The organism is Spirillospora sp. NPDC048823, from assembly GCF_043198445.1.
In the GTDB taxonomy this organism is placed as follows: Bacteria; Actinomycetota; Actinomycetes; order Streptosporangiales; family Streptosporangiaceae; genus Spirillospora.
Window position 1 is genome coordinate 1 of sequence record NZ_JBICUT010000011.1, and the last position, 56070, is coordinate 56070.

Annotated in this window: 56 protein-coding genes, 1 tRNA gene and 1 pseudogene (1 of these 58 only partly in view); 39 read left to right on the forward strand and 19 right to left on the reverse strand. The window is 69.4% G+C overall.

The window, feature by feature from the left end:
* Positions 1-220: 220 nt before the first annotated feature.
* Together ACGFK0_RS23965 and ACGFK0_RS23970 are read right to left on the reverse strand one after the other, a co-directional pair.
* A complete protein-coding gene (locus ACGFK0_RS23965; RefSeq protein WP_392908288.1) occupies positions 221-1441 on the reverse strand; it encodes a helix-turn-helix domain-containing protein in 1221 nt (406 codons plus the stop codon).
* Positions 1371-2132: a hypothetical protein gene (locus tag ACGFK0_RS23970; RefSeq protein ID WP_392908291.1), complete on the reverse strand. Its 762-nt coding sequence runs from the start codon at positions 2130-2132 to the stop codon at positions 1371-1373. The genes ACGFK0_RS23965 and ACGFK0_RS23970 overlap by 71 nt, the downstream gene beginning before the upstream one ends.
* Before the next feature lie 1213 nt (positions 2133-3345).
* On the opposite strand from ACGFK0_RS23970, the gene ACGFK0_RS23975 reads away from it, so the two are divergent.
* The gene (locus tag ACGFK0_RS23975; protein WP_392908294.1) at positions 3346-4290 is read left to right on the forward strand and encodes a hypothetical protein; all 945 of its coding nucleotides are present in this window, start codon (positions 3346-3348) and stop codon (positions 4288-4290) included.
* Positions 4291-4324: 34 nt separating this feature from the next.
* On the opposite strand, the gene ACGFK0_RS23980 is transcribed toward ACGFK0_RS23975, so the two are convergent.
* Entirely contained in the window at positions 4325-5647 is a 1323-nt protein-coding gene (locus ACGFK0_RS23980) for a hypothetical protein (RefSeq protein WP_392908297.1), read from the reverse strand.
* A 678-nt stretch (positions 5648-6325) separates the two neighbouring features.
* Positions 6326-6397, reverse strand: a tRNA-Arg gene (locus ACGFK0_RS23985).
* A gap of 127 nt (positions 6398-6524) precedes the next feature.
* Here ACGFK0_RS23985 and ACGFK0_RS23990 point away from each other — a divergent pair.
* From ACGFK0_RS23990 to rho, 7 genes are all read left to right on the forward strand, one after another.
* A complete protein-coding gene (locus ACGFK0_RS23990; RefSeq protein ID WP_392908831.1) occupies positions 6525-6887 on the forward strand; it encodes a response regulator transcription factor in 363 nt (120 codons plus the stop codon).
* A 21-nt stretch (positions 6888-6908) separates the two neighbouring features.
* Entirely contained in the window at positions 6909-7595 is a 687-nt protein-coding gene (locus tag ACGFK0_RS23995) for a DALR anticodon-binding domain-containing protein (protein ID WP_392908299.1), read from the forward strand.
* Positions 7592-8983 carry a diaminopimelate decarboxylase gene (gene lysA / locus ACGFK0_RS24000; protein ID WP_392908302.1) on the forward strand — a complete coding sequence of 464 codons (1392 nt, stop codon included), beginning with the start codon at positions 7592-7594 and terminating at the stop codon, positions 8981-8983. Before ACGFK0_RS23995 ends, lysA begins: the two co-directional genes overlap by 4 nt.
* Positions 8980-10284 (forward strand): homoserine dehydrogenase, encoded by a 1305-nt coding sequence (locus ACGFK0_RS24005; protein WP_392908305.1) that lies wholly within the window; start codon positions 8980-8982, stop codon positions 10282-10284. The genes lysA and ACGFK0_RS24005 overlap by 4 nt, the downstream gene beginning before the upstream one ends.
* A 49-nt stretch (positions 10285-10333) precedes the next feature.
* Positions 10334-11401 carry a threonine synthase gene (gene thrC / locus ACGFK0_RS24010; protein WP_392908307.1) on the forward strand — a complete coding sequence of 356 codons (1068 nt, stop codon included), beginning with the start codon at positions 10334-10336 and terminating at the stop codon, positions 11399-11401.
* Positions 11364-12326, forward strand: a complete 963-nt coding sequence (gene thrB / locus ACGFK0_RS24015) for a homoserine kinase (RefSeq protein WP_392908309.1) — start codon at positions 11364-11366, stop codon at positions 12324-12326. The genes thrC and thrB overlap by 38 nt, the downstream gene beginning before the upstream one ends.
* 471 nt (positions 12327-12797) lie before the next feature.
* Entirely contained in the window at positions 12798-14903 is a 2106-nt protein-coding gene (rho, locus tag ACGFK0_RS24020) for a transcription termination factor Rho (RefSeq protein ID WP_392908312.1), read from the forward strand.
* A 230-nt stretch (positions 14904-15133) separates the two neighbouring features.
* On the opposite strand, the pseudogene ACGFK0_RS24025 reads toward rho, so the two are convergent.
* Positions 15134-15379 (reverse strand): annotated as a pseudogene (locus tag ACGFK0_RS24025) (FCD domain-containing protein); the annotation flags it as partial.
* Entirely contained in the window at positions 15321-15788 is a 468-nt protein-coding gene (locus ACGFK0_RS24030; protein ID WP_392908314.1) for a hypothetical protein, read from the reverse strand. The pseudogene ACGFK0_RS24025 and the gene ACGFK0_RS24030, both read right to left, overlap by 59 nt.
* A 217-nt stretch (positions 15789-16005) precedes the next feature.
* Here ACGFK0_RS24030 and ACGFK0_RS24035 point away from each other — a divergent pair, with 217 nt between their 5' ends.
* The 20 genes from ACGFK0_RS24035 to ACGFK0_RS24130 all read left to right on the forward strand — a co-directional run bounded on the left by ACGFK0_RS24035 (position 16006) and on the right by ACGFK0_RS24130 (position 34488).
* The gene (locus ACGFK0_RS24035; RefSeq protein ID WP_392908316.1) at positions 16006-17412 is read left to right on the forward strand and encodes a sensor histidine kinase; all 1407 of its coding nucleotides are present in this window, start codon (positions 16006-16008) and stop codon (positions 17410-17412) included.
* 59 nt (positions 17413-17471) lie between these two features.
* Positions 17472-18122 (forward strand): response regulator, encoded by a 651-nt coding sequence (locus ACGFK0_RS24040; protein ID WP_392908319.1) that lies wholly within the window; start codon positions 17472-17474, stop codon positions 18120-18122.
* A 315-nt stretch (positions 18123-18437) separates the two neighbouring features.
* Positions 18438-18656: a 50S ribosomal protein L31 gene (gene rpmE / locus ACGFK0_RS24045; RefSeq protein ID WP_121434040.1), complete on the forward strand. Its 219-nt coding sequence runs from the start codon at positions 18438-18440 to the stop codon at positions 18654-18656.
* A gap of 123 nt (positions 18657-18779) precedes the next feature.
* Positions 18780-19844 carry a peptide chain release factor 1 gene (gene prfA / locus ACGFK0_RS24050; RefSeq protein ID WP_392908322.1) on the forward strand — a complete coding sequence of 355 codons (1065 nt, stop codon included), beginning with the start codon at positions 18780-18782 and terminating at the stop codon, positions 19842-19844.
* A complete protein-coding gene (gene prmC, locus ACGFK0_RS24055) occupies positions 19841-20701 on the forward strand; it encodes a peptide chain release factor N(5)-glutamine methyltransferase (RefSeq protein WP_392908325.1) in 861 nt (286 codons plus the stop codon). The genes prfA and prmC overlap by 4 nt, the downstream gene beginning before the upstream one ends.
* 72 nt (positions 20702-20773) lie before the next feature.
* Positions 20774-21691: an L-threonylcarbamoyladenylate synthase gene (locus ACGFK0_RS24060; RefSeq protein ID WP_392908328.1), complete on the forward strand. Its 918-nt coding sequence runs from the start codon at positions 20774-20776 to the stop codon at positions 21689-21691.
* A gap of 132 nt (positions 21692-21823) precedes the next feature.
* Positions 21824-22909, forward strand: coding sequence for a DUF2207 domain-containing protein (locus ACGFK0_RS24065; protein WP_392908331.1), 1086 nt, complete (start codon positions 21824-21826; stop codon positions 22907-22909).
* A gap of 187 nt (positions 22910-23096) precedes the next feature.
* The gene (locus tag ACGFK0_RS24070) at positions 23097-24260 is read left to right on the forward strand and encodes a glycosyltransferase family 4 protein (RefSeq protein WP_392908335.1); all 1164 of its coding nucleotides are present in this window, start codon (positions 23097-23099) and stop codon (positions 24258-24260) included.
* A 190-nt stretch (positions 24261-24450) separates the two neighbouring features.
* Entirely contained in the window at positions 24451-24867 is a 417-nt protein-coding gene (locus ACGFK0_RS24075; RefSeq protein ID WP_392908338.1) for a hypothetical protein, read from the forward strand.
* Between the two features lie 84 nt (positions 24868-24951).
* Entirely contained in the window at positions 24952-25176 is a 225-nt protein-coding gene (locus tag ACGFK0_RS24080; protein WP_392908341.1) for an AtpZ/AtpI family protein, read from the forward strand.
* A gap of 61 nt (positions 25177-25237) precedes the next feature.
* Positions 25238-26035 carry a F0F1 ATP synthase subunit A gene (atpB, locus tag ACGFK0_RS24085; RefSeq protein ID WP_392908344.1) on the forward strand — a complete coding sequence of 266 codons (798 nt, stop codon included), beginning with the start codon at positions 25238-25240 and terminating at the stop codon, positions 26033-26035.
* A gap of 102 nt (positions 26036-26137) precedes the next feature.
* Positions 26138-26371, forward strand: coding sequence for an ATP synthase F0 subunit C (gene atpE, locus ACGFK0_RS24090; protein WP_358465636.1), 234 nt, complete (start codon positions 26138-26140; stop codon positions 26369-26371).
* Between the two features lie 31 nt (positions 26372-26402).
* Positions 26403-26960 carry a F0F1 ATP synthase subunit B gene (locus ACGFK0_RS24095; protein WP_392908347.1) on the forward strand — a complete coding sequence of 186 codons (558 nt, stop codon included), beginning with the start codon at positions 26403-26405 and terminating at the stop codon, positions 26958-26960.
* Entirely contained in the window at positions 26957-27778 is an 822-nt protein-coding gene (locus ACGFK0_RS24100; protein ID WP_392908349.1) for a F0F1 ATP synthase subunit delta, read from the forward strand. The genes ACGFK0_RS24095 and ACGFK0_RS24100 overlap by 4 nt, the downstream gene beginning before the upstream one ends.
* Positions 27779-27838: 60 nt before the next feature.
* Positions 27839-29473: a F0F1 ATP synthase subunit alpha gene (gene atpA, locus ACGFK0_RS24105; RefSeq protein ID WP_392908352.1), complete on the forward strand. Its 1635-nt coding sequence runs from the start codon at positions 27839-27841 to the stop codon at positions 29471-29473.
* A 5-nt stretch (positions 29474-29478) separates the two neighbouring features.
* Complete coding sequence (locus ACGFK0_RS24110) at positions 29479-30375, forward strand: F0F1 ATP synthase subunit gamma (protein ID WP_392908354.1); 897 nt, start codon at positions 29479-29481, stop codon at positions 30373-30375.
* Between the two features lie 2 nt (positions 30376-30377).
* Positions 30378-31808 (forward strand): F0F1 ATP synthase subunit beta, encoded by a 1431-nt coding sequence (atpD, locus tag ACGFK0_RS24115; protein WP_392908356.1) that lies wholly within the window; start codon positions 30378-30380, stop codon positions 31806-31808.
* Positions 31809-31888: 80 nt separating this feature from the next.
* Complete coding sequence (locus ACGFK0_RS24120; RefSeq protein WP_392908358.1) at positions 31889-32275, forward strand: F0F1 ATP synthase subunit epsilon; 387 nt, start codon at positions 31889-31891, stop codon at positions 32273-32275.
* Positions 32276-32312: 37 nt separating this feature from the next.
* On the forward strand, positions 32313-32777 hold the full coding sequence (locus ACGFK0_RS24125; protein ID WP_392908360.1) for a DUF2550 domain-containing protein: 465 nt from the start codon (positions 32313-32315) through the stop codon (positions 32775-32777).
* Between the two features lie 166 nt (positions 32778-32943).
* Entirely contained in the window at positions 32944-34488 is a 1545-nt protein-coding gene (locus tag ACGFK0_RS24130) for a M20/M25/M40 family metallo-hydrolase (RefSeq protein WP_392908362.1), read from the forward strand.
* Here ACGFK0_RS24130 and ACGFK0_RS24135 read toward each other — a convergent pair.
* Both ACGFK0_RS24135 and ACGFK0_RS24140 read right to left on the reverse strand, forming a co-directional pair.
* Positions 34473-35417, reverse strand: a complete 945-nt coding sequence (locus tag ACGFK0_RS24135) for a DUF4097 domain-containing protein (protein ID WP_392908365.1) — start codon at positions 35415-35417, stop codon at positions 34473-34475. The two genes, ACGFK0_RS24130 and ACGFK0_RS24135, sit on opposite strands and share 16 nt — an antisense overlap.
* Positions 35418-35534: 117 nt before the next feature.
* On the reverse strand, positions 35535-36161 hold the full coding sequence (locus tag ACGFK0_RS24140; protein WP_392908367.1) for a cob(I)yrinic acid a,c-diamide adenosyltransferase: 627 nt from the start codon (positions 36159-36161) through the stop codon (positions 35535-35537).
* Between the two features lie 72 nt (positions 36162-36233).
* Between ACGFK0_RS24140 and ACGFK0_RS24145 the strand changes: the two genes are divergently transcribed.
* Together ACGFK0_RS24145 and ACGFK0_RS24150 are read left to right on the forward strand one after the other, a co-directional pair.
* Positions 36234-37826 carry a GMC family oxidoreductase gene (locus ACGFK0_RS24145; protein WP_392908369.1) on the forward strand — a complete coding sequence of 531 codons (1593 nt, stop codon included), beginning with the start codon at positions 36234-36236 and terminating at the stop codon, positions 37824-37826.
* A gap of 224 nt (positions 37827-38050) precedes the next feature.
* Positions 38051-39436: an FAD-binding oxidoreductase gene (locus ACGFK0_RS24150; protein WP_392908371.1), complete on the forward strand. Its 1386-nt coding sequence runs from the start codon at positions 38051-38053 to the stop codon at positions 39434-39436.
* A 187-nt stretch (positions 39437-39623) separates the two neighbouring features.
* Here ACGFK0_RS24150 and ACGFK0_RS24155 read toward each other — a convergent pair whose 3' ends face one another.
* Positions 39624-39776, reverse strand: coding sequence for a hypothetical protein (locus ACGFK0_RS24155; protein WP_392908373.1), 153 nt, complete (start codon positions 39774-39776; stop codon positions 39624-39626).
* 104 nt (positions 39777-39880) lie between these two features.
* Here ACGFK0_RS24155 and ACGFK0_RS24160 point away from each other — a divergent pair, with 104 nt between their 5' ends.
* From ACGFK0_RS24160 to ACGFK0_RS24175, 4 genes are all read left to right on the forward strand, one after another.
* Positions 39881-41077 carry a serine hydrolase domain-containing protein gene (locus ACGFK0_RS24160; RefSeq protein WP_392908376.1) on the forward strand — a complete coding sequence of 399 codons (1197 nt, stop codon included), beginning with the start codon at positions 39881-39883 and terminating at the stop codon, positions 41075-41077.
* Between the two features lie 283 nt (positions 41078-41360).
* Complete coding sequence (locus ACGFK0_RS24165; protein ID WP_392908378.1) at positions 41361-42440, forward strand: DUF6745 domain-containing protein; 1080 nt, start codon at positions 41361-41363, stop codon at positions 42438-42440.
* Between the two features lie 19 nt (positions 42441-42459).
* Positions 42460-42903 carry a hypothetical protein gene (locus tag ACGFK0_RS24170; RefSeq protein ID WP_392908381.1) on the forward strand — a complete coding sequence of 148 codons (444 nt, stop codon included), beginning with the start codon at positions 42460-42462 and terminating at the stop codon, positions 42901-42903.
* A 763-nt stretch (positions 42904-43666) separates the two neighbouring features.
* The gene (locus tag ACGFK0_RS24175) at positions 43667-45262 is read left to right on the forward strand and encodes a DUF222 domain-containing protein (protein WP_392908383.1); all 1596 of its coding nucleotides are present in this window, start codon (positions 43667-43669) and stop codon (positions 45260-45262) included.
* Between the two features lie 84 nt (positions 45263-45346).
* Here ACGFK0_RS24175 and ACGFK0_RS24180 read toward each other — a convergent pair whose 3' ends face one another.
* Both ACGFK0_RS24180 and ACGFK0_RS24185 read right to left on the reverse strand, forming a co-directional pair.
* Positions 45347-45553: a DUF397 domain-containing protein gene (locus tag ACGFK0_RS24180; protein WP_392908385.1), complete on the reverse strand. Its 207-nt coding sequence runs from the start codon at positions 45551-45553 to the stop codon at positions 45347-45349.
* On the reverse strand, positions 45550-46353 hold the full coding sequence (locus ACGFK0_RS24185) for a helix-turn-helix transcriptional regulator (protein ID WP_392908387.1): 804 nt from the start codon (positions 46351-46353) through the stop codon (positions 45550-45552). Before ACGFK0_RS24185 ends, ACGFK0_RS24180 begins: the two co-directional genes overlap by 4 nt.
* Positions 46354-46490: 137 nt before the next feature.
* Between ACGFK0_RS24185 and ACGFK0_RS24190 the strand changes: the two genes are divergently transcribed.
* Positions 46491-46805, forward strand: a complete 315-nt coding sequence (locus ACGFK0_RS24190; RefSeq protein ID WP_392908389.1) for a hypothetical protein — start codon at positions 46491-46493, stop codon at positions 46803-46805.
* Complete coding sequence (locus ACGFK0_RS24195) at positions 46802-47062, forward strand: hypothetical protein (protein WP_392908391.1); 261 nt, start codon at positions 46802-46804, stop codon at positions 47060-47062. The genes ACGFK0_RS24190 and ACGFK0_RS24195 overlap by 4 nt, the downstream gene beginning before the upstream one ends.
* Positions 47063-47085: 23 nt before the next feature.
* On the opposite strand, the gene ACGFK0_RS24200 is transcribed toward ACGFK0_RS24195, so the two are convergent.
* The gene (locus tag ACGFK0_RS24200) at positions 47086-47520 is read right to left on the reverse strand and encodes a ComEA family DNA-binding protein (RefSeq protein ID WP_392908393.1); all 435 of its coding nucleotides are present in this window, start codon (positions 47518-47520) and stop codon (positions 47086-47088) included.
* 153 nt (positions 47521-47673) lie between these two features.
* The gene (locus tag ACGFK0_RS24205) at positions 47674-48762 is read right to left on the reverse strand and encodes a sulfite oxidase (RefSeq protein ID WP_392908396.1); all 1089 of its coding nucleotides are present in this window, start codon (positions 48760-48762) and stop codon (positions 47674-47676) included.
* A gap of 161 nt (positions 48763-48923) precedes the next feature.
* On the opposite strand from ACGFK0_RS24205, the gene ACGFK0_RS24210 reads away from it, so the two are divergent.
* The 3 genes from ACGFK0_RS24210 to ACGFK0_RS24220 are packed head-to-tail and all read left to right on the forward strand — an operon-like array spanning position 48924 to position 51985.
* The gene (locus tag ACGFK0_RS24210; protein ID WP_392908398.1) at positions 48924-49658 is read left to right on the forward strand and encodes an OBAP family protein; all 735 of its coding nucleotides are present in this window, start codon (positions 48924-48926) and stop codon (positions 49656-49658) included.
* Between the two features lie 16 nt (positions 49659-49674).
* Complete coding sequence (locus ACGFK0_RS24215) at positions 49675-51072, forward strand: rhodanese-like domain-containing protein (RefSeq protein ID WP_392908400.1); 1398 nt, start codon at positions 49675-49677, stop codon at positions 51070-51072.
* A 49-nt stretch (positions 51073-51121) separates the two neighbouring features.
* Positions 51122-51985 (forward strand): NAD(P)-dependent oxidoreductase, encoded by an 864-nt coding sequence (locus tag ACGFK0_RS24220; protein ID WP_392908402.1) that lies wholly within the window; start codon positions 51122-51124, stop codon positions 51983-51985.
* On the opposite strand, the gene ACGFK0_RS24225 is transcribed toward ACGFK0_RS24220, so the two are convergent.
* The 6 genes from ACGFK0_RS24225 to nucS all read right to left on the reverse strand — a co-directional run.
* Positions 51982-52476, reverse strand: a complete 495-nt coding sequence (locus ACGFK0_RS24225) for a GNAT family N-acetyltransferase (protein ID WP_392908405.1) — start codon at positions 52474-52476, stop codon at positions 51982-51984. The two genes, ACGFK0_RS24220 and ACGFK0_RS24225, sit on opposite strands and share 4 nt — an antisense overlap.
* Positions 52477-52529: 53 nt before the next feature.
* Positions 52530-54029, reverse strand: coding sequence for an aldehyde dehydrogenase family protein (locus ACGFK0_RS24230; RefSeq protein ID WP_392908408.1), 1500 nt, complete (start codon positions 54027-54029; stop codon positions 52530-52532).
* A gap of 101 nt (positions 54030-54130) precedes the next feature.
* A complete protein-coding gene (locus tag ACGFK0_RS24235; RefSeq protein WP_392908410.1) occupies positions 54131-54919 on the reverse strand; it encodes a site-2 protease family protein in 789 nt (262 codons plus the stop codon).
* A 73-nt stretch (positions 54920-54992) separates the two neighbouring features.
* A complete protein-coding gene (locus ACGFK0_RS24240) occupies positions 54993-55577 on the reverse strand; it encodes a TetR/AcrR family transcriptional regulator (RefSeq protein ID WP_392908413.1) in 585 nt (194 codons plus the stop codon).
* A gap of 30 nt (positions 55578-55607) precedes the next feature.
* Positions 55608-56015, reverse strand: coding sequence for a DUF3224 domain-containing protein (locus tag ACGFK0_RS24245; protein WP_392908415.1), 408 nt, complete (start codon positions 56013-56015; stop codon positions 55608-55610).
* Between the two features lie 43 nt (positions 56016-56058).
* Positions 56059-56070, reverse strand: the 3' end of a protein-coding gene (gene nucS, locus ACGFK0_RS24250) for an endonuclease NucS (RefSeq protein WP_358465711.1). The gene runs 669 nt beyond the window's last position; the window shows 12 of its 681 coding nt (coding positions 670-681); its start codon lies beyond the right edge, outside the window — the gene reads right to left on this strand; its stop codon occupies positions 56059-56061.

Consider the following 56070-nt stretch of genomic DNA (forward strand, 5'->3'; position numbering starts at 1 on the left):
ATCGCCATGGCCGCCCTCACCCGCGGCGGCCTCTGCCCACCCCTGCCCGGACGCCTATAACCCGATCAACGACCCACGGAAACGACACAAGGGCCTAACTTAGTCCAGGGTGAGGACGGAATCTTGTGGAAACTTCTCGTCGCCACCACCGACTGATCGCATGCCCATCCAATGGGGATTTCGCCAAGGTGACCGTTGGCCATAAGAGCAGCGTGGAGCGCTACACGAGTCGGAGCGTGGGTCGGGTGTCGGGCATTCCGAGGAGTTCGCGAACGTGGTTGGGGTGCCAGCAGAGTTCGTGAGCGAGTTTGCGGATGGTGAGGCCGGTCTCTTGTTCGGCGAGCTCGTACGCCTGTCGGAGCATCACTGGCTGCTCTCCGGGATAGTGAGCGACGGGCTCGGGAGCGAATCCTGGTTGGTGTCGGAGTGCGCGGAGGCGTTGGTAGGCGCGGCTGGTGGTGGCGTCTGAGATCAAACCAAGCTCTCTGCATCTGTAGATCAAGGAGTCGACGGAGACGCCCCAGGTGCCGGACAGTGTCGCGAGCTGAGCGAGATCGAGGCGTGAAGGTAGGAGCGGCAGGATGCTCTTGCGGGGGGTGAGGAATTCGGCAGCAAACGCGTCGGCTTCACGTTCCTGCTGCTGGTCACCTCTAGAGGTGGCGTGCAGAACGAGGTGGCCGAGTTCGTGTGCCCCGCTGAATCGGTAGCGGTACACGTCGTCAGTGCGGTTGGTGGTCAAGACGATCAGCGGGCGGGGCAGCCCGGCATTGGCGAACGCGTCCACTTTCGTAGCGACCCTGTTCTCCTGTGGCGCCACGACCACGATGCCGTGACCCTCAAGTTGCCGGGTCAGGTGTCGGACCGGTCCATCGCCGAGACCCCAGATCATTCGGAGTTCTCGGGCGGCTCCTGCGGGGTCGCCGGGCAGATCCGTGCCAGGGTGGACTTCTCCTCCTGCGAAGCCCGGTAGATCGACCAGCGGGAGCTGGACTCGTCGTTCCAGCGCGTGGGTCAGCTCCCAGATCTGCTCAGCGAACACAAGGGCACGGTCGCGTTGCGCTCCCGAAGTGGAGCGCAACGCGCGGAAATGAGCCATGGACAAGTCGACGGGGGCCATGGGGCGTCCTGCAGCGAAGAACTGAACCGGGACATCGAGTGTCTCGGCCAGGCGAGGAAGCACATCAGGTCGGGGCCTGGTGCTGCCGGTCTCGTACTGGCCGACTGCGGCTGGCGAGACCCCGATCCCCTCGGCGACCTGCTTCTTGGTCATGCCAGCCAGCCGACGAGCCTGAGTGAGTCGTGGAGCGTAGAACGCTTCCCACACCGCCTTGGGCGTGATGGCCGTATCGGTCCCTGGGATTGGCGGCTGATCAGTCTTCATCTCTCTCAACGGCGTCGGCTTGATCGTCTTCAGATTCTGTCCTCGGAGGTACCTTGCCATGCCGATCAGCTTCCGAACGAGCCGACATGGTGATTGAAGGTACGTCTCCTGAGGAGAAGCCGTCCTGGTCAGACCCCTGCTGCGCTGCCTCGCTCAAGGTGATGGGCGCAGTGGCCAGCTCGGAGCACTCAGTGATCCAGCGCATGTGCCCCGCCTCATCCAGCAGAGTCGCCTGACCCCACCAGGCCCGTTGGAGACCGGACAGGTTCATGGCGTAGGGGATGAGGACAAGCGAGGGTCGCGGGGCACGCAGAGCGAGCTCGGCGAGCGTCCGGCGCAGCTCAATGCCCGGAACCTCCATGCCCTCGAAGGTGTCCTCCACCCACTGGCCCTGCTGTGGTTCAGTGAGCTTGAAGAGCTCTCGGATGACACGGGAGAGCTTCGGCTTCGGCCACCGGTCGCCGGGCTCGGCGCCCTTCTTGAGGTCGATCTGGTACGGGTACAGGAGCACGTTGTGGACGAGTGCCAGCTCGTAGAAGACGCCGTCCACCGACACCTGCTCAGTGCCTTCGATGTCCAGAGCGACGATCTGCTCGACGAGCCGCTCGAACTGGTTGGTCATCCGGGAACTACCGGCGGTGAACTTCTTGCTGGAGCGGCCTGCCGTATGGCTGTCGCGCATCGCTTCCTGAGTCTCAGCGAGCGCGGCTTCGATCGCTACCCGAATCGCGCTGGCGTCCTCGCCGAACAAGTCTACAGCCCAGGCCGGTTCTGAAGCGTCCACTTTTACTGCCCCTCTTCACTCGGCGCGAGGTCTGAGTGTATCCCAATCGCTTCAGTCGATCACACAAAACTTGCATTATTGCTTCATCGGTGCCGACGTCGGCCTGGCTCGGATATCTGGGTACCTCAGTGCCGCTCGCTGCCGCCGGGGGTATGCGGTCGCCGGCCTCGGGTTCGGCAACGAACCATGAAGACCGTCAGGCCGGGCGAGCGGCCCGAGCAGCTGACCACCGCCGAGCGCGAAGAGCTCAAGCGGGTGCGCAAAGAGAACAGCGAGCTGAAGCGGCCAACGAGATCTTGAAGGCCGCCTCCGCGCTCCGAGGCGTGGAGCAAGCGGAGCCAGGCAAGACGGGGTGGCGCGGTGACGGCCACGCCGAGGGTCCTGCCGTTGTGTCCCCAGGCTTCGGCGGCTCGGCGTGCTCGGGTGCAGTTGAGCCTGGTGGTCGCTGCGGTGAAGGCGGTGCGCACCCGTTCACGGGTGTTGAGGCCACTGCCGCGAGCGCGGCGGCCGCCGGGGTGGAGCCGGGGCCGATGAAGTCGGCCAGGTCGGCGTTGATCGGGTTGGTGAGCGCACCGCCACTCAGGGGTGCTGATGCCCAGACTTCCGCGCCCGCCTCGTCGGCTCGGTGATGGGGCCGACGCCGCGGAGGGCTTGGGCGAGAGCCGCGATCTGGACGAGGTCACCGGGAGCTGGATCTCCCGTTCGGCGAAGCGAGTTCCTGAGCTGTCATCAGCGAGTTGCCTGTCGTGAGCCTTCGCGCCGCCGCCTCGACCACTCGCCGCTCGGCGCCGGACAACCGTTGGGTAAGCCCGGGAGGCCCGGCGCCCCGTGGCCGCTCGGCACCGGGAGCTACGCTCTGCGAGCCAAGGCCAACGAAGACCGTGATCGGTTGCTATTGAGGGGCGCGGGCAGGCATGCCCTTGGCCGAGACATGCGCTGATGGCAGGCGACAGGGCAACCTTGACATCACCTGATTGAAGGACTTGTGCCAACCGGTACCTATGCCGATTACGCGTTTCAGTCACCGGGTCTCACGGCGGAGGCTACTCTCTTGAGTTGCCTCAGCGAGATGAGAAAACGCGCATAGCGCCAGAAACCTCGCAATGATTGCGTGGTTGAGCATGAATCCGGGAGGAAGTGTCCTATGGCGGCTGGTCCATCGCAGGATTCCATGATCAAGATGTCTGACGAGCACCTCGATCAAGTGCTGGCCGATCTGGCGGTGGTCGTTGAGCAGTTCAGAGCTGAGTACCTGGAGGTGGACTCGCTCGCCGAGCGGTTGGACGACGAGGCCGAGCGACGGTTGGAAGAGCGCGTTGCCAACAGGATGGCAGGTACCACTGATATTACGGCCATCCCTCTTCCGCAGGATACGCTCCTTTCGTTGCGGTGCAAACTGGCTCAAGAAAGTTCCCGGCAACATCGCGAGGCGTTCCGTGGCCTCGTCGCCTGGTGGGCAGACGCAGCCATGATCGCTGTTCTGTTCACCGCTCATGGCCGGAAGCCTAATGCCGTTCGCGTTGCTGCAGGCGATCCCTATTCGTGGTTGACAGATGAAGATATGAAGCATCTTCCCAAAATCCCTGAGCACGACCGCAATCTTGCCGAGTTGGGGATGGTTCTCGCCGACGGGCCAGCCCTCCCCGGTGATCCGCGTTCTGAGGATTTCGCGGCGAAGACACAGGAGCACATCGAGAGCCTTGGCCTAACGGTCCAGACGGGACCAGGCGGAGAGCCGACACTTGTTGAGGACGGTTTCCCCGAAGCACGCCGACGTCGGCTTTGGGGCCGCGACTGGCAGGAACATCGCATGCCGCTGCTAGTGGAAACCACAGAGCTTACAGAGTTCCTCACGCAGCGCGGGGTTCCAACGGAGACTGTCGATGCGATCTCGAAAGTATCTACCTCCGTCGAAGCAGTGCGCGAGACCAAGATCAGAATTGCCAAGCTGGAGGCCCAGCTTCAAGAGGAGGAACTCAGCGGAGACGCGGAAAAAGCGGCCATGACTGAAATCGATCAGTCGTTGTCTGCGTCAGACGCCACGGCTGATCGCCTTATCGACTACGCGCAGACCCTCACAGCGAGCCTTCCGGCCATACGCGGATCCAGATCCGAACGAGCGTGACTGGGGTGATTGCCGCCGATTTCAGAGCAGCTGCCTATCGGGCAACTTTCCTAAGCGCTTGTTTGGCCAGATGTCGATTGTCAACGCTGTTCCACCAAGGGTGGCCGTTGAGCTCTTCAACCAGCCGTAGGCGCTCCCGTCGGGCAGTCGAGAGTTCAGATTCCTGACGTGCGGTGATCTCTGCGCGGCCATCTGCGATATCGGCGGACCGCGGGAGGGCTCCAGAGATTCGTTCGCACTGCTCATCAGCTAGTTGATAAGCGCCCTGTGCGGCTATGAGATCGCCGGGTATGTAGTATCCATCCATCTCCCGAGTCGTGGTGAATTGCGTCAAGGGCGGCTCAGAGATCCAGTCAGAGGCGTCGATCGGATCGCCGTTGTCACGAGGGCGGGCAAGTTCGACACGGATTCCGGCGTCCTCCCCGTAGTAACACGCGGGGTCGCGCGCCTTCGGGACGGGCGCAGGGCCCTCGCGCCCCAGCGCTTTGCCTTGGCTGGCTCCTGGCGATGCCTCTGGGCGGCCTTGGAGGAACTCTTCTTTGTCCGCGGGGGTGACCCACATGTGCCACCCGCGTCGGCCGTCGGAGCGCTCGAAGTAGAGCGGAACGAGTTCGCCGGCGGCCGTCCGGTAGATCACATCGTCGTAGTACAAGCCAGCGGTTGCTTCCCACACACCATGGCGGCCGCCGCAGCGTCCACGACCCTGGTTCGGGCACGGCTGAGGGTTGCTCCAGTCGCAGGTCATCAGGCGAAGCGTCTTCACGCCGCCGCGCACGGGGAGCGCTTCGCGGCTGCCGATGTCTCTCCAGTTGAAGACGCTCAACCGCGCCCAGGGTGCACGGTCAATGGGGATCGCGTTCTCATCGTTGACCAGCCACAACGGGATCAGCGCGTCCGCGTGGGCGACACGGGTCCGCTTGTCCACCGAGCCGCCGGCGATGGCGGACAGTTGGATCTCGTAGCCGATCTCTTTACCCTTGTCGCCTTTGACGACCACATCGGTGCGCCGGCGGCCATGCCTGGGCCGATCCTCTACATGGGCGGTGAAGCCTTCACGGTCGGCGGTCCTCGCCGTGTACTCCTTGAGAGCCTTATGAAGATCGCTCTCGTTCTTCGTCTTCCTGAGTTCGCCGATGTTGACATGCATCGCGTGCGGACACCCATTGAGCTTCCGGATCGTCATGAACCCGGGACACGCGCGACCACCATGTTCATATGCGTCAACGCAGTACAGCAAGTCAGGCATGTAGTTGCGGTACAGCTCATCGAGGAGACCTGGGCGGTCGGGATGCCCCAGATCGTCTTCGGTGAGGTTGAGCTCGATGCCGTAGCCCCGATGGAAAACGGTATGGGTCACACCTCCACAATAGGTACAACCCCTGACATTTCAATGAGACGCTGCGACGTGGCGTGTGCGCGACGCCCTGTGCGTCAGCACCGGCATGTGGATACCCGACATTGATCACGCCCGATGAAGATCAACTGGGGCCGCGGTGCTGGAGGAAAATGCGCGGGTCAAATGCCGGCGGCTTGACCGGTTCCACCGTGAAACCTCGGTTCGCGATGGTGACGAAGGAGCGGCTTCCTGCCAGCCGGAACCGCAGGACATGGTGAATCCCTTCAGCTGGAGACCTTCGAGTCCACCGGTGACACCGACGCCGATCGTGAGTACAGGCAGTCCGTCCAACGTCGATTCGCCGAGTTGACGGCCACCCGGCGCGCTAAGCAAGGCGAACTCGACCAACTCAACGCCGAAAACCCTCCAGCCGGTGACGACGCCGATCTGCTCGGCTCCATCCCACAGCTGCCGCTCAAACTTTCAGAGCTACCCGAGGAACTGGAGCGACGACTTCTCGACGCCTTCCAGTTGCAGATCCGCTACAACCGGACCCGCCACGAAGCCACGTTCCGTGTGACCGTGCGAGAAGATACGCTGAAGATGCTCACCAGAGCCACAGAGAGCGTCACAGAGCGAGGATCTGAAATGCCGAGGGATCACGACCAACAGCGAGACCGGTCGTTCCCATCTTCTGGGTGCCCCCTGCAGGATTCGAACCTGCGCACACGGCTCCGGAGGCCGTTGCTCTATCCCCTGAGCTAAGGGGGCCCTGCGCCCTCGGGCGGCGCGGTAGAAGGTTACCAGGGTTGGCAGGGTGACGCGCACGTGGGCGTTCGCCGTGCGTGTGGGGTGGGAGTGGGCTAACTTCGAGGCCGTGACCGAGCCACTGGGACGCGTGCTGGTCGTCGATGACGACGAGGTGATCCGCCAGCTCATCGCCGTGAACCTGCAACTGGAGGGGTTCGAGGTGGCGACCGCGGTGGACGGCCAGGACTGCCTGGAGAAGGTGGCGGACGTCAGCCCGGACGTGATCACGCTTGATGTGATGATGCCGCGGCTGGACGGATGGGTCACCGCGATCAGGTTGCGGGAGGATCCCGGGACGGCGCACATCCGGGTCGTGATGATCACCGCCAGGGCGCAGGAGCATGATGTGCGGCGGGGGCATGAGATCGGTGTGGACGCCTACGTGACCAAGCCGTTCGACCCGAACCAGCTGATCCAGACGGTGCGGAAGCTCGCCACTGTGTCCAGATAATGGTCGGATAGTCTCACCAGGGTGACTCCAGGCGATGTCGGTGATGCCCTTGTGCGCGCGGTGCGGGACGCCGTGGCGCAGGGTGAGCTTGATGTTCGGGTGCCTGAGAGTGTGGTCGTTTTCAGCCGGGGTCCCGGAGTTTACGAGAGTCCCGTGGCGCTGAAGCTCGGGGTTGATCCGGGGGTCATCGCGCGCCGTGCCGGGGGTGTCGTGACAGGGCGCGGGTTCGTGCGGGTCGTGGTTCCAGCGGCCGACGTGGTGGAGGCCGTTGCCAGGTTTCGCGGTGGGCCGGTGCCCGAGGGTGGATGGAACGAGTGGCCCCGGACGTTTGAGAATCCGGGGTTTTCGGTGCGTTATGCCTATGCGCGGGCTTGCTGGGTGGGGCGCTGGGCTTCTGAGCTTGGGGTCTGGGCAGAGCGTCCTCGGGATTTCGCGCCTGAGGAGCTTGAGCTTGTGGGGACGTTGGGGGACGTGCCGGGGCGCGCCGCACAGGCGGAGCGGGAACGGGATGCAAGGCCGCTGATGTTTTGTTTGGAGAGAGTGGCCGGGGCGTACCACGACGTCCATGAGCGGTGTCCTGCCGTGCCCAGGGGTGATGAGGAGCCCGGGACGGTGCATGCCGGGCGGGTGGGCTTGGCGGAGGCCGTGAAGGTCGTCCTCGGCAACGGGCTGAACGTTATTGGTGAGACCCCTAGAGAGCGGATATGAGTCGAGTACATCCAGCTGGGCCCCTGCACGCTGACGTTTTGCCGGAGGACCATCCGGTGGGGCCTGCGGACGATCTGAATGCGCTGGAGCCAACGGTCTGGCCGCGCAGCGCCAAGCGGGACGGGGGCGTTCTCACCGTCGGTGGTGTCGACGTCCGGGATCTCGCGCGGGAGTACGGGACGCCTCTTTTCGTCTATGACGAGGAGGACGTGCGGAGCCGGGCCAGGGAGTATGCGGCGGCGTTCCATGACGGGGACGTGCACTACGCGGGCAAGGCGTTTCTGTGTGCGGCCGTGGCGAAGTGGCTGAACGAGGAGGGGCTCGGGCTCGATGTGTGCAGTGGCGGCGAGCTTGCCATTGCATTGGCGGCCGGGTTCCCCACGGAGCGCATCACGTTGCATGGAAGCAACAAGGCGTCCTGGGAGATTGAGAAGGCCCTCGAGGTAGGGGTTGGGCGGATCGTGCTCGATTCGTTCGAGGAGATCGCCCGCGTGGGGTACATCGCCCAGGAGAAGGGCGTCCGGGCCAAGGTGATGGTGCGCGTCACCACGGGTGTTGAGGCGCACACCCATGAGTTCATCGCGACCGCCCATGACGACCAGAAGTTCGGGTTCTCCAGGAATTCCGGGGCCGCCCTTGAGGCCGTGCGCCGGGTGCTGGGGCTGAAGCAACTTGAACTGGTGGGGCTGCACAGCCATATCGGGTCGCAGATCTTCGAGGTGGACGCGTTCGAGGTGGCCGCGCACCGGCTGGCCGGGCTGCTGGTGGCCATCCGGGACGAGCACGGGGTCCAGCTTCCGGAGCTGGACCTCGGCGGCGGGTACGGGATCGCGTACGTGCCGGGGGAGGAGCCCCATGACCCGAAGTCGATCGCGGACGCGTTGCGGGACATTGTGGTGCGCGAGTGCCGGGCGTACGGGCTGACGGTGCCGCGGCTGACGGTGGAGCCGGGGCGGGCGATCGTGGGTCCCGCGGGCGTCACGCTGTACGAGGTCGGGACGGTGAAGGACGTCGAGGGCCTGCGCACGTACGTCTCGGTGGACGGGGGGATGAGCGACAACCTGCGGACGGCCCTGTACGGCGCCGAGTACACCGGGGTGCTGGCCAGCAGGTCGTCTGAGGCACCGCCCATGCTCAGTAGGCTTGTCGGCAAGCACTGCGAAAGCGGCGACATTGTGGTGCGTGACCTGTGGTTCCCCGAAGATCTTGCGGCGGGGGACCTGGTGGCGGTCGCCGCGACCGGTGCGTACTGTCGATCGATGGCCAGTAACTACAACTTCGTCCCGAAGCCGGCCGTGGTGGCGGTGCGGGACGGCAGGTCACGCGTGATCGTCCGCCGGGAGAGCGCGGAGGACCTGTTGCGGCTCGATGCGGAGGTCGAAGCGTGAAACCCGGACTGCGCGTGGCCCTGCTCGGATGCGGGGTGGTCGGCACGGAGGTCGTCCGGCTGCTGAACGAGCAGGCGGACGACCTGGCCGCGCGTGTCGGGACGCCGCTGGAGCTGGCGGGGATCGCGGTGCGGCGGCCCGACCGGGTGCGCGAGGGCATCGGCCGAGAGCTGCTGACGACGGATGCGCAGGGCCTGGTGACGAGGGACGACGTCGACATCGTCATCGAGGTGATCGGCGGTATCGAGCCGGCCAGGACGCTGATGCTGGAGGCGATGAAGGCCGGCAAGTCGGTCATCACGGCGAACAAGGCGCTGCTGGCCGAGGACGGGGCGACGCTGTTCGCGGCGGCGAGGGAGTACGGCGCCGACCTGTACTACGAGGCGTCCGTGGCGGGGGCGATCCCGCTGCTGCGGCCGTTGCGGGAGTCTCTGGTCGGCGACCACGTGCATCGGGTGCTCGGCATCGTGAACGGCACCACGAACTACGTCCTCGACCAGATGGACACGCATGGTGCGGGGTTCAACGAGGCGCTCGAAGAGGCGCAGGCGCTGGGTTACGCGGAGGCCGACCCGACGGCCGATGTGGAGGGTTTCGACGCGGCGGCCAAGGCGGCGATCCTGGCGCAGCTCGCCTTCCACACTCCGGTGACGGCCGCGGACGTTCACCGGGAGGGCATCACCGAGGTGAGCGCCGCGGACGTGGCGGGCGCCCAGGGGATGGACTGCGTCGTCAAGCTTCTCGCCATCTGCGAGCGGGTTCCTTCGGAGGACGGCCGCAACGGCCGTGGCGTGTCGGTTCGCGTGTATCCGGCGATGATTCCGCGGTCGCATCCGCTGGCGAGCGTCCGCGAGGCGTACAACGCGGTGTTCGTGGAGGCGGAGTCGGCCGGTTCGCTGATGTTCTATGGCGCGGGTGCCGGTGGAGCGCCGACGGCGTCGGCGATTCTCGGTGACCTGGTCGCGGTGGCGCGGAACGTCGCCGGCGGTACGCCCGGACCGGTCGAAGTGACGTACGCCAAGCTTCCGGTACTGCCGATGGGCGAGACGGTCACGCGCTACTACATCCAGGTGGACGTGACCGACGAGGCCGGTGTCCTGGCCACGGTCGCCGAGGAGTTCGCCAGGCACGGCGTCTCGATCCAGGCCGTCCGGCAGGTCGGGCTGGGCGAGGAGGCGCAACTCGTCGTCGTGACGCACCGGGCACCGGACGCGGCGTTGTCGGCGACGGTGGCGGGGCTCCGCGGGCTCGACATCGTCCGCGAGGTGGCGAGCGTCATGCGCGTCGAGGGCGAGGAGTGAGCGACCGGTAGAATCCGGTCAACATCGCAGGTCATCCGAGGAGATCGACTTGAATCCGAACGCCCGCGCGTGGCGTGGCCTTATCGAGGAATACCGCGACCGGCTTCCGGTGACGGACGCGACGCCGGTCGTCACGCTGCTGGAGGGCGCTACCCCGCTCCTGCCCGCCGGCCGCCTGTCCCAGCTGACCGGCTGCGAGGTGTTCCTCAAGGTGGAGGGCGCCAACCCGACCGGGTCGTTCAAGGACCGCGGGATGACGCTGGCGATCAGCAAGGCCGCCGAGGACGGCGCCAAGGCGGTGATCTGCGCCTCGACCGGCAACACGTCCGCGTCCGCCGCCGCCTACGCGGTGCGTGCCGGGATGACCTGCGCGGTCCTCGTCCCCAACGGCAAGATCGCGATGGGGAAGCTGGCGCAGGCGCTCGTGCACGGGGCCCGGCTGCTGCAGGTCGACGGCAACTTCGACGACTGTCTCGAACTGGCGCGGAAACTGTCGGTCGACTACCCGGTCGCGCTCGTCAACTCGGTCAACAAGTACCGGCTGCAGGGCCAGAAGACGGCGGCGTTCGAGATCGTCGACGCGCTCGGCGACGCCCCCGACGTCCACTGCCTGCCCGTCGGGAACGCCGGCAACATCTCCGCGTACTGGATGGGGTACAAGGAGTACGCCGCAGACAAGGAGGCGTCCAGGACGCCGCGCATGCTCGGTTTCCAGGCGAGCGGGGCCGCGCCGTTCGTGAAGGGCGAACCCGTCCTGAAGCCGCAGACCATCGCCACCGCGATCAGGATCGGCAACCCCGCGTCCTGGGATCTCGCCATCGCCGCGCGGGACGAGTCCGGCGGCGCCATCGCGTCCGTGACCGACAGGCAGATTCTGGCCGCCTACAGGCTTCTCGCCAGGGAAGAGGGGGTCTTCGTCGAGCCCGCCTCTGCGGCGAGTGTCGCGGGCCTTCTGCAGGCGAGTGAGCAGGGTGGTGTCGAGCCCGGTTCCAAGGTCGTCTGCACGGTGACGGGCAACGGCCTCAAGGACCCCGACTGGGCCATCTCCGGTGCGCCTGCCCCGACCATCATCAAGGTCGATGCGCACTCCGCCGCGTCCGAGCTCGGTCTCACCTGAGGTGGGCTGGACGGAAGGGCCGGTGCTCGTCCGGGCCCCGGCCACCAGCGCCAACCTGGGCCCCGGGTTCGACTCGCTCGGCCTCGCGCTGAGCCTGCACGACGACGTCGAGGTCGAGGTGACCGGCGGTGGGCTGTCCATCGAGGTGGACGGCGAAGGGGCGGAGACCGCCGACCGGGGCGAGCGGCACCTCATCGTCAGGACGCTGCACCGCACCTTCGGCGTGCTGGACGAACTGGCCGGATCCGGTCCCGGCCGGCCGCCGGGGCTCCGGTTGCGATGCCGCAACCGGATCCCGCACAGCCGCGGGCTCGGCTCGTCGTCCGCCGCGACCGTCGCCGGGATCGTCGCCGCCCGCGCGCTGCACCCCGCGGGCAAGCTGCTCGACGACGACGCGGTGCTGCGTCTGGCCACCGAGACCGAGGGGCACCCCGACAACGTCGCGCCGTGCCTCGCCGGCGGTCTGACCATCGCCTGGACGACGCCGGGCGGCCCGCGGCTCGTGCGCCTGGAATCGCAGGTCAAGCAGGTCGTGGCGTTCATTCCCGAGCAGCGGCTGGCGACCGAGCGGGCGCGGGGGCTGCTGCCGGGGACCGTCCCGCACCGCGACGCCGCCGCCAACGCGGGACGCGCCGCGCTGCTCATCGCGGCGCTCACCGGCGGGCTGGACGCCGGCGTCCTGCTGGACGCGACGGAGGACCGGCTGCACCAGGACTACCGCGCTCCCGCGATGCCGGAGTCCGCCGCACTGGTCAGGAGCCTGCGCGCGGCGGGAGTGCCGGCGGTGATTTCCGGGGCGGGTCCTACTGTCCTGGCCTTCACAAGCGCATCACAAGTTGATTCGATGGCTCTCGGAGTGGGTAATGGGTGGCTCAAGCACCCATTGGACGTCGCGACCCGCGGCGCACGCGTCCTGACCGGATGATCGGGGTTCCGGTCCTGATGGCGGCACCGGGGGCGGGGCCCGTCGCGGCCCCCGCCCGGCTCAGGTCCCGGCATGATCCCGCTAGGTAAAATGCGAAGACATCGACCTCTGGGGAATAGCAGTGCGGCCTGGTGATGTTAGGCTGAATGCCGCACCAGATGCCCCGTTCGGGGCAGCGTGCTCGTCAGCCGCGCGTCGCCTGTCCGGCCCTCCGGCCGTATCGGTCCCGCGTACAAGGCTTCCCGACACCGTGACAACCCGTTGTCCGGCATTCCAGCGAAACTTCGGACGTGGCGGTACCGGGAACACGCACGAGCGAACCGTTCCGTCCACCATCTGGCTGCGCCCAGAACACGCAGATCCCGGCCCCACCGTGATCAGCGGAGCCCGTTCCGGCGCCCCCGCCGGGCCGCAACATCGGGTCGACTGGCCGGAAACCGGCCAACGCCCGCGCCCTGGGAAGGACCCTTAGTGAGCGAATCCAGCGAACTCCTTACGGACGCATCAAGCACGGGACCCGCCGACGCCGCACCGGCCGGCGCGGAGTCCGCCACCCCCCGGCGCCGCCGGTCGGGCACCGGCCTGTCGGCCATGGTGCTGCCCGAGCTCAAGGCGCTCGCGTCCAGCCTCGGCATCACCGGTGTGACCGGGATGCGCAAGAGCCAGCTCATTGCCGCCATCCAGGAGAAGCAGGGCGGTCAGCAGCAGGGCTCGGCGGGGGGCGAGCAGGGAGCCGCTGCCTCGGTGAAGTCCGAGCGTCCCCGGCGCAGCCGGACCGCCGCGGCCAAGCACGAGGTGTCCGACGACCAGGTGACGATCGGCGAGGGCGAGCAGGCGCCCGCCGCCAAGCCGGCCGACGCGCAGGCCCCGGCCGCGGCGCAGGCCCCGGCAGACAAGCAGGCGGACGCGCAGGCGGACAGGACCGCCGAGAAGCCGGCCGACAAGCCCGAGAAGCAGGACCGGGCCGAGCGGCAGGGCGGCGGCCGGCAGCGGAACGACAGGCAGGATCGCGGGGGCCTCGAAGGACGCGGCGAGCGCGGTGAGCGGCAGGGCCGCGACCGTGACCAGGGCCGCGAGCAGAACGCCGAGGACGGCGAATCCCAGGGCGGACGCGACGGCGGCAGGGACGGGCGCGAGAACCGCGACGGCGGCCGTGACGGCCGTGAGGGGCGCGAGGGCGGCGGACGCCAGCGGCAGCGCGGCGGCCGGGAGCGCGGCGAGCGGGGCGAGCGGGGCGACCGCGGCGAGCGGGGCGACCAGGGCGGCGGCCGCCAGCGCGGCCAGAACCAGGGCGGCCAGGGCGGCCAGCACGGTCAGGGCGGCCAGGGCGGCCAGCACGACGATGACGACGGCAGCGGCAGGGGCCGGCGCGGGCGCCGGTTCCGCGAGCGCAACCGGGGCCGCGGCCGCGAGCGCTACGAGGAGCCGGTGATCACCGAGGACGACGTCCTGATCCCGGTCGCGGGCATCCTCGACATCCTCGACAACTACGCGTTCGTCCGCACCACCGGTTACCTGCCGGGCCCGAACGACGTGTACGTGTCGCTGGCGCAGGTCCGCAAGAACGGGCTGCGCAAGGGCGACGTCATCACCGGTGCGGTGCGGCAGGCCCGCGAGGGCGAGCGGCGCGAGAAGTTCAACGCGCTGGTGCGCCTCGACACCGTCAACGGGATGGAGCCCGACCAGGCCAAGGGCCGCGTCGACTTCAGCAAGCTGACTCCGCTGTACCCGCAGGAGCGGCTGCGGCTGGAGACCGACGCGGGCATCCTGACGACCCGGATCATCGACCTGGTGTCGCCGATCGGCAAGGGGCAGCGCGGCCTGATCGTGTCGCCGCCCAAGGCCGGCAAGACGATGGTGCTGCAGGCGATCGCCAACGCGATCACCAAGAACAACCCGGAGTGCCACCTGATGGTCGTCCTCGTGGACGAGCGTCCGGAAGAGGTCACCGACATGCAGCGGACGGTGAAGGGCGAGGTCATCCACTCGACCTTCGACCGTCCCGCCGAGGACCACACCACGGTCGCCGAGCTGGCGATCGAGCGCGCCAAGCGGCTCGTCGAGCTGGGCCACGACGTCGTCGTGCTGCTCGACTCGATCACCCGTCTGGGCCGCGCCTACAACCTGGCGGCGCCCGCGTCCGGACGCATCCTGTCCGGTGGTGTCGACTCGACGGCCCTGTACCCGCCCAAGCGGTTCTTCGGCGCCGCGCGCAACATCGAGAACGGCGGCTCGCTGACCATTCTCGCGACCGCGCTGGTGGAGACCGGGTCCCGGATGGACGAGGTCATCTTCGAGGAGTTCAAGGGCACCGGCAACATGGAGCTGAAGCTCAACCGGAGCCTGGCCGACAAGCGGATCTTCCCCGCGGTGGACGTGGACGCGTCCAGCACCCGCAAGGAGGAGATCCTCATGGCTCCGGAGGAGCTGCGGGTCGTGTGGCAGCTGCGCCGGGTGCTGCACGCGCTCGACACGCAGCAGGCGCTGGAGCTCCTCATCGAGAAGATGAAGGAGACCAAGTCCAACGCCGAGTTCCTGCTCCAGGTGCAGAAGACCACGGTCTCCGACGACCGCTGACCGAGAAGCCGCAGACGCCCCCGTCCGGATCGTTCCGGCGGGGGCGTCGGCGTTCCCGGGGCGAGCGCGTCAGTCGTCCTCGACGGCCCCCGTCGTGGCCACGTGCAGCGGGACCCCCGCGGCGCCGTAGCCTGGTCGGGCCGGCGGCCGGTCAGATGGACGACCGCCTTCTCCAGGTGGGTGCGCATCCGCTCCACCGCGTCGTCCATCGACCCCTCGGTGATGGCCGACAAGACCTCACGGTGCTCGCGGCCGAGCGCGGCCGGCGATGCCCACGCCGGCCGCAGCTGGGCGACGCACAGCCGGATCTCTCCGTCCAACGCCTGGTAGAGGCGGCTGAGCCGCTTACTGCCGACCGCCTCGACCAGCGCATTGTGGAACGCGCGGTCCGCCTCCACCACGTCGCTCCGGTGCGCCTCATGCGGCAGCTCCTCCATCTGCCGGGTGGCCTCCTCCGCCGCGGGGATCACCACCATCCGGCCGACAAGGGCCCGCACCGTCTGGCAGAGAGCCGCCGCGCCAGTCGTACTGGAGCCGGTGCAGACGGTCGCTTCCGTCGCCGGTGGACACCGGGTGACCGGCAGCGGAGGCCACGGGCAGTCGCCGGTCCAGCCAGGCGCGGCGTACGCCGGGCGCCCCGGTGATGTTCAGCTGACGCGGGGACGCGGCAACGTGCACGATCCGCCACGCCGGGATGTCGAGCCTGGCCAGCGCCTGGTCGACCAGGCTGGCGGATCCGCAGTCGTGGACATCGCGGCGTGTGAAGACGGCGGCGAACGCGCCGTCGAGGGGACGCAACGCCACGTGGACGAGTTCCGGATCCTCGTCCGAGGCGACCACCAGCCGGAACCCGGCGCGCGCGGCGAGTGCCACGGCGGGCGCCACGTCCGGATGCGGCCGGCAGGTGTGGAGGGCCTCGAAGCGCCGGCGCAGGTGGCAATGCCGACGATCGCCAGCCGATACCGGCCGATGCGGCGATCGGACGCGGTTCCGCCGGGGGTGGGGATAGCCCTACCTCCCATTGGGCGGTGGCCGTCATGTCGCCCGTCCCTCCCGCTCGGCAGGCTTGGACCGTAGGTTGGAACGGGTACGGAGGGACGACGTGGGCGAGCTGAGCAGCAGGGACCCCGGCGGCGGGGGCGCGACCGCGGGCGGCGCCGCCGCGCGGTGGGCGGCGGCGCGATGGGCCGCGGTGATGCAGGTCGGCGGGGACACGGCGGCGACCGTCGCGAACACCCCGTGGACTCCGCTCGCCATGGCGAAGTCGTCGCTGACATGGCGGTCGGCGATCTATCTGGCCGCGAGCATGGCGTTCGGGCTCGCCTGCTTCATCGCGCTGGCCGTGGGGCTGTCGCTGTCCCTCGGCCTGCTGATCATCTGGGTGGGCCTGCCGATGCTGGCGCTGATGATGATCGCGTGGCGGTGCGCCGCGATACTGGAACGGCAGTTCGTCCGCGCGGCGTTCGGCGTGCGCATCCCGAGCCCGTACCGGCGGCTGCCGAAGGGACGCAACCCGCTGGCCAAGCTGAAGGGGATGGCGTCCGACCCCGCGACCTGGAAGGACCTGCTCTACCTCGCCGTCCTGTTCCCCATCACGCTGGTGGAGTTCGTCGTGTCGGTGACGGTGTGGGCCGCGACGGGGATGCTGCTGGCGATGCCGGTCATCGTGGCGTTGGACGGCGGCGCCGAGGTGAGCGTCGGGTTCGTCTCGTACTGGGCCGGCAATCCGCTGGAGGCGCTGCCGTTGTCGGTGGGCGGGCTGGTGTTCCTCGTCCTGGCGATGTACGTGACGCGGACCATGGCGATCGGGCATTCCGCGTGGGCGCGGCTGATGCTCGGCCCGAGCCCCTCGCAGACCGAGAACCTGGAGCTGCGCAAGCGCACGGAGCATCTGCGGGCGAGCCGTGCCCGCGGGGTGGACGCGGCGGAGTTCGAGCGCCGCCGCATCGAGCGCGACCTGCACGACGGCGCCCAGCAGCGGCTGCTGGCGGTGGCGATGGACATCGGGCGCGCCCGCGCCAAGCTCGACGACGACCCGGAGGGCGCGCGGGCGCTGATCGAGCAGGCCCACTCGGGTACCCGGGAGGCGATCTCCGAGCTGCGCGACCTGGCCCGCGGGATCTACCCGGCGATCCTCACCGACCGCGGCCTGGACCCGGCGCTGTCGGGGCTGGCGGGCCGCGCCCCGGTGCCCGTCGAGGTGGACGTCGACCTGCCGGAACGCCCCCCGGCGGCGGTGGAGAGCATCGCCTACTTCATCGTGGCGGAGTCGCTGGCGAACATCGCCAAGTACGCCCGCGCGACCCGCGCGTCCGTCCGCGTCGTCCGCGAGGACCGCTGGGTGGTCGTCGAGGTGATCGACAACGGGATGGGCGGCGCGGTCGCGCGCCCCGACGGCGGTCTGGCGGGGCTGGCCGACCGGGCGGCCACGATCGACGGAATGCTCATCGTGGACAGCCCGGCCGGCGGTCCCACGATCATCCGCGCCGACCTTCCCTGCACCTGGTAGCCCGCGCCGGATGGCCTGCGGTGGCCCGCCACGGCCGCCGCAGGCCCGATAATGGGTGGATGCGGGTAGTGATCGCCGAGGATTCGGTGCTGTTGCGCGAAGGGCTCGTCCGGCTGCTCGGCGACGCCGGGATCGATACGGTGGCGACGGTCGGTGACGGTCCCGGGCTCCTGGGGATCGTCGAAGAGCACGACCCGGACCTCGCGATCGTGGACGTCCGGATGCCCCCGTCGTTCACCGACGAGGGGCTGCGCGCCGCCCTCGCCGTCCGGGAGCGCAGGCCGGGCACGCCGATCCTCGTCCTGTCGCAGTACGTGGAGGAGCGGTACGCGACCGACCTGATCGGCGGCGGTGCCGAGGGCGTCGGCTACCTGCTGAAGGAGCGCGTGTCGGACATCGCCGAGTTCATCGACGCGGTGCGCCGCATCGCCGGCGGCGGGACGGTCATCGACCCCGAGGTGATCGGCCAGCTGCTGGGGCGGCGGCGCATCGGGGACCCGCTGGAGGCGCTGACCCCGCGTGAGCGGGAGGTGCTGGGGCTGATGGCGCAGGGACGGTCGAACGGCGCCATCGCGGCGGACCTCGTCGTCACCGAGGGCGCCGTGGAGAAGCACATCTCCAACATCTTCATGAAGCTGGACCTGCAGCTCGCGCAGGGTGGGCACCGGCGGGTCATGGCCGTCCTCGCCTACCTGGGCCGCGGCGGCTGACCGCCGACCACGGGCCGCTGACCACGGGCCGCTGAGCGCCCGTGACCGGGGACGTTCCGCGCGCGCGTGCGTCCCCGGCGGGATCGGGAATGCCCGGTGACCTCGCCACGTTCAGGTATCTGGCACACTTGGAGCGAGTCGTTCTCATCCGGGGTGTTCCGGCGGCCCGGCACCGCCGACCCAGCCGAGGATGAGGACGGTTCGCGCAACCGCTGCGGTACCGGTTCACGTCTCCTGCATCATTCATGGCCCTGTCGGGCGTGATCGGCCATGTGACCCCGGGGCGCCCGGCGACCGCCAGAAGCGAGGAGAACAATGAAGCCTGACATTCACCCGAACTACGTCGTCACGACCGTGACGTGTACGTGCGGCAACACCTTCGAGACCCGCAGCACCGCCGAGAACGGCGTGATCCACGCGGACGTGTGCTCGAACTGCCACCCGTTCTACACGGGCAAGCAGAAGATCCTCGACACCGGTGGCCGGGTCGCGCGCTTCGAGCAGCGCTTCGGCAAGAAGAAGGCCGACAAGTAGCGCGAGCGCCGCACACAGCGACCAGGGACGGCCCGGGGACACCTCGAAAGGTCCCCGGGCCGTCCGAAGTCGGTTTCCGGAAGCCGCCGTGGCCCCGGGGGCCGGGACGGGCCAGGACACAGCGTGAATCTCGACGATCTGATCAGCGAATACGCGGGCATCGAGGAACGGCTCGCCGACCCGTCCGTCCATGGTGACCAGAACCTGGCCCGCAAGCTGGGCAAGCGCTACGCGGAACTGCGGCCGATCGTCGAGACCCACCGGGACCTGGCGTCGACGGAGGACGACCTCGCCACCGCGCGTGAACTGGCCGGGGAGGACGAGGCGTTCGCCGCCGAGGCCGTCGAGCTGGAGAAGCGCCGGGAGGGGCTGGAGGAGCGGCTGCGGCATCTTCTCGTCCCGCGCGACCCGAACGACGCCAAGGACGTCATCCTCGAGGTGAAGGCGGGCGAAGGCGGTGAGGAGTCCGCGCTGTTCGCCGGTGACCTCCTGCGCATGTACCTGCGGTACGCCGAACGCGTCGGCTGGAAGACCGAGATCATCGACTCCCACCTGTCCGACCTGGGCGGGTACAAGGGCGTGACGGTCGCGGTGAAGGCCAGGGGCGCCCAGGAGGAGGGCGTCTGGACGCGGCTCAAGTTCGAGGGCGGAGTGCACCGCGTGCAGCGCGTCCCCGCGACCGAGTCCCAGGGACGCATCCACACGAGCGCCGTCGGCGTGCTGGTGACGCCCGAGGCCGAGGACGTCGACGTCCAGATCGACCCGAACGACCTGCGCATCGACGTGTACCGCTCGTCCGGCCCCGGCGGGCAGAGCGTGAACACCACCGACTCCGCCGTCCGCATCACGCACCTGCCGTCCGGTGCCGTCGTCTCGTGCCAGAACGAGAAGAGCCAGCTGCAGAACAAGGAGCAGGCGCTGCGCATCCTGCGGTCGCGGCTGCTGGCGATGGCGCAGGAAGAGGCCGACGCGGCCGCCGCGGCCGAGCGCAAGAGCCAGGTCCGGACGGTGGACCGGTCCGAGCGGGTGCGCACCTACAACTATCCGGAGAACCGGATCTCCGACCACCGGGTCGGCTACAAGGCCTACAACCTCGACCAGGTGCTGGACGGCGATCTCCACAACGTCACGCAGGCGCTCGTCGACGCCGAGATGGAACGCCGACTGGCCGAAGCACAAGGATCATGAATCTGCTGCTCGACGAGATCGCCAGGGCGACGGCACGGCTCGCGGACGCGGGCGCGGCGTCCCCGCGCGCCGACGCCGAGGAGCTGGCGGCGGCGGTGCACCGGGTGCGGCGCACGGAGCTGCACGGCGTCCCCGACAGCGCGTTCGACGCCCGGTTCTGGGAGTTCGTCGCGCGCCGTGAGGCGGGGGAGCCGCTGCAGCACATCACCGGGCGTGCGTTCTTCCGCTACCTGGAGCTGAAGGTCGGGCCCGGCGTGTTCGTCCCGCGCCCGGAGACCGAGGTCATGGTCGGCTGGGCACTGGAGACGCTGCGTGACATGGACGTCCGCGACCCCCTCGTCGTCGACCTCGGCACGGGCTCGGCGGCGATCGCGCTGTCGATCGCGCTGGAGGCGCCTCGCGCGCGCGTGCACGCGGTGGAGAAGGACCCGACCGCGTTCGTGCACGCCACCCGCAACATCGAGGAGCTGGACGAGCGGGGCCGCGTCCGGCTGCACCTGGACGACTTCGCCTCCGCGCTCAAGGAGCTGGACGGCACCGTCGACCTCGTCGTCAGCAACCCCCCGTACATTCCGATGAGCGAGTGGGAGTACGTGCCGCGCGACGTCCGCGACCACGATCCCGCCGACGCGCTGTGGGGCGGCGGGGACGACGGCCTGGATGCGATCCGCGTGGTGGAGCGCACCGCCCGCCGGCTGCTGCGTCCCGGCGGCTACGTCGCCGTCGAGCACAGCGACCTGCAGGGCAACGGCGTCTACTGGATCCTCGCGGAGGAGTACGGCTGGCGGGACGTCCGCAACCGCCGCGACCTGACCAACCGGGACCGCTTCGTCACGGCGCGGCTGGCGGCGGAGTGACGCGCCGCGCGGCCGTTATCCTTGGCGGTGCCATACCCGATGAGCGCCGCGAAGACAGGAAGACGGGCGACCGTGAGCCGACGTTATGACTGCGCCGATCCGAAGCAGCGCACCCGCGGGATCGAGGAGGCCGTGGCGGCCGTACGGCGCGGCGAGCTGATCGTCATGCCGACCGACACGGTGTACGGCGTCGCAGCGGACGCGTTCACCGCGCCCGCGGTCACGGCGCTGCTGGACGCCAAGGGGCGCGGGCGGGAGATGCCGCCGCCGGTCCTGGTCGGGTCGGTGCGGGCGGCGACGGCGCTGGTGGAGGACCTCGGCACCTACGGGCAGGACCTCATCGACGAGTTCTGGCCCGGCGCGCTGACGCTGGTGTGCCGCGCGAACCGGAACCTCATGTGGGACCTCGGCGACACCAAGGGGACCGTCGCGGTGCGGATGCCGATGCACGAGCTGGCAGTGGAGCTGCTGAAGGAGACCGGTCCGCTGGCCGTCAGCAGCGCGAACCTCAGCGGGCAGACCCCGGCCCGCACCGCCGACGACGCGGAGAAGATGCTCGGCGACTCGGTCTCGGTGTATCTGGCCGGCGGAGCGACCGGGCACGCCGCCCCGTCGACGATCGTGGATCTGACCGGCGCCGTCCCGCGGCTGTTGCGGGCGGGCGCCGTTCCCGAGGACCGGATCCGCGCGGTGGTCGGCGTACTGCTGACCGACGAGGACGACCCGGACGGCACGGACGAGCCCGGCGAGGTCACGGCGGACGCCGAGCCCGCAGGGGCCGTGCCGGCGTTGGACATGGCCAAGCCTTCCCTGACGAAGGGGGAGGAGCCGGAAGCCCCGGACGCGGCGGCTGAGCCCGCCCCCGAGCCCGTCGCCGAGCCCGCCGGGCCCGCCGACGGGACGGTCTCCGCCGGGGCCGCCGAGGCCGGCGCGGACGTGAAGCCGTCGCTCACCAAAGAGTCGCTCACCGAAGGCGAGGAGCAGGCGTAGAACGGGGACCGCGCCCGGCCGGCCGGCGGCCCATGACTCACGTCACAGCGGGCTCCGGACCCGCCAGTGGCACGTAGCCTGGCGGGTGTATCGACGTCGTTACGCCGACACAGCGGCGGCAACGGTGAAACTATGCCTGACGTGCGTGGCCGTGTCCGTGGTCCCGCGATTGCCGCGGGGACGCTACTGCTGGCCCTCGCCATGCCCGCCCTCGTGCTCCTGCCGCCCGCCCGCGGCGCCGACGGAACCCACGAGACCGGTGGAACCGACGGGACCAGCGGGACCTCTGGGTCGGCCGAACCCGTTCCCGCGGTGTCCGGGGCGGTGCCGCCGCCGGAAACGGGCGCCGGGGAACTCACGGAGAGCATCGCGACCTACGACGTCGTCCTCGCCCTGGGCACCGACGGGGTCCTGCGCGTCCGGGAGACCATCACCTACGACTTCGGCGATACCGGCCGGCACGGCATCGTCCGGCAGGTGCCGTTCCGCCGCGGCGACCGGCTGTACGGGATCCGCGGCATCAGGAGCAGCTCGTCGACGGGCGCCCCGGCCCGGGTCCGGACGATGAAACTGCTGAACGACGTGCAGATCAGCGTCGGCGGCCTGCAGCGCGAGGTCCGCGGACGCCAGGCCTACGTGATCGAGTACGAGGTCGAGGGGGCGTTCACCCCCCGCCCGGACCACGACGTGCTGGTCTGGGACGCGATCGGGACGAGATGGGACGTCCCGATCAGGAACGCGGCCGTCCGGGTGGAGGCGCCGGTCCCGCTGCGGCACGTGACCTGCGCCGCCGGCACCTCCGGCGCGACGACCCGGTGCCTGCGCGACCGCGACGGCCCCTACGCCGTGGACTTCATCCAGCGCACCCTTGCCCCGCACGAGGGGATGAAGGTCCGGGTCCGGCTGCCCAAGCACGCGGTCGCCGTCCAGCCCCCGCGGTACGTCCCGCCGCGCTGGACCGGCGGCTGGCCGGGCACCGCGCTGCTCGCGCTGTCCCTCGGGACGGTGGCGCTGCTGTCCCGTGGTCCGGTCCCGCGCCGCCGGGCCGGCCCTGCCCTGGCCGCGGCCGGGGCGCTGCTGGCCGCCGCCGACGCGGGCGCCGAGGTCGCGGCGCACGGGCTGTGGGCGTTCTCGCTGGGCGACCGGTGCCTCGCCGGTCTCGCGCTGGTGATCGTCGGGGCCGGGGCGATGCTCGTCCACCGGTTCCGGGCGGTGTAAGCGCCGCGAAGAGTCGCCGGGAGGTTTACAGTTGACCGATCGCGATCGTGAACAGATCGTCCTGCTCAGCCGTCTATAAGGTGACGCGGCCCGGAATCCGGGGGCGGTCCCGGGGGCGGGATGTGAGGGATCGCGCGCACGGGGCAGTCCAACGACCAGCGGTGATCGGTGAAGGAGGCGCAGGGGAGTGCGGGAATACCTGCTCGCGATCCTGGTCGCCGCCCTGGTCGCCTACCTGCTGACGCCGCTGGTGCGCAGGTTCGCCGTCTGGTTCGGGGCGCAGGCCGTTCCCCGCGACCGTGACGTGCACGTCATCCCGACGCCCCGGCTGGGCGGTCTCGCGATGTTCGGCGGGATGGTCGCGGCGCTGGTGGTGGCGACCGGGCTGCCGGAGATGCGCAAGGTCCTCGCGGACGGCGACGTCAGCGTCGCCAAGGCGCTGCTGCTGTCGGGCGGGCTGATCGTGCTGATCGGCATCGCGGACGACCGCTGGGAAGTGGACGCGCTCACCAAGTTCGCCGGCCAGGTCGCGGCGGCCGGGATCTTCATCATGCAGGGCATCCAGATCTATGTGATCCCGCTGCCGACGGGCGAGTCGCTGTCGCTGCCGCCCGCCTACGGCGTGCCGCTGACCGTCCTCGTCGTCGTCGCCACGATCAACGCGGTCAACTTCATCGACGGGCTGGACGGGCTGGCCGCCGGCGTCGTCGGGATCGCCGCGCTCGCGCTGTTCTCCTACGCCTACCTGCTGTCGCGGACGAACGGGCTCACCACGCTGACCGCCGCGACACTGATCGCCGCGGTCCTGTTCGGGATGTGCGCGGGCTTCCTGCCGCACAACTTCAGCCCGGCGAAGATCTTCATGGGCGACACCGGCTCGATGCTGATCGGGCTGCTGCTCAGCGCGTCCACGATCATGCTGACCGGCCAGTTCGACCCGGCGATCCTCGCGAACGGGCTGTTCCCGTTCTTCGTCCCCGTGCTGCTGATCCCGGCGGTGGCGGCGGTGCCGTTCATCGACATGCTGCTCGCCGTGTGGAGGCGCACCAACCAGGGCAGGTCGCCGTTCTCGCCGGACAAGCAGCACCTGCATCACCGGCTGCTGGAACTCGGCCACTCCACCCGCCGCGCCGTGCTGATCATGTACTTCTGGGTCGGGTTGCTGGCCTCCGGGCTGGTCGGCCTCGCGCTGTTCGACGCCGCCTGGATCACCCTCGGGATCACGCTGCTGGTGGCGATCGCCGGTGTCCTGCTGATGCTCCGCAAACCGCGGTCGTCCACCCCGCGCGACCCGCTGGCGTCCCCGCCCCGGCCCGGTCGGTCGTCACGCCATGGCGCGGGTGTTCCGTGACCGGCCGTCTTCGCGCTGACGCCTGAAGCACGGGTTCGCCTCGGCTAAAGTCCCTGGTGGAAGCGTTGCGGAGGTGGGGGTCACAGGCCCGGACGGGCATTACCTCAAGGGTAATTGTGGACGATCCGGACGCTTGTGATACCTTTCACGAACAGAAAACGACCACCGAACGTGACCAGCCGGAGCCCTCATGCAATCCAATGACGCCAGGATGCTCCGCGGCGCCGCGATCCCGACCGCGGCCGCCGGGGTGGGCGCCGTCGTGATCGGCCTGATGGTCGCCGGCGGCAAGGGCGCCCTCGCGGCGGCGCTGGCCGCCGTCGTGGTGATCGCCTTCTTCTCGATCAGCGCGCTCGTGGTCTCGTGGGCCGGCAAGTACTCCGCGCAGACGATGATGCTCGCCGCGCTCGCGAGCTACATGGTCAAGATCCTCGCGGTGATGCTGCTGGTCACGAGCATGGACGGCGTCACGATCTGGAACACGAAGGTCTTCGGCTGGACGGTCATCGGGCTCGCACTGCTCTGGATCGCCGCCGAGTTCCGAGTCGCGCTGCAGCGGAGGCCCTACATTGACGAACCCGAGAACGCGCTGGACCGGAGTCCGTGATGTCCGCGCCACGGACGCCGGTGACCCCAATGGGCTACTCCAATATGACCACCGCGTGGGTGGCCTGCTATCGTCCGGAGCGCGATGAGCGAGCACAAACGTCGGCCGGAGGACGGCCAACGGGAATTCGCCGACGCCGCCTGGTCCGTACCCAGCTACCTCCTCTCCGGGATGATCATCTGGGGCGGGGTCGGGTGGCTGCTGTCCGAATGGACGGGGCAGACCTGGCTGACCCTGGTCGGCGTGGTCCTGGGCATCGGGCTCGCCATCTACCTGGTCTACGTGAAGTACGGTCGCCACTCCCTCTGAGCGGCCCCGCCGCCGAGGAAGCCTTCGTGAAACATCACCACATTGATGAAGGGAACGCCGCGTGAACGCGCTGACGGTCCTCGCCGCCTCCGGTGAGGGGGAGTTCCAGGCTCCGGGGACGGAGCTGTTCGACTTCCCGCCCCTGTTCGCCGGCGGCCCCGCCTGGCTCACCAAGCCCGCCGTCTTCGCGGTCTTCGGCGCGCTGGTCGTCTGCGTCGTGTTCTGGATGGCGTTCGCCAAGCCGAAGCTGGTGCCGAGGGGCATGCAGAACATCGGCGAGGTCGGCTACATGTTCGTGCGGGACGAGATCGCCCGCCCGTTCCTCGGCCGCAACACCGAGCGGTGGATGCCGCTGCTCATGTCGCTGTTCTTCCTGATCTGGATCTGGAACATCTTCTCGGTCATCCCGATCATCCAGTTCCCGATCGCCTCGCACATCGCGTTCCCCGCCGTCCTGGCGATCTTCGTCTACTGCATCAAGGTGTACCTGGGCATCAAGCACCAGGGCCCGGTGAAGTACTTCACGAACATGATCCCCAAGGGCCTGCCGCTGCCCGTCTACTTCCTGCTGGTGCCGATCGAGTACCTCTCGACCTTCATCATCGCCCCCTTCACCCACGCGGTGCGGCTCTTCGCCAACATGTTCGCCGGGCACATGATCCTGGCGTTCTTCAGCCTCGTCGGATTCTGGTTCCTGTTCGAGAAGCCCACGGCGCTCGGGTTCGGGGTCGGCATCATCGGCGTGCTGGTCACCATCCTGCTGACCGTGTTCGAGCTGCTGATCCAGTTCCTGCAGGCGTTCCTGTTCGCGATGCTCGCCGCCATGTACATCCAGAGCGGCCTGCACGCGGACCACTAAGCCCGGGCCCGCAGTGCCCCGGCACGGGGGCCCCAGCACGACAACCTCGATAAAGCCAGACCGGCGGAGACTCCGCCGGCCGACAGAAAAGGAAATGAACCCATGACGGGAGTCCTCGCCGAAGTCAATGGCAACGTCACCTCGATCGGTTACGGCCTCGCGGCCATCGGCCCGGGCATCGGCATCGGCATCATCTTCGGCCAGGGCGTGAACGCGATCGCCCGTCAGCCGGAGCTCACCGGCGTGATCCGCACCAACATGATGCTGGGCTTCGTTCTGACCGAGGCGCTGGCGCTGATCGGCCTGGTCGCGCCGTTCATCTTCCAGGGCATCTGAGCACGGTCCCAGCTGAGGAAGGGCTGCAGACATGATCGGAGCAGCTTCCGTCCTTGCGGCGGAGGAGAACAACCCTCTCGTCCCGCACGCCTACGAGCTCGTCGTCGGTATCTTCGCGTTCCTCGTCGTGATGATCGTCCTGGGCAAGATCCTCACTCCGCGCCTGCAGAAGACGCTGGAGGAGCGGACCGAGGCGATCGAGGGCGGGCTGGAGCGGGCCGAGCGGGCGCAGAAGGAGGCCCAGCAGGTCCTCGACCAGTACAAGGCGCAGCAGAAGGCGGCCGCGGTCGAGGCGTCCAACGAGCGCCGCAAGGCCGAGGAGCAGGGCGCGCAGATCATCGCCCAGGCCAAGGAACAGGCCCAGGTCGAGGCGCGCCGGATCGTCGACAACGCCAAGGCGCAGATCGAGGCCGAGCGGCTGCAGGCGCTGCAGTCGCTGCGGGCCGAGATCGGTGCCATGTCGGTCGAGCTGGCCGGACGGGTCGTGGGCGAGTCCCTTGAGGACAGCGCGCGGCAGAGCCGGGTCGTCGACCGGTTCCTCGAGGAGCTCGAGGACCGCGCTCGCACGCAGGAGCAGATCACATCATGACCATCACGGGAGCGGTGAGCAGGGCGTCGCTGGCCGAGGCCAAGGAGCGGCTGGAGGCGGTCATCCCGTCCTCCGACCTGGCCGAGCTCGGCGGCGACCTGTTCGCGGTGCTGCACCTGATCGACCGCGAGCACGGCCTGCGGCGGGCGGTCTCCGACCCGTCGCGGGACGGTGCCGACAAGGCGCAGCTCGTCCAGATCCTGCTGGAGGGCAAGGTGTCGCCGGCCGCTCTCGGGCTGGTCGCCGACGTCGTCCGGCTGCGCTGGTCCAAGCCTTCGGAGCTGTCGGACGCGGTGGAGGTCCTCGCGGTCACCGCCGAGGCCGCCCGCGCCGAGGCCGACCGGCGGATCGACGACCTGGAGGACGAGCTGTTCCGGTTTTCCCGGGTCATCGAGGGCGAGTCGGAACTGCGCGGTGCCCTCGCCGGGCCGGGCCTGCCGGCCGAGCGCAAGCTCGGCGTGGTGAAGGCCCTGCTGGACGGCAAGGTCACACCCGCGACGCTGACGCTGGTCACCGAGCTGGTGCTGCGTCCGCGAGGACGTAGCCTGGAAGGCGGGCTGGCCGAGTACGGCAAGCTCGTCGCCCAGCGCCGGCAGCGGCTGGTCGCGCTCGTGCGCACGCCCGCCGAGCTGTCGGAGGCGCAGCGGACCCGGCTCGCCGCGGTCCTCGCCGCCGCCTACGGCCACGAAGTACACCTGAACATCGAACTCGACCCCACGGCGATCGGCGGACTGTCGATCGAGATCGGGGACGAGGTCATCGACGGCACGATCGCCGGACGGCTGGACGACGTCCGCCGGCGGCTCGGCGCCGGCTGACGCCGGCGTGACCGGCCGCCGACCGGCGGAGCCGACCCCAAAGGGAGCAAGAGAGGAATCATGGCGGAGCTGACGATCCGTCCGGACGAGATCCGGACCGCGCTGGAGCGCTTCGTCCAGTCGTACGAGCCTGAGGCCGCCGCGCGCGAAGAGGTCGGCACCGTTGTCGATTCCGGCGACGGCATCGCCCACATCGAGGGCCTTCCCTCCGCGATGGCGAACGAACTCATCGAGTTCGAGGACGGTACCCGTGGCCTGGCTCTGAACCTGGACGTGCGTGAGATCGGCGCCGTTGTCCTGGGTGACTTCAGCAAGATCGAGGAGGGCCAGAAGGCCCGCCGGACCGGCGAGGTCCTCTCGGTCCCCGTCGGCGACGGCTTCCTCGGCCGCGTCGTGGACGCGCTGGGCAACCCGCTGGACGGCAAGGGACCGGTCGAGAGCACCGAGCGCCGCGCGCTCGAACTGCAGGCCCCGACGGTGGTGCAGCGGCAGTCGGTGAGCGAGCCGCTGCAGACCGGCATCAAGGCCATCGACGCGATGACCCCGATCGGCCGCGGCCAGCGGCAGCTGATCATCGGTGACCGGCAGACGGGCAAGACGACCGTCTGCGTGGACACCATCATCAACCAGAAGGAGAACTGGGAGTCCGGCGACGAGAGCAGGCAGGTCCGCTGCATCTACGTCGCGATCGGACAGAAGGGCTCCACGATCGCCAACGTCCGCCGCTCCCTGGAGGAGGCCGGCGCGCTGGAGTACACCACGATCGTGGCGGCTCCCGCGTCCGAGCCGGCGGGCTACAAGTACATCGCCCCCTACACCGGGTCCGCGATCGGGCAGCACTGGATGTACCAGGGCAAGCACGTCCTGATCATCTTCGACGACCTGTCCAAGCAGGCCGAGGCGTACCGCGCGGTCTCGCTGCTGCTGCGCCGCCCGCCGGGCCGCGAGGCCTACCCCGGTGACGTGTTCTACCTGCACTCGCGTCTGCTGGAGCGCTGCGCGAAGCTGTCGGACGACCTGGGCGCCGGTTCGATGACGGGTCTGCCGATCATCGAGACCAAGGGCAACGACGTGTCGGCGTACATCCCGACGAACGTCATCTCCATCACCGACGGTCAGTGCTTCCTGGAGTCGGACCTGTTCAACCAGGGCGTCCGGCCGGCGATCAACGTCGGCATCTCGGTGTCCCGGGTCGGCGGCGACGCGCAGATCAAGGCGATGAAGACCGTCGCCGGAACGCTGCGCCTGGCGCTGTCGCAGTTCCGTGACCTGGAGGCGTTCGCGGCGTTCGCGTCCGACCTGGACGCCGCCTCGCGCTCGCAGCTGGACCGCGGTGCGCGCCTGGTCGAACTGCTGAAGCAGCCGCAGGGCAGCCCGTTCCCGGTCGAGCAGGAGGTCGTGTCCGTGTGGGCGGGCACCTCCGGCGAGCTGGACGAGGTGCCCGTCGCCGACATCCGCCGCTTCGAGCGCGAGTTCCTCGACTACATGGAGCGGGAGGAGAGCGGCATGCTCACCTCCATCCGGGAGACCGGCAAGCTCTCCGAGGACGGCCTCACCAGCCTCAAGAACGCCATCACGCAGTTCAAGAAGGGCTTCCAGACCAGCGAGGGCGAGATCCTCGTGGACGAGCCCGTCGAGGCGATCGCGGACGAGGACGTCGAGCAGGAGACGATCACCCGCGTCAAGAAGGACTGACGGCAATGGCCGCACAGCTTCGTCAACTCCGGCAGCGGATCAAGTCGGTCAAGTCGACCGCCAAGATCACGCGCGCCCAGGAGATGATCGCCACCTCGCGGATCGTCAAGGCCCAGCAGGCGGTGACGGCGTCCAAGCCGTACGCCGACCAGATCACGCAGGCCCTGACGGCGCTGGTGAGCCATCACGTCGGGATCGACCACCCGCTGCTCCAGGAGCAGCCGGCCGACACCCGCAGCGCGGTCCTGATCGTCACGAGCGATCGCGGGTTCTGCGGCGCCTACAACGCCAACGTGATCCGCGAGGCCGAGTCCCTGATCAAGGCGCTGCGGGACGAGGGCCGCGAGCCCGTCCCGTACGTCGTCGGGAACAAGGGCATCACCTGGTACCGGTTCCGGGACCGGCCGGTCGCGCAGACCTGGCACGGGTTCAGCGACCGGCCGACCTTCGCGAACGCGGAGGAGATCGGCCGGCGGCTGACCGAGGACTTCCTCAAGACCGACGCCGAGGGCGGCGTCGGTGAGATCCACGTGGTCTACACCGAGTTCGTCTCGATGCTGACCCAGACGGTCCGGGTCACCCGGCTGATGCCGCTGGAGATCGAGGAGGCCGAGTCCTCCAAGGTCCCGCCGGCGTACGAGTTCGAGCCGTCCCCGGCGGCCGCGCTCGACCTGATGCTGCCGAACTACATCGAGAGCCGCATCTTCCACATGCTGCTGCAGTCGGCGGCGTCGTTCCAGGCGTCGGTCCGGCGGGCGATGAAGTCGGCGACCGACAATGCCAACGAACTGCTCGGGGTCTACACGCGCCAGATGAACCAGGCGCGGCAGGCCGCGATCACCCAGGAAATCAGCGAGATCGTCGGTGGCGCTGACGCGCTCGCCGAGTCTGGCGGGGAGTGATAATGACTGCTCAGGTAGAGACGGCGACCGCCACCGGGCGCGTCGCACGTGTCATCGGCCCGGTCGTCGACGTGGAGTTCCCCGCCGACGCCATTCCGGAGATCTACAACGCCCTCAACGCGGAGATCGCGCTGGGCGGCGAGGAGAAGACCCTGACGTTCGAGGTCGCCCAGCACCTCGGCGACAACATGGTCAGGGCGATCTCCATGCAGCCGACGGACGGCCTGGTCCGCGGTGCGCCGGTGCGCGACACCGGCAAGTCCATCGCGGTCCCGGTGGGCGACATCACCAAGGGCCACGTGTGGAACGCCCTCGGCGAGGCGCTGGACGTCCCGACCGCGTCCCTGGAGATCAACGAGCGCTGGGGCATTCACCGGCGCGCTCCGGCCTTCGACCAGCTCGAGTCGAAGACCGAGATGCTGGAGACCGGCATCAAGGTCATCGACCTGCTGTGCCCGTACGTCCAGGGCGGCAAGATCGGCCTGTTCGGCGGCGCGGGTGTGGGCAAGACGGTGCTCATCCAGGAGATGATCCGCCGCGTCGCCCGCAACTTCGGTGGCACCTCGGTGTTCGCCGGCGTCGGTGAGCGCACCCGCGAGGGCAACGACCTCTGGGTGGAGATGGCCGAGGCGGACGTCCTCAAGGACACCGCGATGGTGTTCGGCCAGATGGACGAGCCGCCGGGCACCCGGCTGCGGGTGGCGCTGTCCGCGCTGACGATGGCGGAGTACTTCCGCGACGTGCAGAACCAGGACGTGCTGCTCTTCATCGACAACATCTTCCGGTTCACGCAGGCCGGCTCGGAGGTCTCCACGCTGCTCGGGCGCATGCCGTCCGCGGTGGGGTACCAGCCGACGCTGGCCGACGAGATGGGTGTGCTGCAGGAGCGGATCACCTCGACGCGCGGTAACTCGATCACCTCGATGCAGGCGATCTACGTGCCCGCCGACGACATCACCGACCCGGCGCCGCACACCACGTTCGCGCACCTGGACGCCACCACGACCCTGTCGCGCGGCATCTCCGAGAAGGGCATCTTCCCGGCGGTCGACCCGCTCGACTCCACGTCGCGGATCATGGACCCGCTGATCCTGGGGAACGAGCACTACTCCGTCGCGCAGGAGGTGAAGCGGATCCTGCAGAAGTACAAGGAACTGCAGGACATCATCGCCATCCTCGGTATCGACGAGCTGTCCGAGGAGGACAAGGTCACCGTCCAGCGGGCGCGGCGCATCGAGCGTTTCCTGTCGCACCCGATGTACGTGGCCGAGCAGTTCACCGGCCAGCCCGGCGAGACGGTGCCGAAGGACGAGACGATCGCCTCGTTCAAGGCGATCGCGGAGGGCAAGTACGACCACCTGCCCGAGCAGGCGTTCTTCATGTGCGGTGGCATCGAGGACGTCGAGAAGAAGGCCAAGGAGCTGGAGAAGTAGTCCGCTCCGGCGGGGCCGTCCCTGGCGGGGCGGCCCCGCTCCAGCAGTCGAGGGACGCTCCAGTAGTCGGAGGAACAGACGTGGCAACCCTGAAGGTCGGGCTGGTCTCGCCGGAGCGCGAGATCTGGTCCGGCGAGGCGAAGATGGTGGTCGCCCAGACCATCGAGGGCTCACTCGGCATCCTGCCGGGCCACGCCCCCGTGCTCGGCGTCCTCCTCGACGGCAGCGTGGTGAAGATCGAGCCCGCCGACGGCGGCGAGCCGGTCACCGCGATGGTCGGCAGCGGCTTCTTCTCCATCGCCGCCGACGAGGTGTCGGTGCTGGCCGAGCAGGCCGAGCTGGGCGGCGAGATCGACGTCCAGGAGGCCAGGCGGGCGCTGGAGGACGCGCTCGCGGCCGAGAGCGAGGACGCGACGCCGGAGCGGCGGGCCCGGGCGCGGCTGCGCGCCGCGGGCATCGAAGCCTAGGCGCCGCGCGCGGCGGTTCGGACGGACGGCGGGGGATGTGGGCGAGCACCTGGCACTGGAAGCGGGCGGGGTGCTCGCCGTGCTCATTCTGGTGGCGGCGCTGCTGTACGTCTCCATGAGGGTGCGCCGCCGGCTGTTCGCGCGGGGAGGCGGCACCCTGGAGTGCAGCCTGCGTGAACTTCCCCGGGAGGGCGGAGCCCCGGGAGTGTGGAGGCTCGGCATCGGCCGCTACAGGGGCGACGCCCTGCACTGGCACCGCGTGTTCGAATTCCGCAGCAGGCCCCGGCAGGTGATTCACCGCCGGGGCCTCGTCGTGTCCAACCGCCGCGACCCGGACCCGGAGGAGGCCGAAGGGCTGCTGCCGGACGCGACCGTCATCGAGGTCAGGGACGGCGGCGTGACCCTGGAGCTGGCGATGGGCGCGGCGGCACTGACCGGTTTCCTGGCCTGGCTGGAGGCGGCCCCGCCGGGTCTCCCGGTGAACCTGCGCTCCCCGGAGTGACCGGGCCCGCGATCCGGGGCCGCCCTGCAATTGGGGGCCGCTTCGCAATCGGGGGGTAAGGCGCCGGTATCGAATCGGCGTGGGCGCCGTGCCGTCCTTTGAGGCGGACGGGACGCGGGACCAGGATCGCTCCTGGTCCGCTTCGTCTCCGTCCGCAGGAGTGCACGTGCGCCAGTCCAAGTGGAAGCAGAAACTGCTCACCGGCACCGCCGTGGCGCTGCCCGCCGCCTTTCTGCCGGCGGCCCTCATCCCGTCGGCGCTGCCGGCCGCGGATGCCGCGCCGGCGCGTCCCGACCTGGCGAAGCTGGTCACGTTGAAGGACGTCGAGGCCCACCTGAAGGCGTTCCAGGAGATCGCCGACTACAACGGCGGTCACCGCGCCGCGGGAGGCGCCGGCTACGACGTTTCGGTGAAGTACGTCGTCGGGCGGCTGCGGAAGGCCGGTTTCCGGCCGAAGATCCAGAAGTTCACCTACCCGTACTGGCGGGAGAAGTCCGGCGCGGTCCTCGCCCGGACGGCGCCGTCCAAGAAGTCCTACAAGCGGGGCGACGACTTCGTCGCCCTCGCCTACTCGGGTTCCGGTGACGTGACCGCGCCCGTGATCGCCGTCGATGTCCCGGCCAGGGGCAAGGACGGGACGAGCGGCTGCGAGAAGCGCGACTTCAAGGGCTTCAAGAAGGGGTCGATCGCGCTCGTCCAGCGCGGGACCTGCACGTTCGAGAGCAAGGCCGCCAAGGCCAGGGCCGCGGGCGCGTCCGCCGTCGTGATCTACAACAAGCCGGGGGAGAAGGGGCCGGTGAACGGCACGGTCGGCAAGCCGGCGAAGATCCCGGTCGTCGGCCCCACCCACAAGCTGGGTGCGGCGCTGGTGAAGGACGCGAAGAAGGGCAGGCTGAAGCTGCGCGTGAAGGCCGACACCGTCCACGGGAAGCGGTCGTCGTCCAACGTCATCGCCGACACCGAGCGGGGACGGGCCGACAACGTGGTGCTGCTCGGCGCGCACCTGGACAGCGTCCCGGACGGTCCCGGGATCAACGACAACGGCACCGGCGCCGCCGCGCTCATCGCGATCGCCGCCAAGATCAAGGAACTCGGGAAGGGCGGCCTGCGCAACCGGGTGCGTTTCGCCTGGTGGGGTGCCGAGGAGGAGGGCCTGCGAGGCTCCGCCCACTATGTGGAGTCGTTGTCGGACGAGAAGCGCGACGCCATCGCCCTGAACCTCAACTTCGACATGCTCGGTTCACGCAACGGCACCCGGGGCGTGTACGACGGCGACCACTCCACCGGTGCCGGCACCCGGGCGCCCGCCGGGTCGGGCGCGATCGAGAAGATGTTCCGGGACTACTTCAAGGGCCGCAAGCTGCCGACGACGGAGAGCGAGTTCAACGGCCGGTCCGACTACGGCCCGTTCGTCGAGCACGGTATCCCCGCCGGCGGTATGGACACCGGCGCAGACGGGGTCAAGACCGCCGCGGAGGCCAAGGCGTTCGGCGGCAAGGCCGGCAAGGTGTACGACCCGTGTTATCACGCGAAGTGCGACCGCCTGAAGAACGTGAACCTCAAGCTTCTCGACACCAACGTCGACGGCATCGCGCACGTCACCCAGCACCTGGCCCGCACCACCGTCGCCGTCAACGGCGGGGCCCGGCTGATCCTGTTCCGTGAACCGTCCTACCGGCCGCTCTGGCAGGGCCCCTACCAGCTCCGCTGATCCGCGGGGGTGACGGTGATGCTGCCGTCCCTGGCGCCCAGCTTGATGCGGTGCGACGACCCGGAGTCCTGGTTCACGGCCGGGTCGATCCGCTCGCCGCCGTTGAACGTGGACGCGGTGATCGCGTAGCTCTGGGCGCCCGGGAGCGCGACCTGGATGGAGCCGTTCTCGCTGTTGGCCTTCACGTCCGTGGGAGCCGAGACGAAGCCGAGCCGGACGCCGCCGTCGCGTGTCTTGGCGGTGACGCGGTCGGCCGTCAGGCCCACGGCTTCGATGGAGCCGTTGTGGGTGTCCAGGTCGGCGGTCTTCACGCTGCCGCTCAGGCGGATGCGCCCGTCGCGGGAGCGGGCCGTCAGCCGGTCGGTGGTGAGGCCGGCGGCGGTGATCGAGCCGTTGTCGCTGCGCAGGTCGGCGGTGGCGGCCCGTCCGGAGACGCGGATCGACCCGTCGTTGGAGCTGAGGGACGCCGAGGTCGCGTTCATGTCGCTGACCTCCATCGATCCGTTGTCGCTGTGCAGCTTCACCGTTCCGGCGAGACCGGACGCGACGATCGACCCGTCGCGGCTGTTGATCTCCACGGGGATGTCGCGCGGGACCTGGACGGTGTAGGAGACCCCGCATCTGGTGGTGCCCATCGTGGCCTTGGCGCACTTGGCCGACAGCGTGAGCGTGTCGCCCGCGGTGGCGTGTTTGACCTTCGGCTTGTTGTTCTCGTTGGACCAGCGCAGCCGTTCGCTGACCTTGATGGCGTCGGTGTCGGAGGCCGTGACCTGCACCCGGCTCCCGTCCCCCTTGATCTTCAGTGCGGTGATGCCGGCGGGCGCGGTGTAGGAGCGGGTCTCCCCGTGCGTGCCGAAGCTCAGGTTCCCGCAGCCGGCAGCCGCCGTCGCCGCGACCGCCAGCATGGCCGTAGCCGTCAGGATCCTCACGTGGTCTCTCCCCTTGTCGCAGTGCGCCCGTACGAACCAAGCCTGCTTTGGACGGGGCGCCGTCACCAGGAGGTGAGCCGGTCTCCGGAGGGTGGGGTTAGCCCCACCCCGCACCTGTCAGCGGTCCCCGCCGGGCTTCCACAGAACGTCGCCGTGCTCGGCGTTGGCGACGCGGCACAGGATGAACAGCAGGTCGGACAGCCGGTTGAGGTACTTGGCCGTCAGCGGGTTCACGCCGCCCTCCGCCGCGTCCGGGTCGCCTTCGGCGGCGGCGCCGTGGGCCTCGACGGCCGCCCAGGCCGTGCGTTCGGCGCGCCGGGAGACCGTCCGGGCCACGTGCAGCAGCGCCGCCCCCGGAGAGCCGCCGGGAAGGATGAAGCTGCGCAGCGTCGGCAGGTTCTCGTTGTGCTCGTCGCAGGCCTCCTCGAGCCGCTCGACGTAGGACGGATCGACGCGCAGCGGCGGGTACTGCGGGTCGGGGACGACCGGTGCGCACAGGTCGGCGCCCACGTCGAAAAGGTCGTTCTGGACGCGGGTCAGCAGCGTGACGACGTCCTCGGGCAGTGAGCCGAGCGCGATCGCGGTGCCGATCGCGGCGTTGGCCTCCTCGACGTCCGCGTAGGCGGCGAGCCGCGGATCCGTCTTGCGGGTACGGGACGCGTCGCCGAGCGCGGTGGTGCCGTCGTCGCCCGTCCGGGTGTAGATCCGCGAGAGCACGACCGGGTTGTCCCTGTTCTTCGCCATGGCCAGAAGCCTAGCGCCGTCGCACGTAGAAGCCCGTTCGGTAGGGTTTCGGAAAGACTCCCGGAGGCCGCCGTGTACGACTACATCATCGTGGGAGCGGGCAGCGCGGGCTGTGTCCTCGCCGCCCGGCTGACCGAGGACCCCTCGGTGAACGTCCTGCTGCTGGAGGCGGGCCCGCCCGACGACGCTCCCGAGATCCACATCCCCGCCGCAGTGGCGTCGATGATCAAGGGACCGTACGACTGGGACTACGCCACCGTCCCGCAGGAGCACGCCGCCGGACGCAGCGTGTACTGGCCGCGGGGGCGGACGCTGGGCGGCAGCTCGTCCACCAACGCGATGATCTACATCCGCGGCGCCCGGCACGACTACGACACCTGGCGCGACTCGCACGGCTGCGACGGCTGGGGCTATGAGGACCTGCTGCCCTACTTCCTGCGCGCCGAGGACCAGCAGCGCGGCGAGATCCCCTACCACGGCGTCGGCGGTCCCCTGCGCGTGGAGGACCTGCGCTACAAGCACCCGCTGACCCGCGCCTGGGTGCAGTCGGCCAAGGCGTACGGGCTGGCCGCGAACCCCGACTTCAACGGCGCCGACCAGGACGGCGTGGGCTTCTACCAGGTCACCCACAAGCGGGGCCGGCGCTGGTCGACCGCCGCCGGGTACCTGCACCCGATCGAGCACCGCCCGAACCTCACCGTCGTCACCGACGCCCTCGCGACCCGCGTCGTGATCGAGGACGGCCGCGCCACCGGCGTCCGCTATGACGCACGGGGCGAGACGATGCTGGCCCGCGCCGGGGCCGAGGTCATCCTGTCGGGCGGCGCGGTGAACAGCCCGCAGATCCTCATGCTCTCCGGGGTCGGGCCCGCCGGCCACCTGCGCTCCCTCGGCATCGACGTCCTGGTCGACTCCCCGGTCGGGCAGGGGCTCCAGGACCACCCGTTCGTGAACGTCATGTTCGCCACCCCCCGCAGCAAGGCCCTGTGGGAACTGGCGAACGCCCGTTCCCTCGCCCTCTACCAGGCCCTCGGACGCGGCCCGTACGCGTCCAACGTCGCCGAGGCGGGCGGGTTCGTCCGGACGGCCGAGGGGCTGCCCGCACCCGACCTGCAGTACCACGTGCTGCCGACGCCGTTCGTCAACCAGGGGCTCACCGATACGGCCGAGCGGCTCCTGTCGGTCATGGTCACCGCGATCTCCATCGCCGGGCGCGGCTCGCTGACCCTCCGCTCCGCCGACCCCCGCTCCAAGCCGCTGATCGACCCCGCCTACCTCGCGGAGAAGGCCGACCTGGACATCCTGGTCGCCGGTGTCCGGCAGGCCCGCGAGATCGCCGCGTCCGGACCGCTGGCGTCCCTGGTCGGAGGCGAGTGGGCCCCGGGCGAGCAGGTGGAGTCCGACGAGGCCATCACGGACTTCGTCCGCCGCGAGGTCGCGACGCTGTTCCACCCCACGAGCACCTGCGCGATGGGCGCGGGCGATGCGGTCTGCGACCCCGACCTGCGCGTCCGCGGCGTCGAGGGCCTCCGCGTGGTGGACGCGTCCGTCATGCCGGCGGTCCCGCGCGGCAACACCAACGCCCCCACCATCGCGATCGCCGAACGCGCCGCCGACCTCATCCGCGGCCGCACCCCCCTCAAACCCGCCAACGCCCCGACCTAAGCCGCGCCCCGGAGGAGGCGAGGCCGCGCCCGGGATAGGCCGCGCCCGGGGTGGCCATGGTCCCGTCCGCTCGGACGTCGGGCAGTATTTTCCCTTTGTCTGGTTGTGGGGGGATTGAGTGCGGGTTGATGCTGGTGGTAACTCCCTGCCGGGAGGGACCCGGCGGGGCATCGATACCCGGGTACGCGGAACGGGGTGTGCCGCGGCCCGACGGGGGAGGCCTGATGGAGGCCACGGTTCTGGAATCCATGCGGACTACGCTGCGCGGCCCGGTCGTCGGCCCACAGGACTCGGAGTACGTCCGGGCGCGCGCGATCTACAACGCGATGATCGACACATCTCCCGCCGCGATCGTCCCGTGCGCCGACGCCGCGGACGTGGCGGCGGCCATCGGCCTGATCCGCGACGCCGGTGCGGAGGCGGCCGTCCGCGGCGGTGGCCACAGCGGTCCCGGCCTGTGCCTGGTGGAGGGCGGCGTGACCATCGACCTGTCGCCCATGCGCTGGGTGCGGGTCGATCCGGACGCGCGCACGGCCGAGGTCGGCGGCGGAAGCCTCCTGAGCGACCTGGACCACGCCGCCCACGGGTTCGGGCTGGCCACTCCCGCGGGGATCGTCTCGACGACCGGGGTCGGCGGCCTCACGCTCGGCGGCGGCCACGGACATCTCACCCGCAAGTACGGCCTCACCGTGGACAACCTGCTCGCCGCCGACGTCATCCTCGCGGACGGCACCTGGGTCACCGCGTCCGAGTCGCGGAACTCCGACCTGTTCTGGGCGCTTCGAGGCGGAGGCGGGAACTTCGGCGTCGTCACCGAGTTCACCTTCCGGCTCCACCCGGTGCGGACGGTCGGGGTCGGCATCACCGCATGGCCGATCGATGCCACACGTGACGTGCTCCAGTGGTACCGCGACTTCCTGCCACAGGCGCCCGAGGACCTGAGCGGCTTCTTCGCCGTCCTCGTCATCCCTCCCGGACCGCCGTTCCCCGAGGAGATCCACGGCAGGAAGATGTGCGCCGTCGTCTGGTGCTACACCGGCGACCCGGACGAGCTGGACGGCGCCCTCGCGGAGGTGACCGCCCCCGGCCGGCCTGCGTTCCACTTCACCAGCCCGATGCCGTACCCGATGCTCCAGACCATGTTCGACGACCTCATCCCGGCCGGTCTGCAGTGGTACTGGCGGGGCGACTTCTTCGACCGCCTCACCGACGAGGCCATCGACGTCCACCACAAGTACGGTTCGGAGATCCCCACCGACCTGTCCACCATGCACCTGTACCCGATCGACGGCGCGGCCCACCGGGTGGGAAGGGACGACACCGCCTGGAGCTACCGGGACGCGACCTGGTCCGGCGTCTACGCCGGCATCGACCCCGATCCCGCGAACGCGGCGACCATCCGGCAATGGTGCGTGGACTACTGGGAGGACCTGCACCCGTACTCGATGGGCGGTTCCTACGTGAACTTCCTCGGCGCGGACGAAAGCGAGGACAGGGTCCGGGCCACCTACCGTGACCACTACGAGAGGCTCGCGCAGGTCAAGGCGAAGTACGACCCCGACAACTTCTTCCGGGCGAACCAGAACATCCACCCGGCCGCACACGCTTAACGGCCCGTCCGGTCTGCCTGGTCTGCCTGGTCTTGCTTGGTTGGCCTGGTCTTGCTTGGTTGGCCTGGTCGGCCCGCTCTGACTGGTCGGGCCAGTCTGACTGGTCTGCCCGGCCTGGGGAGGCCGTGGAAAGAGCAACGCCCCCGTCCGTCCGACGGGGGCGCTGTGTGCGTACAGGCCGCGGGCGTCACCGCTTGATCGCCTTCGCGATGCGAACGCGACGCGCCTTCTTCGCCTCGTTCCGCAGCACCCGTACGCGGTCGTTGATGATCACCTTGCTGAACTCCGGCCGGTTCATGTCCTTCTCCTTGTTCCCGCCGGGCCTCTCTTGGCCCGACATGTACAAGGTTCGTCCTAAGACCCCACCCCCCACATTGGGACGACGCCTTATCTACGCCGCCTAGGACGCCTTAGATTCGTGCCGACCCTCCGGAGGAACCTCAGATGGACGCGCAGTCACGCACCCAGGAACTGGCCGACCACCTTGTCGCGTCCGGGCAGGAGGTCGGCCTCCAGATCGCCGCCTACCTGAACGGCGAACTCGTGGTGAACGTGTGCTCTGGCAAGGCGGACACCACCACCGGCCGTCCGGTCGATGAACGAACCCTCTTCACCTGTGGTCCGGGCCCTGGGCCGGTGTCGACCGTCGTCCATACCCTCGCCGAACGTGGACTGCTCGACTACGCCGCCCCGGTTGCCGCCTACTGGCCGGAGTTCGGCGACCACGGTAAGCACGATATGACGATCGCCCACGTTCTCACTCATTCCGCCGGGGTACCGCAGGCACCGCCCGGCATCACACTCGACGACCTCGCCGACTGGGACGGGATGTGCGCGCGGATCGCGGACCTGCGGCCGCTCTGGCGGGCGGGCACCGCGACCGGTTTCCACGCGCTGACCTTCGGTTTCATCCTCGGCGAGGTCGTCCGCCGGGTCACCGGGCGGCCCGTCTCGGCGGTGCTGCGTGACGAGGTCGCAGCCCCGCTCGGCGTTTCCGGCGACCTGTGGTTCGGCATCCCCACCGGTCACCTGCCCCGGGTAGCGCGGTTCGAGGACGCAGACCGATCGGAACCGATGGCGAACTTCCCTGACGGCTCGCTGTACCACCAGGTGGTCCCGCCATGGCTGCAAGAACACGCCGCACTGGCGAACCGGCCAGAACTGCAGACGGCCCCGTCCGGGAGTGGGGCGACGGCCCATGCTCTCGCCCGCATGTACGCCGCCCTCATCGGTGAGGTGGACGGTGTCCGACTCATCGGCCCGGCCAGGACAGGCCGCCTCTCGAGGGCGATCACGACGAAAGAGGACCGGGTGACCTGGGGCCCGGTCCCGAAGGGACTCGGCTACATGGTCGGCATCATGGGCATGGGCAGTGCGAGCGCCTTCGGCTGGACGTCCGGCAGCGGCGGCTTGGCCTTCGCCGACCCCGATCGCGGATTCTCTTTCGCGTACATGCCCAACCTCCTGACCCTCGCACCGCTGGGCCTCGCCGACGAGGTCGCCGACGCGGTCCGGTTGGCACTGGGCCTGGAAACGGGGACGATCCAGGCCGTCCGGAGGAGGCAAGCGGAACGCGCGGTCCGCCGCCTCCGCACCCGTGTGGCCAAGCGAAGAGCAGCCGACGCCAAGCGCCGCCGGTAGGCGGCCAACACCAGGCGCCGCTGGTAAGCGGCTGGCAGCGGACGCCACTGGTGAGGGGTTGGCGGTAGGCGCTGCTGGTAGGCGGCCGGTCGGGGCGCCGCTGGTGAGGGGTTGGTAGTGGGCGTCGTCGGTGAGCAGATGCTGCTGTGAGCGGCCGATGCCAAGCGTTGCCGGTAAGCCGCTGTCTCGTGCGTGGTGATGGGGAAAGGGGTGGACAGGCGGGCCAGCGGTCTGTCAGCATCCGGTTCATGATCTATGAAAGGGGCGTCGCCGCCCTCGTCCGGTGAGCGTCTTCGCGCAGCGGGAAGCTGCCGACATCCGTGCGGAATGGCTCGGGCATCTGCTGTCCACCGAGCCCGCCGACCGTCCGGCGGCCGAGGCCGCCATCTCCGAGCTCTACCGGCTGATCGGGCTCGATCCACCGCGATTCCACTGGGTCGCCTCCCCTGTGTCCGCCCTGGAAACCGTCCCGCCCGGCGTGCGGCTGCGGGCGTCCGAGACCGTGGACCGTTTCGCCGACTGGCCCCAGCCACTGGGTTTCCGCAGGCTGATCAGCGAACTGACCGCGCAGCTCGACGTCTGCGTCCTCCGGGGCTACCGCCCACTGGACCTGATGTTGAGGCAGTTGGTCCGAGCACCGATCGCGGTTTCCGGCAGCAGCACGCTTGCCATGGCGCTTTGGTCGGTTCAGAGGACGGACAGGCGGAGCGACTTCTGGTACGCGGCTCTTTGCGCGTCCTGGTCCGCCCACTATGACGCGGTTCGCCGGACGTCCGGTGTGGTTTTCACGCCCGAACAGAACCGTCTGCTCGACCTGTGGGCGACGTTGGCCAGGTCCTGCGGCTGGTGGTGGCCGCGCGAGGACGTCTGCGTCGTCTCCGAGCGGCCCGTCGAGATCCACACCGAGGTCTGGGGCGACGAAGGGCAGGTGCGGCTTCATCGCCCGGACGGTCCCGCGTTGCGCTTCGCCGACGGCTGGACCGTGCACGCCTGGCACGGCACGAAAGTGCCGTCCTGGGTGATCGACGACCCGGACGTGGAACGGATCACGCGGGAGACCAACGTCGAGGTCCGGCGGTGTGCGATCGAGAAGATCGGCTGGGGCGACTACATCGACCGGGCCGGGCTGCGGCTCGTCGCCGCCGCGCCCGATCCCGGCAACCCCGGCTCGGAGTTGCGGCTCTACGACCTGCGCGAGCAGACCAGGGTGCTTCTGGCCGTCAACGGCTCCGTCGAACGCGATGGACATCGCCGCCGGTACGGGCTGACCGTGCCGGGCGGCATCGAGGACCCGATCGCCGCCGCCGGATGGACCTATGGGCTGTCCGCCGACCAGTACTCACGACTCGTCCGACGAACCTGAGGTGATTGAGGTGATTCCCATGACCGTGACTCTCGCGTCCCTTTCCCAGCAGACCGGGCTCGCCGTGCTCGACCATCTTGAACAGTCGGTGAGCATCCCCGTCATCGACGGGCTCCAAGCCCAGGGCGACCTGATCGTCATCCCCTTGTCCGAAATCTCGGCGTCTTTGTCGTTCTTGCCGAACGTCACCTGGACGGACGTGCCGCCCGAGGGCGTCGAGTTGCTCCGGGGCGAGGCCGGTGGCAACCCCCACACCCTCGTCGCCGAGCCCCACACCTGCCGCTGGACGAAGAGCGTGTCGGACGGGGGCGGCCTCACCCTCGGCGTCTTCGAGGCGTCGGCCCCCGTCTACCTGCTTCATCCCGAGCACGGCGCCTCCGGCTGCACACCGGGCCGCTACGCCATCCGCCGCCAGCGCGAATACACGGCCGGCGGATGGGGCTCCCGCCTCGTCGCCGACTGAACCATCGGCGCGGCATTCACCGACGGGTTCCAGACTGTCGGGCCGGGCTCATGTGCGAAATGAGGAACGCCGTCGCCCTCGTCCTTTCCGGGCGGGGGCGTTGGCGCTGGCGTCGGCCTTTGCCCGCCTGGACGTTGCGCGTGGCCACCACCGTCAACTTCTGATGGTCCTCGGCCCTGCGGCAAGATCTGAGAATGCGCTCAGCATCTGACTCAGGTGAGTGAGATGAATGAGGGCCTTTCGGGCCTGGCCTTGGCGCGTCTTTTCTTTTGCGGTCTTCTCTGTGGCGTTTCTTGCGGTTGGTCGCCTGCTGCCGGTTGCTCACGGTGGGGTTCCTTAGTGTTGAGCGCGTGGCTGAGGTCTTTTTTTATCGGTTTAGTCTGGTCGCTGTGGGTGGGTGGCTGAGGTGGCCTTCCGAAGGTGGGAGCGCTCGTTTCGCTGTGTCGCCGGTTGCTGTCACGTTGGTTGCGGTTATGGTTCGGGTGGGGTGTTCATCTGCCGGTTCGGTGCGGGGTGCTGTCGGTGCCGCGCTGCGCGCGGAAAAGCGGTCTGCGAGGACGGGTGGTTGCCTTGGGGTGCTGGTGATGGCAAGCCTGGAGCGTGTGCTTGATGCGTGACGCATGCGCGGGCTGGCCATTTCGTGGCGCAGGCTGGAAAAGGTGGTGACAGTAATGTGGCGTGTCCGGATTGTCTGCCGGTATTGGCGGGGGAGTCGCCTATGATGGGGGATGGGAGTTCGGGTTGGAGGTGAACGGTGGTGTCAATGTCGGCATCGGTCACCGCAATTGCGGGTGGGCGGCGTGAATGGGAAGACCGGGAGTGGTTCCCGCCCGGACCGCAATTGGCGATCTGCCTGTCCGGCGGGAAGAACCGCCTGGACGATCTGACCGACGATGAACTGCTCCAGGTCGCGGCGGCGGCCCGGCGGCAGACCTCATGGGCGCAGGCGCGGGAACTGGCCGCGATCGCCGAACTCACCCGTCGCCACACCGCCGATGAGGACGCCGGTGACCCCGACTACCGGATCCTGTCCGCCCGGGAGTCGGTCACCGAAGAGGTCGCCGCCGCACTGACCGTCACCAGCAACACCGCCGCAACCCTGGTCCACCTCGCCGAACAGTTGACCGGCCCGCTGGCCGAGACGGGCGACGCGCTGGGCGCAGGGCAACTCGACATGGCCAAGGCCCGCGTCATCTGCGATGTCACCGACCGCCTTCCCGAAGAGGCGGCCGGTCGGGTGCAGCGCGCCGCCCTGGAGAAGGCGTCCGGGCAGACCACGGGGCAACTGCGTCGCCGCATCAGGAGGATCGCGCAGCGCCTCGCACCCGAAGCGATCGAGGAACGCAAGCGGGAGGCGACCAGGCTGCGGCGGCTGGAGGTGTGGGACACCTCGTCCGGTACCACCGACCTGGCCCTGTGCGACCTGGCCACCGAGGACGCCCACGCCATCTACAACAAGATCACCGCCGCCGCGCACGGCATCAAGACCGACGGCGACACCCGTCCCCTGAACGCCATCCGCGCCGACCTCGCCGCACAACTTCTGCACGGCGTTGAACTTCCCGACGCCATCCGGACCGTCCTCACACAGACGCGCGACGACACCGACCCTGCGCCTCCCGAGGAGGACGAAAGCCCCGCCATCGGTCGTGACTGTGCATCACCCAGTCTGCCGGTGCTGCATGGCCACACCGAAGCCGTGCCGGGCGGCGGCTCTGTGCCATCGTCCGCGGTCGCCGTCCCCGGTCAGCGCTCGGGTAACGTCCGAGGACTCGACGGCGAGGCCGTGACCTACCGGAACGGTGACCCTTCGCCGGCTTGCTCCCCCCAACCGGGCAGTGGGACGGACGCCGGACCACCCTTTCCGGGCACGCGAACCGAATCGGGCGGCACGTCCGACGATCTCGGCATCGCAGCGCTGACGGACGAGGTGGATCGACGCTTGAGACACGTGCACGCACGCGTCCAACCCTGTGAACTGCCTCATGCCATCCGGCAGGCGGTGCAGCGCATCCACGGCCAGTTCTCAGACGCTCGCGACGCGGCCTGTCGGGGTGGCGACGAGGTCCACGGCAGACCCGGCTACCGGCCCTCCGCGGCGATGCGGCGAGAGGTCGAAGCCCGCCACCAGACGTGCGTGTTCCCCACCTGCAACCAGCCCTCACACCGCTGCGACCTGGACCATACGGTGCCCTGGCGGCCCGGAATCACGTGCCGCTGCAATCTCGCACCTCTTTGCAGACGCCATCACAGGCTGAAACAGCGCACGGACTGGAGACTCTTTCAAATCTGGGCCGGACTGCTGATCTGGGTCACCCCGTCAGGCGCCTGGTACATCGTCCACCCCGACCGGCAGTGATTCCGGCACCCCCACACGGCAGAACAGAACGGGGAGAACCACACCGGCCCCGGCAGGACATCCGCCGGGGCCGACAGTGCCGGATCAGAGATCGAGAGTTCCCGCCTTGGCCTGGGCCAGTAGCCCGGCGAAGGCGGTGCGGTCGATAGTGAGGTGGCCTGCCTGGGGATCCTTGCTGTCACGGATGCCGATGAGGGCGGACCCCCGCGCGACTTCCACGCACTGGCCACTCGCGCCGCCGCTGTGGCTGCTTTTGCGCCAGTGGGCGGATGAGAAGTCGGTCGTCTTCACAGTTCCTCCAACGCCTTGCGGATTGCGGCCTGCGAGTCCTCGGCGTTCAGCGCCTTAGACCTGATCAACTCAAACAGTATGCCAAGTTCGGCGACATATCCGTCATCGTCGATCAGGCGCCCGCGTCCACCCGCAGATTCGGCGTAGGCCGTGTCCGGCTCGCCCGCGGAGGACAAGATCATGAATGCGCCCTCCGGGCAGAGTTCGGCGTCCTCCGGTACGACGTGGATGTGGACGTGGGGCAGCTCTGAGAGCGTCAGCAGGTGATCGAGTTGAGCCCGCATGACTTCGGGACCGCCGAAGGATCGACGGAGTACAGAGGCGTCGAGGAGCGCAGTGATCACGAGCGGGTTTTCTCGCTTGAGGACCTCCTGTCGTCCCATTCGCTCGGTGACGAGGTTCTCCAGCTTCTCGGGGTGCTGGCCCGCGCGAAGGACGGCACGCGCGTAGTCCTCGGTCTGGAAGAGGCCGGTGATCACGAAGTTTTCGTACAGTTTGATCAGGTCGCAGTCGGCCTCGGCGTCGATGAACTCGGGGAAGCCCGCCGGGAGGCCGGTCTCCTCGATGACGCGGGGATAGAGGGCCTCGAAGAACTGGTCCAGGCCGAAGACCTCGTCCAGCTTCTGGCAGACCTTGAAGGTCGGGCGGCGGGTGCAGAGTTCGATTCCGCTGACCAGGCTGCCCGAGATGTGGATTTTTGTCCCAAGTGTGGGTTGTGACCAGCCTTTTTCCTCTCGGTGCCGCTTGAGGTGAAAGGCGAAGAATGCTCGGGCCGATTCAGACGGGGGCGGCGTCGGCATGAGAACCCTTTCTATCCGCACAGGGCTTTGTGTGGCCCCTGTATCGCTTGTGGAGACGGACTTATGGCCGAGAGTAACCGGGATGGCTGAGGATTGGAGGCCGAAAAGGAAATTCCCGAACGGCAAAGAGGTCGATCATGGATTTTGTTAAATGCTTCACCGGCGGCAATCTGATCCCCCAGCGTGAGCGGGTCCTCTTCCTGGCCCGGCTGGCCACGTTGTTCGTCCCGGTCACCGGGCTGTTCACGGCGTTCACCGCGGTCGACGGCTACCCCGTCCTCAACGTGATGCCGTTGGAGATCCCCGGCCGCGCGGCAACGGTCGGGTGTGGATACCGCGAGGGACAGTGGTGGTTCTGTTACGCACGCACCGGCGAGCAGATCCGGCCGGTGAACGAATTGGGCGCGGCCGCGCACCAGATCCGGGCGGACGTGGAACGGGCGGCGCCATGACGGACGGGCACGTGTTCGTGGCCGCGCTTGCGCAGCTCCTGCAGGGCCACGGGTACACGGTGAAGAGGACCCGTGAACGTCGGCTCCGGGTCACCGACGGGCCGGATTCGCGTGGTGTGGAGATCGAGTGCCTGCCCCGTGCCGACGACGCGGATCGCTGGTGGTTCAGCTGGGGTGGTGGCATCTGGATGTGCGAGGGAGATCATCTGACCGACGCTCTGGTCCAGGTGAAGACGGCCTTGCGTCGTGTGCCTTGACCGGGACCGCCTTGGCTCCCGGGTCAGCGGAGGAAGACCGCGTGTTCGGGGAGGTGCGGTGTGAGTGTCGGGGGGAGTTGGGCGAGGGCCGCGACCTCCTCGGCCGAGCCGAAGCCGCCCACGTCGTCCCGCAGCCGTACGATGCGTTCGGCCAGGTCCGGTGTCATGTGGGGGATGGTCATGCGCGCGGACGCGGGGGCGTGGTTGATGTCGACGAGGCCGCCGTCGTCGACGTTCCTCGGCAGGTCGGGACGGCCGATGCGCATCTCCCACGCCGTTTGGGGCGAATTCCGGGCGATGTCGGCCGCGCGGGCACGCAGGTCGCGGCGGTGACGTGCCTCACGCTCGGCCTGTTCGAGGGGATCGGGCCGGGCGGACGCGGGGAAGATGCGGCGCCTGATGACCAGGGCGTGGGTCGTGCCGATCAGAATCGACGAGAGATTCGCAAGGACGAACACCGTGTCGGCGGTGGTGCCCGCCGCGCTCTCGGACGTCGCGACCAGTCGCGACTCTGTGTCCTGGTCCGGTCCCCGTCATGGCGGCGCTCCTCGGCCGCTACTGATTCGACGTGCAGCGACACGCTCCGGTTGACCGAGGCTTTCAGGTGGGGGTCAGCTGGTGTTCAGGTGGATTCGGGCCCAGGAGTTGTTCACGTAGCCCTTGGGGTTCCACAGGTGGGCAGGGGATTCGGGTTGGACCGCGCCTGTGGAGTCCCAGGCCCTTGCGGTGACCTCGACTTCGCCCTCGGGGAGGTTCACGGTGGTGTGCCAGTGCTGCCACATCCACGGTTCGTCCCCCGCGTCCAGGTCCGCTTGTGCCCAGGAGCGGCCGCCGTCCAGGGAGACGTCGACCCGGGCGACGGTGCGGTCGTCGCCGGCCAGGGCGTAGCCGGTGAGACGGGTGGGGCCGGGCGGCAGACGCGCGCCGTCGTCGGGGCTGAGGATGTCGCAGTTCAGGGCGATGGGGCCGAGGGAGATGCCGTCGCCCGGCCCGGCGCGGCCGGGGTCGGCCTCGGCGGGAAGCACGCGGTAGGCGGTCGCCTGGAAGTAGTTGCCGGACGGTTCGGCCCGTGCGGTGACGCGGGTGAGCCATTTGACGCTCCGGGCCCCGATCCATCCGGGGACGATCACTCGCAGGGGGGCGCCGTGGATCCGGGGGAGCGGACGGCCGTCCATGGCCCAGGCCAGCAGCACCTCCGGGCTCAGGGCCTTGCCGGTGGGGATGGAGCCGCCGTACGGCTGGGGCGGGTCGGCGAGCGGGGAGACGTCCGGGGCGGCGAAGGCGATGTGCGCGGCGTCGGGGCGCAGGCCGGCGTGTGTCAGGACGTCGGCCAGGCGCACCCCGCTCCAGTGGGCGGTGGCGGTGGCGCCCGGACCCCACGGGGCCTCACCGGGAATGTCGCGGACGTCGATCAGGCCGGCGCGGCGGTTGCCGGCGCACTGCAGCGTCGCCGTCACCTCGACCTCGTCGAACCGCTCGCGCAGGTCTTCCAGGGACAGTTCCAGCCTGTGCCGCACCAGGCCGTCCACGGTCAGCCGCCAGGTGGCCGGGTCGGCGCCGGGAATGGGGCCGTGGTTGCGGACGTAGAACGCGTCCGGTGGCGTCGTGCGGTACCCGGCCAGCGCCGTGCGGGGCGGCTCGGCGTTGAAGGGCTCCCGCTGGTGTACCAGCATGTCGTCCCGCTTCCCCCATGGACTCATGCTGTCGGGGTACCCGTTCCGTGCGGTTGAAGCGGTCCGTGCGCAGGTCGACCCGGGGGTGCGAAACGCGTCTTTACGGGTACGGCAGGCCCCAGTGTCCGAAGCGACGTCTGCCCGGCCGTTCGTTGGGGCGGGGCCGGACCGAGAGGCGAAGGGTGGCCATGGCCGTCAATTTGATGATCAAGGATCGTGAAAGCCCCGCCCCGGCCGGACGGGGCAAGGGAGGCCGGCTGGCGACCCTGGAGCAGGGCGCGAACCTGCTGCAGGAGGCGACCCCGCTCAAGGGCTTCGACGTCTATGTCGTCGGCTTCCACTGCGCGAAGGGAGAACCCGACATGCAGATGGAAGCCCACCACTACTGCCGCGTGGTCAACGACGACCTGCTCCAATGCGTCGTTTTCGACGGCAACACCAAGGACGCCAACCTCGTCGGCATCGAGTACATCGTCTCCGGCCGCCTGTTCGAGACGATGCCCGCCGGGGAGAGGCCCTACTGGCACCCGCACAACTTCGAGGTGCTGTCCGGGCAGCTCGTCGCGCCCGGCCTGCCCGACGCCGCCGAGAAGGCGCTCATGAAGCAGCTGATGAACTCCTACGGCAAGACATGGCACACCTGGCACACCGGCGGGCGGACGGGCACGGATCTGCCCTATGGCGATCCGAAGCTCATGTGGTCGTTCAACCGTGACGGTGAGTGCGACGAGGAACTGCGCCGCGACCGCAACGAGGCCATGAGTGTGGACACCGCCGCCAAACGTGCCGACCGCCAGTCCTTCCTTGGCATCGCAAGGCCCCAGTGGGGCGTCGACGAGATGAAGGACGACTTTCCCCACACCGCCCCCATTCCAGGCGTCACCGACGTTCGTGACGCAGGCGAACCCGGCACCAAGTCCTGACCTGGAGGGCGGCCCGATGTTCTTCCAGCAGTTCTACCTCGAAGGTCTGGGGCATGCTTCGTACCTGCTGGGGTCGGAGCAGACCGGAGAGGCGCTGGTGTTCGATCCCCGGCGGGACGTCGAGGACTACCTGGCGCAGGCGCGCCGCCAAGGGCTGCGCATCCGGTACGCGCTGGACTCCCACGGCCACAACGACTACCTCTCCGGGGTGACGCAGCTCGCGGTCCGCACCGGCGCGGAGGTGTTCGGCGCGGCCACCGCGGACCTCGGCTATCGGCACCGGCCGCTGCGCGACGGGGAGCAGTTCGAGATCGGCGAGATCGGCATCGAGGTGCTGCACACCCCCGGGCACACCCCCGAGCACATCAGCCTGCTCGTCCACGACCGGGACGCCGGCTCGGACGAACCGGCGCTGCTGCTGTCCGGCGGTGCCCTGCTGGTCGGTGATCTGGCGCGGCCCGACCTGCTCGGCGGGCGTGCGGAAGCCGAGGAGGCCGCCCGCGCCCTCTGCGCCACCGTGCAGCACAAGATCCTTTCTCTTCCCGACCATGTGGAGGTCTTCCCGACGCACGTGGCCGGGTCGCTGTGCGGCGGAAGCATCGGAAGCCGGCTGTCCACCACGGTCGGCTACGAGCGGCGCACCAACGCCCGGCTCGCCGATGCGGGCGACACGGCCCGGTTCGTCGAAAACTGCCTGTCCCTGGAGGACCTGCCCGCCGTCCCGCCGTACTGGCGCAGGATGCGCGCGAGGAACCTGGCGGGAGTCGAGCCCATCACCCTGATCGAGGAGCCGGCCGCTCTGCCGGTGGAACAGGTCAAGCAGGCCCGCGACGACGGCGCCGTGGTGCTGGACGTGCGCGCCCCGGAGGCGTTCGGCGGGGGCCATGTGCCCGGCGCGCTCAACGTCGGCCTCGGCTCGTCCTTCGCGACCTGGGCGGGGACCGTGCTGCCGGAGGACGCCCGCGTGCTCCTCGTCTTGGACCGGCCCGAGGATCTGTGGACGGTGATCTGGGACCTGCTGCGCGTCGGCTACGAACCGCCCATCGGCTGGCTGTCCGGCGGCATGGCCGCGTGGCGCACCGCCGCCGAACCACTGGGGCGCGTCCCGCAGATCACCGTCCACGAACTCCGCGACCGCCTGCGGGCCGGCGAGGTGAACCTGCTGGACGTCCGCCAGCCCGCCGAATGGTCCGCCGGACATGCCCCCGGCGCCGCCTTCATCACCGGCGCGGACCTGCCCGAACGACTCGGCGAGGTGCCCGGCGGCAAACCTCTGGCCGTGACGTGCGGTTCCGGGTACCGCTCCTCGGTCGCCGCGAGCCTGCTGGCCGGGCACCGGGACGTGCCGGTCCTCAACGTGCTCGGCGGGATGACGGCGTGGACGGCCGCCGGTTTTGACCTCGACCGCACTTGAGGTCGTACGTTCGGGCGGCGAGGTCAGACATCGTCCGAAGGGGATCTCCATGACCACGACCGTTCCCGTCACGGTACTGGGGCTCGGCCAGATGGGATCGGCCATCGCCGAGACCTTCGTCAAGCGCGGCCATCCGACAACGGTTTGGAACCGCACCGCCGGCAAGGGCGCGTCCCTGGCCGGTGTGTCGGTGTCCGCGAACGCGGCCGAGGCGGTGCGCGCGAGCCCGCTCGTGGTGGTCTGCGTCCTCGACTACGACGCCGTCGACGAGGTTCTCGCCGGGGTCGGCGGCGCGGTCGCCGGCAAGGCGCTGGTGAACCTCACCAGCGGCTCTCCCGGGCGGGCACGGGCGACCGGACGGTGGGCGGCCGAGCACGGCGCCCAGTACATCGACGGCGGGATCATGGCCGACCCGCCGGATCTGGGAACGTCCAACGCGTTCATCTCCTACAGCGGTTCCCGCGAAGCGTTCGATGCCCATGAGCCGACGCTGCGGGAACTGGGCAACGGCACGTTCTACGGCACCGACGCAGGATCGGCGTCCGTGGAGTTCATGGCGCAGGTCGCGACCGGATACGAGTTGCTCATCGGCTTCCTGCACACCCTCCGGCTCGTGCAGGCGGAAGGGGTGGATCCGGCGGAGTTCGCCGAGCGTGTCGCGGAGTCGATGGCCGCCGGCTATCCGCCGCTGATCACCGCGATCGGGAAGGCGGTCCGCGACGGCGAGTTCCCGCCGGACCTGGGCCCCCTGTCGGTGCAGGCCGCGCTGATGGACGATCTGATCGACCACCGGCGGTCCCTCGGCGTCGACGTGACGCGGATGCGCGAGGTCAAGACGCTCATGGACGAGCGGATCGCCGCCGGCCACGGCCACGAGGGTTTCTCCAGCCTGTTCGCTCAGCTGCGCGGCTAGGCGACCTCCACGAAGCCCAGGCGGTCGTACAGGAGCCGGGCGCGGCGGTTGCGGCGGGTCACGGCGAGGGACAGGGTGTCGTGGCCCTGCTCGGCGAGGGTGTGCATGACGGCTTCGATCAGGCCGCGTCCGATGCCCCGTCCCGCATGGGACGGGCTGACGAACAGGAACGCCAGGAGCGGAAGGTCCTTGTAGAGGGTGACGAGGGCCCCGGCGACGGGACGCCCCTCGGGATCGGCGACGAACGACGCTTCGCGCAGGAAGGTGCCGTATTCGCCGTCCAGGGTGAGCTGGATTTCGCGTTCCGCGCCTTCGGGGTCGCCCACGTCGGCCTCGTCGGGTGTCCCCCGGTAGGCGTCCCACATGAGGGCGGCGAGCGCGGGGACGTCGTCGTCGGCGAACAGGCGGAAACCGCGTGCGGGCGGGGGCGCCGCGCGCAGGGACGCCTGGAGGCGGCTGCGTACCGGTGCGCCGAACGTCCCTGATGACATGGTTTCGAGTCTAGGCCGTGCCCCCGCCGGGTCCCGGCGGGGGCGCGCGGGCGTCAGCGCTTGTAGCGGCGGCCGTGGATCATGTTGATCAGGCCGAGGACGCGGGCCATCTCCTTCTCGGTCCGCTCGAAGGACGTCAGGTTCATCGTCGCGAACCGCTGCCGGGTGATGGCCTTCGGGCGGGTGAACTCGCGCAGGCCGTCCGCGCCGTGGATGCGCCCGAAGCCCGACTCGCCGACGCCGCCGAACGGCAGGGCGGCGACCTGGGCGAACGCGGCGAACGCGTTGATGGACGTCATGCCGGAGCGCATCCGGCGGGCGACGTCCATAGCGCGGGACCTGTCGCCGGAGAAGATCGTCCCGGCGAGGCCGTAGCTGGTCCGGTTGGCCTTCTCGACGGCCTCGTCGAGGTCCTTGACGCGGTGGACGGTGATGGTCGGGCCGAACGTCTCCTCGCAGACCGCGGACGAGTCGTCCGGCACGCCGGTCAGCACGACCGGCTCCACGTACGGCTTGCGGACGGACTCGGCGCCGCCCACGACGGCCGTGCCGCCCTTGTCGAGGGCGTCCTTGATGTGGCGTTCGATGATGTCGAGCTGCGACGGCATCGTGATCGGGCCGTAGGCGGCCTCGCGGTCGAAGCCGGGACGCAGGTCGCGGGCCTTGTCGGTGAGCTTGCCGAGGAACTTGTCGTAGGCGTCGTCGACGACGTAGATGCGCTCGACGCCGATGCAGGTCTGGCCGGCGTTCGACATGGCGCCCCACAGGGCGGCGTCGGCGGCGGCGTCGAGGTCGGCGTCGGAGTCGACGATGCAGGCGTCCTTGCCGCCGCACTCGGCGACGATCGGGGTGAGGTTCTCCGCGCAGGCGGCCATGACGCGCTTGGCGGTGCGGGCCGAGCCGGTGAAGGCGATCTTGTCGATGTCGGGGGACGAGGACAGCGCCGCGCCGGTCTCGCCCAGCCCGGTGACCGTCTGCAGGACGGGGTGCTCGGGGACGACGGCGGCGACCAGTTCCTCAAGGAACACGCCGACGCCGGGGGTGAACTCCGACGGCTTGAACACGACGGCGTTGCCGGCGGCGAGCGCGTAGGCGATCGAGCCAATCGGGGTGAAGATCGGGTAGTTCCACGGGCCGATCACGCCGACGACGCCGAGCGGCTGGTACTCCAGCACGCACTTCTGGTTGATCGCCATCATGCCGGGGTAGACGGTGCGCGGGCCGAGGGTCTTCCGGGCGTTGCGGGCGGCCCAGTCCAGGTGGGAGATCGCCATGATCGTCTCCAGCTGGGCGTCCTGCAGCGGCTTGCCGGTCTCCTGGTGGATGAGCTCGGCCATGCGGTTGAGGTTGCGGGCGAGCGACCCCTTGACGTTCAGCAGCCGCAGCCGGCGCTCCTTCCAGCCGAGGGCGCGCCACCACCCGGCCGCCTCCCGGGCGCGCTCGACCGCCGCGGCCACGGCGGCGGCGTCCTGGACGGGATGCTCGGCGACGACCTCGCCGGTGGCCGGGTTCAGGGACGCGAAGGTTTCGGCGCTCTCCGTGGCCACGGACATGGGGAACCTCCCGGGAGGAGCCTGGTAAGTGGTTGCTTGCAGAGATGTGCTCGCTAGTAAATCACCCTATGTCCCGGGTGGGCACCCCCGGCCTCACGTCGTCAGTTCTGCCACCACTGGAAGAGCGAGTGGCCGAACTGGATCGGGAACTCGTCCAGCCCCAGCGCGCCGGTGAGGTTGAAGATCACGTTGAAGAAGGCCCCGTTGACCGGCCCCAGCCACAGCAGGGCGATCAGGATGAGGAAGGCGTAGCCGCCGTACGGGGCGACCTTGTCCACCCACCGGCGCGGCAGATACGGTTCGATGATCCCGAAGCCGTCCAGCCCGGGGACCGGCAGCAGGTTCAGAACCGCGGCCGTGACCTGCAAGAACGCCAGGAACGCCACGCCCAGCCAGAACACGCCGTGATCCTGGTGGGCGAAGTTCTTGTACAGCACCGCCAGCATGATCGCGAACAGCGCGTTGGACAGCGGGCCGGCCGCCGAGATCAGGCTGTGCCGCAGCCTGCCCGGGATCCGGTGCCGCTCGATCCAGACGGCGCCGCCCGGCAGGCCGATCCCGCCGAGCACGATGAACACCACCGGGATCAGGAAGCTGAGCGTGATGTCGGAGTACTTCAGCGGGTTCAGCGTCAGGTAGCCCTTGGAGACGACACTGCGGTCGCCCGACCGGTAGGCCATGTAGGCGTGCCCGAACTCGTGCACGCACAGCGACAGCATCCAGGCCGACAGGACGAACCCGAACAGCGCCAGCCGCGCGGGCTTGGCCGGATCCTCCCCGTACCGCCAGGCGATCAGGCCGCACAGGACCGTCGCCCCCACGATCGCGAGGAACACCGGGCTCGGCCGGACGGCCGCACCCCCCCGCGTCCCGTGCGCAGTCCCCTCCATCGCCCTGGCCCCTCTCGCCCACGCCGTTCCGCCGGTGCCCCGACCGGTCTTCGAAGCTACCTTCTCGCCGGAGTCACGGTGCCGCGATCACCGGAACGACATAGGTGCGCAGGAAGCGGCGCAGCCCGTCGGCGTCCCGGTCGCGGTCCATGACGATCAGCGAGGTGATGATCCGGAAGAGGAACTCCACCGTCCCCTCCACGTCGATGTCGGCCCGCAGCGTCCGCTGCCGCTGTGCCTGCTCGAAGTAGGGGCGCACATAGTCGCAGCACAGCGCCAGGATGTGCTCGGCCGCGCCCGCCACCGCCGCCTGCATGTGGCCCGCCGCCTCCGGCACGAGGAAGTGCGCGACGGTCGGTTCGCCGCGGACGTACTCGACCGCGTCCATCGTGCCCTCGACGATCGCCTCCGGCACCGACCGCTCCCGGCGCAGCCGCTCGGCGAGCCGGTCCAGGAACCGGTGCAGGTCGCGGACCAGCACGGCCAGGATCAGCTCGTCCCGCCCGCCGGTGACACTGCGGTACACCGTCGCCCGGGACAGCTTCGCCGCGGCCGCGATGTCCTCGACCGTGGTCTTGGCCACGCCGAAGCGGCCGAAGCACTCCTGCGCGGCCTCGATGATCCGCTCGCGCGTGGCGTCGGTGCTGACCGGGGGCATGCCTGCAGATTACCGGCCGCGCGCCGACCCTCAGTCCAGGGAGTATTCCAGGGTCCAGGTGTGGGCGCCGTCCTCGGTGACGGTGATCTGGCCGGTGCCGCGGATGCCCGCGAGCTCGCCGGTGCCGGACGTGGGGACGATCAGCCACCGCAGCCACTGCGTACCGGGCGTCCCGTCCTCGCTGCCCGCGCTGTGCTGCAGGACGAACGCGCCCTCGCGGCCGTGCAGGATGCCCTGGACGTGCTCGACCCCCACGTAGGCGACGGGCCCGGCCGCGGACTCCACGGTGATCAGTTCGGTCGTGCTCGTCCCGACGAGATCGCCGTGGAACGTCTTGCGGACGGTGACCCGGGTCAGTTTGGTCCCGCCGCGCTCGTCATAGGGCTTGTCGGCGTCCCAGGCGTCGATGTCGAAGCTGCCGCCGGCTTGGAAAGTCATGCCCGCAATGATGCCGTCCGCACCGGCGCCGCGGGAGGTCCGATCAGAACAGGGT

Bases quoted from the DNA above. Each gene is read 5' to 3' on its own strand.
- ACGFK0_RS24215 (WP_392908400.1), top strand. From the start codon at position 49,675: ATGTTCTTCCAGCAGTTCTACCTCGAAGGTCTGGGGCATGCTTCGTAC.
- ACGFK0_RS24240 (WP_392908413.1), bottom strand. From the start codon at position 55,577: ATGCCCCCGGTCAGCACCGACGCCACGCGCGAGCGGATCATCGAGGCC.
- ACGFK0_RS24095 (WP_392908347.1), top strand. From the start codon at position 26,403: ATGATCGGAGCAGCTTCCGTCCTTGCGGCGGAGGAGAACAACCCTCTC.
- atpE (WP_358465636.1), top strand. From the start codon at position 26,138: ATGACGGGAGTCCTCGCCGAAGTCAATGGCAACGTCACCTCGATCGGT.
- ACGFK0_RS24205 (WP_392908396.1), bottom strand. From the start codon at position 48,762: ATGAGTCCATGGGGGAAGCGGGACGACATGCTGGTACACCAGCGGGAG.
- ACGFK0_RS24225 (WP_392908405.1), bottom strand. From the start codon at position 52,476: ATGTCATCAGGGACGTTCGGCGCACCGGTACGCAGCCGCCTCCAGGCG.
- lysA (WP_392908302.1), top strand. From the start codon at position 7,592: ATGAGTCGAGTACATCCAGCTGGGCCCCTGCACGCTGACGTTTTGCCG.
- ACGFK0_RS24100 (WP_392908349.1), top strand. From the start codon at position 26,957: ATGACCATCACGGGAGCGGTGAGCAGGGCGTCGCTGGCCGAGGCCAAG.
- ACGFK0_RS24065 (WP_392908331.1), top strand. From the start codon at position 21,824: ATGCCTGACGTGCGTGGCCGTGTCCGTGGTCCCGCGATTGCCGCGGGG.
- ACGFK0_RS24155 (WP_392908373.1), bottom strand. From the start codon at position 39,776: ATGTCGGGCCAAGAGAGGCCCGGCGGGAACAAGGAGAAGGACATGAAC.
- ACGFK0_RS24160 (WP_392908376.1), top strand. From the start codon at position 39,881: ATGGACGCGCAGTCACGCACCCAGGAACTGGCCGACCACCTTGTCGCG.
- atpA (WP_392908352.1), top strand. From the start codon at position 27,839: ATGGCGGAGCTGACGATCCGTCCGGACGAGATCCGGACCGCGCTGGAG.
- ACGFK0_RS24190 (WP_392908389.1), top strand. From the start codon at position 46,491: ATGGATTTTGTTAAATGCTTCACCGGCGGCAATCTGATCCCCCAGCGT.
- rpmE (WP_121434040.1), top strand. From the start codon at position 18,438: ATGAAGCCTGACATTCACCCGAACTACGTCGTCACGACCGTGACGTGT.
- prmC (WP_392908325.1), top strand. From the start codon at position 19,841: ATGAATCTGCTGCTCGACGAGATCGCCAGGGCGACGGCACGGCTCGCG.
- thrB (WP_392908309.1), top strand. From the start codon at position 11,364: ATGCGCACTCCGCCGCGTCCGAGCTCGGTCTCACCTGAGGTGGGCTGG.
- atpD (WP_392908356.1), top strand. From the start codon at position 30,378: ATGACTGCTCAGGTAGAGACGGCGACCGCCACCGGGCGCGTCGCACGT.
- ACGFK0_RS24210 (WP_392908398.1), top strand. From the start codon at position 48,924: ATGGCCGTCAATTTGATGATCAAGGATCGTGAAAGCCCCGCCCCGGCC.
- ACGFK0_RS23975 (WP_392908294.1), top strand. From the start codon at position 3,346: ATGTCTGACGAGCACCTCGATCAAGTGCTGGCCGATCTGGCGGTGGTC.
- ACGFK0_RS24140 (WP_392908367.1), bottom strand. From the start codon at position 36,161: ATGGCGAAGAACAGGGACAACCCGGTCGTGCTCTCGCGGATCTACACC.
- ACGFK0_RS24150 (WP_392908371.1), top strand. From the start codon at position 38,051: ATGGAGGCCACGGTTCTGGAATCCATGCGGACTACGCTGCGCGGCCCG.
- ACGFK0_RS24235 (WP_392908410.1), bottom strand. From the start codon at position 54,919: ATGGAGGGGACTGCGCACGGGACGCGGGGGGGTGCGGCCGTCCGGCCG.
- ACGFK0_RS24110 (WP_392908354.1), top strand. From the start codon at position 29,479: ATGGCCGCACAGCTTCGTCAACTCCGGCAGCGGATCAAGTCGGTCAAG.
- ACGFK0_RS24185 (WP_392908387.1), bottom strand. From the start codon at position 46,353: ATGCCGACGCCGCCCCCGTCTGAATCGGCCCGAGCATTCTTCGCCTTT.
- ACGFK0_RS24220 (WP_392908402.1), top strand. From the start codon at position 51,122: ATGACCACGACCGTTCCCGTCACGGTACTGGGGCTCGGCCAGATGGGA.
- ACGFK0_RS23965 (WP_392908288.1), bottom strand. From the start codon at position 1,441: ATGGCAAGGTACCTCCGAGGACAGAATCTGAAGACGATCAAGCCGACG.
- ACGFK0_RS24245 (WP_392908415.1), bottom strand. From the start codon at position 56,015: ATGACTTTCCAAGCCGGCGGCAGCTTCGACATCGACGCCTGGGACGCC.
- ACGFK0_RS24080 (WP_392908341.1), top strand. From the start codon at position 24,952: ATGAGCGAGCACAAACGTCGGCCGGAGGACGGCCAACGGGAATTCGCC.
- ACGFK0_RS24230 (WP_392908408.1), bottom strand. From the start codon at position 54,029: ATGTCCGTGGCCACGGAGAGCGCCGAAACCTTCGCGTCCCTGAACCCG.
- ACGFK0_RS24170 (WP_392908381.1), top strand. From the start codon at position 42,460: ATGACCGTGACTCTCGCGTCCCTTTCCCAGCAGACCGGGCTCGCCGTG.
- ACGFK0_RS24040 (WP_392908319.1), top strand. From the start codon at position 17,472: ATGCGGGTAGTGATCGCCGAGGATTCGGTGCTGTTGCGCGAAGGGCTC.
- ACGFK0_RS24175 (WP_392908383.1), top strand. From the start codon at position 43,667: ATGTCGGCATCGGTCACCGCAATTGCGGGTGGGCGGCGTGAATGGGAA.
- ACGFK0_RS24075 (WP_392908338.1), top strand. From the start codon at position 24,451: ATGCAATCCAATGACGCCAGGATGCTCCGCGGCGCCGCGATCCCGACC.
- ACGFK0_RS24195 (WP_392908391.1), top strand. From the start codon at position 46,802: ATGACGGACGGGCACGTGTTCGTGGCCGCGCTTGCGCAGCTCCTGCAG.